The sequence below is a fragment of the Wenyingzhuangia sp. genome (assembly GCF_039768515.1).
In the GTDB taxonomy this organism is placed as follows: domain Bacteria; phylum Bacteroidota; class Bacteroidia; order Flavobacteriales; family Flavobacteriaceae; genus Wenyingzhuangia.
The window spans coordinates 1-49,613 of sequence record NZ_JBDNAI010000090.1; the positions used below are offsets into that span (position 1 = coordinate 1).

Consider the following 49,613-nt stretch of genomic DNA (forward strand, 5'->3'; position numbering starts at 1 on the left):
ATAAAAAAAGATATGAAAAAGACCGGTGCAGACCCACTCAGCCAGTATGCTAACCTCATCAAAACAGCTGTTGTTATAGCGACAACTGCTTTGATGATGTCTGCATTGCAATATTTTAAAACAGACCAACAAAGAATAGCCTATGTATATGTTGACGATGTGATTGCAGAATATCACGCGATGCAAGATGCAGATAGTCGATGGAAAATACAAGAATCAAAACACAAGCAAGAGTTGGATAAATTCACTATTGACATTCAAGAAAAAATAGAATGGCTTCAAGAACACAAAAAAAAGTTAACGGAAAATGAATTGTTGGACAAACAATATGAAATTATGGATATGGAAAGAATCCACCAACACAGCCAACAAAAATCTTACAAAGAACTGGACAGTATTAAAAATAGTTGGTTGGTTCCTATTTATGAAGAGGTCAATCAATATATCAAAACGTATAGCCAAAACAATGGGTATGATTATGTTTTAGGAAATGTAGGCAATGGAAACATCATGTATGGAAACCATACCCACGATATTACTTTAGAAGTAATTGACGGAATAAATGTTGCGTATAATATTGAAAACTTAAAAAATTGAAAGATTTAAGATTCAAGTTTAATTTAAATTTTGCGCTTCATATTTTATGTTTGGTACCGTTTGTATTGATGTTCGCAACCCCATTTGTGTCCTATCCTGGTTTTGTAGATGTTGTTCTTGGTCCAAAACTAATTTGGATAGGTTTGACTACGACAATTTTTGCTTTCTTATTTTTTTTAAGAAATGTAATCCTAAAACCCCAATATGGTTGTGCGGTAAATGAGATTGATATTTGTGTTCTTTTATTTTTTCTAATCTTGCACATCAATCATTTGTTCACAGATATTTCCTATATCTCTTCAAAAATTTCTATCTCTACTACGGTTGTCGTTTGTTATGTTATTTTTAGACTAAAGTTACAAGCAGTTTCTATAGAGAAATACCTGTTTTTATTGATCCCTTTGTTTTTTGTGCTCGCTTTTGTGACTTCCATTATGGTATTGTACCAATATGTTTTATTGAATGAATTTGATAAAGGTCTTGGAATGACGGCTGCTATGGGGAATTCTGGAGCGGTGGCGTCTTATTTAGGAATGCTTGTTCCATGGATGTTGGTTTTTGTGAATGCGGCAAAAACTCCTATTTTACAATATCTATGTAGAGTTACCCTCATGCTTACTTTGATGGCTGTGTTTTTTACACAAGCCAGAGCCTCTTGGGTGGCAATATTATTGAGCAGTTTATTTGTGCTGATGGTCAAATACAGAAGAGAAATTAAAAAAATGACCAGTACAAACATCAATATAAAACCGCTCTTTGTAACCTTGTTTTTGATTCTATTTATTTTAGGAAGTTATGCCCTATTTCATTTAAAAAAAGATTCGACGAATGGTCGTGTTTTTATATGGAAACGAACGATAGAGTTGATTTCCGATGATCCACTTACAGGAGTTGGTTTTCATAAATTTGGAAGTATGTATCCTACCTATCAAGCCTCTCATCTAGAACATTACCCAAACGATCCAAACCGATTTCTAGCCAATGACATCAATCATCCCTTTAACGAATATCTTTATTTTTTGGCAGAGCTAGGGCTGATAGGCTTTATTTTCTTCATACTGCTGTTAACGTTTGTTTTTTTAGCCTATTGGCATCAAAGAAAACAAATGAGCAATGTGCTGTTGGCAAGTTATGGAGGGGTACTTTCCTTTGTTGTTTTGTCATTTTTCACCTATCCTTTTCAAATTTTTTCTATTCAATTTTTAGTCTTTTTTTTTATGGTTGTCATTGCCTCATCCCTTGGTAAAAATCCATTTTTTATAATTCCTAAGCAGATCATTGTTTGGGTAAGTGGTGCCCTTTGTGTCCTCATGGTTTTAGTATCAAATACTGAATTCAAAAGATTTAAAAGAGAAATTTATGGGCATCAAATTGACCGTTCAAATCAATTGTTTTATTGGAAAACACGTTATAGAATGTTAGAGAATTTGTATGAGTTAAACAGAACGAATGGGAGATTTTTAAGTGCTTACGGAATAGAACTTACGATGCATAAGGAATATGAAGAAGCGATTAAGATATTGCAAGAAGCAACACACTACACGAAAACAGCTGATTTGTATTTGCACTTGGGGATCTCTTTTGAAGAAAGGAGTGATTTTGATCAAGCCAAGGCTGCCTACGAAATGGCTACCAGTATGGTGCCTCATAAATTTTTGCCTAAATACAGATTGGTCTACCTATACGATAAAATAGGCTTAAAAAATGAAGCCTTGTATTTGGCAAAGAGGATATTGGTTACTCCTGCTAAGGTACATTCTAAATCAGTTGTAAAAATTAAACACGAAATGAGAAAGTATGTAAAGAATATGTAAAAGTTCGAATGGGTACGAAAGATTAAAAACTTAAGTGATCCGTTGAATTAGATGTCTCATAAGCCCCATAATTAATTATTTTGATGAAAAAAATACGATTGTTTTATTTTTTAATATTGTTGTTCTTCATAAGTTGTGGTAATGACATAGAATTGTATACCAAAGAACTAAGCCCTAGACTAGCAAACAACCTAGAGGTTGTCAAAGCCATTACGCATTATAAACACAAAGGAGAAACTCAAAAGATAAAAGCTTTATTGTTTTTGCTAAAAAATATAGATGGGCACTATGCGGTGAGTAATGTTTTGTCAAAAGAATACGATTCTATTTTGTCTCCCAAAGAATTTGGAGGGCAATTGCCAGCTAATGAGACCAAATACGGTATTGCGTTACAAAAGCTTATTGTTCTTGAAGAAAAATACAAAGGCATCAAATCAACGCTTACTAAAATTAGATATGATAACCAGGTTTTGGTATCCGACTATTTAATTGAGAATATAGACGCCTCTTTTGAGGTGTGGAAAAAGTCACCATGGGCAAAAGATTTGTCTTTTGACGATTTTTGCGAAACGATTCTTCCTTACAGAGCCGACCGAGAGCCCATCCATCACTGGCGTAAAAAAGCCTATGAAAATTTTAGTTGGGTGATGAAAACAAATCCTCAAATAGACAGAATTAGTGCTTGTTCTATCATTAATGATTCTCTAAAAAAGGTATTGAGTAATATGATAGAAATGAATATGTACCCTAAAAGGCTTACTTACGATAAGATGTACAAATTTAAGTTAGGGATTTGTGAAGATGAAACCACCTTTGCAGTGTTAGCCATGCGTTCTGTAGGGCTACCTGTAGGAATAGATTTTGTGCCTCAATGGCCTTGGAGAAGCATGGGACATTCGTGGAATTATCTTTTGCTAGAAGATGGTCGCACAGTACCCTTTATGGGAACAGAGACAAATCCTAAAGTACCTCATTTTGAAAAAGACAAAAAAGGGAAAGTGTTTAGAAAAACTTTTTCAAAACAAGAAACCACCTTGGCACAAATAGAGAAAGATCATAGTAAAATTCCAGATTTTTTCAAATCGCCATACCTTAAAGATGTCACTCACTTGTATGGGAAAACATACGATGTTACCATTCCCTTGGAATCCCCTACCTATGGTGAAGAAAAGTATGTCTATTTATCTGTATTTGACAATCAAGAATGGGTGTCTGTAGACTGGGCTGTTTCAAAACAAAAAGAGGCTACGTTTAAGAATGTTGAAGGGGGAATTGTTTATTTGCCTCTGTATTACCGACAGCAACAATTTCTATCTGCAGGGCATCCTGTGGTTGTAAATGAAAAAGGAGAAGCAACTCAGTTGATTCCTAATAAGGATAAAACACAGACCGTCACGCTCAAACGAAAATACCCACTACACAAACGAATGGATGATTATTTGAAAAATATGATTGGAGGTAGGATAGAGCTGTCAAATCACGCAGATTTCCGTAAGCCGTATGTTATGGCTACGATTGAAGCAAAGCCCAAACCCTATTTAAGGACGATTAAAGCCATGGATACAATAGGAAAGTACAAATACATTCGATATCTATCCTCAGCACAAGATAGTGGAAGATGTAATGTTGCTATTTTTAATGTCTATGGACGAAACAATAGGGGGAGCATTAAATTAAAAGGAGAACTTATAGGAACGAATCGCTCTTACAGGGGATATGGTGCAGAAAAAAGGATGGCCTTTGATGATGATCCTTCTACTTTTTTTGATGCTCCAGAAGAAGAATGGGGCAAAGCATGGGTGGGTTTGAAATTTGAAGAGCCTTCAGCGGTTTTCAGTGTGGATTTTATGCCAAGAAACGATACCAATACTATTTTTGAAGGACAAGAGTACGAGTTGTTTTACTGGGATAAAGGTTGGCAGGGTCTGGGAAAAAAAATCGCGAATGATTCACGGTGCATTAGCTTTGAAAAAGTTCCGGTTGGGGCATTGTATTTGCTACACAATTATTCGGGCGGAAATGAAGAGCGTATTTTTAAATATGAAAACGGAAAAGTACATTGGTATTGATAAAAAGAATATAAAAAACTATTTCGTTGTTAAATAATTTTATATCTTTGCACGGCTTTTTAAGAAAACATTATGAATATTTTTAATTACATAAAATCGTCATTTTCAGAGTTGAAAGACGAAATGACTTGGTCCTCCAAAGAGGAAGCTCAAAAATCTACTGTTGTTGTAGCTTTGTTTACGATTGTTTTTGCAATCGCAGTGTTTTTGGTAGATCAAGGGTTTCAGAATACCTTAGAAGGTTTTTTTAATATTATAAAGCAAAAGTAAATTATGGCTGATTCTGTAAAGAAATGGTATGTGGTTAGGGCTATTGGTGGTCAGGAAAACAAGGTAAAAAATTACATTGAAAATGAAATTTCGCGCTTGGGTTTATCAGACTATGTAGATCAGGTATTGGTGCCAACAGAAAAAGTTGTTCAAGTTCGTAACGGGAAAAAGGCAACGCGTGAGCGTGTGTATTTTCCGGGGTACATTATGGTAGAAGCTAATTTAGCTGGAGAAGTACCTCATGTAATCAAAGCAGTAACAGGTGTGATTGGTTTTCTAGGTGAAACCAAAGGAGGTGAGCCGGTTCCAATGAGGCAAAGTGAAATCAATAGGATGTTAGGTAAAGTTGATGAATTGACTGTTCAGCCAGATCATAACATTGCAATTCCTTACACTGTTGGAGAAACGGTTAAGGTTATTGACGGGCCTTTTAATGGTTTTGATGGTGTGATCGAAAACATACATGAAGAAAAAAGAAAGCTTGAAGTAATGGTTAAGATTTTTGGTCGTAAGACACCGTTAGAATTAAGCTATATGCAAGTTGATAAAATATCGTAAATAAATAGAGTGTTACAAATTAATTTTGTGTTTGCTTCCAACTAATACACAAGGTTTAATTTAATTTTATATTAAAAATGGCAAAAGAAGTAAGTAAAGTTGTAAAATTACAGGTTAAGGGAGGGCAAGCAAATCCTTCACCACCAGTAGGTCCTGCTTTAGGTGCTGCCGGAGTTAATATTATGGAGTTCTGTAAGCAGTTTAATGCTAGAACCCAAGACAAGCAAGGAAAGGTTTTACCAGTGGCAATTACTGTCTATTCTGATAAGTCTTTTGAGTTTGTTGTTAAAACTCCTCCAGCTGCAGTTCAAATTTTAGAAGCTGCAAAACTAAAAAGTGGATCAGGTGAACCTAACCGTAAGAAAGTTGCGAGTATTACTTGGGATCAAGTAAAAGCTATCGCGGAAGACAAAATGCCAGACTTAAACGCATTTACTGTGGAGTCAGGTATGAAAATGGTTGCAGGTACTGCAAGATCAATGGGTATAACAGTTAGCGGAGACGCTCCATTTTAATCGATAAACAAAAAACATGGCAAAATTAACAAAAAAGCAGAAAGAAGCTCAAGCTAAGATTGACAGTTCTAAAGTTTATTCTTTGAGTGAGGCAACTTCTTTAGTAAAAGAAATTACATCAGCTAATTTTGATGCATCTGTAGATGTTGCGATTCGTTTAGGGGTTGATCCTAGAAAAGCAAATCAAATGGTACGTGGTGTAGTAACTCTACCACATGGTACAGGTAAAGATATCAAAGTATTAGCATTGGTTACACCAGACAAAGAAGCAGAAGCTAAAGAAGCTGGTGCAGATTATGTTGGTTTAGATGAGTATTTAGCAAAGATAAAATCAGGTTGGACAGACGTTGATGTTATCATTACGATGCCAGCAGTAATGGGGAAATTAGGTCCTTTGGGACGTGTTTTAGGACCAAGAGGTTTGATGCCTAATCCAAAGACAGGAACCGTTACTATGGATATCAAAAAAGCAGTAACAGAAGTAAAAGCTGGTAAGATTGACTTTAAAGTTGATAAAACAGGTATCATTCATGCTGCTGTTGGTAAAGTGTCTTTTGATGCTCAAAAATTAAACGACAACGCTGACGAATTAATTCAAACAATTATTAAGTTAAAGCCTACTGCGGCAAAAGGAACTTATATCAAGAGTGCTTTCATCTCTTCAACACAGTCTCCTTCGGTTCAGTTAGACCTTAAATCGCTTTAATTAGCTGTTAAAACTCATACACAATGACAAGAGAAGAAAAATTTCAAGTAATTGAAGATTTAACAAGCCAATTAGCAGAGAGTTCAGTGATTTATTTAGCCGATATTTCAGGTTTAGATGCTACTGCAACTTCTAACTTAAGAAGAGCTTGTTTTAAAGCAGATGTTCAATTATCTGTAGTGAAAAATACATTGCTAGAGAAAGCAATGGAGAAGTCTGATAAGGATTTTGGTGACTTACCTTCAACTTTAAAAGGAAATACCTCGGTATTCTATGCTACGGTAGCAAACGCTCCTGCAAAAGTAATGCAAGATTTCTTAAAGAAATCAAAAGGTGAAAAACCATTGTTGAAAGGAGCTTATATTGCTGAAGAAGTATATATAGGAGCTGATCAGTTGTCTGCTTTAGTTGCAATCAAATCTAAAGAAGAATTAATTGGTGACATCATCACTATCCTACAATCCCCAATCAAAAACGTTGTTTCAGCGTTGACCAATGAGGATCGTACAGACAAAGCTGGTGAAGCTGTAGAAGCATCTACAGAAGCAGCAGCAGAATAATTAGCGCACAAATAAATTTATAATACACCACGTTGTAACAGACGTACAAACAGAATCAAAATGGCAGAATTAAAAGATTTCGCAGAACAATTAGTTAACTTAACAGTTAAAGAAGTAAATGAATTAGCTACTATCTTAAAAGATGAGTATGGTATCGAGCCAGCAGCTGCAGTAGCAGTTGCAGGAGGAGCCGCTGCAGGAGGAGATGCTGCAGAAGCACAAACTGAATTCGATGTAGTATTGAAAGATGCTGGATCTTCTAAATTAAAAGTAGTTAAAGCTGTAAAAGAGTTAACTGGTTTAGGATTAAAAGAAGCAAAAGGATTGGTTGATGAAGTACCATCTAACATTAAAGAAGGAGTTTCTAAAGAAGAAGCTGAAGGAATCAAAGCTTCTTTAGAAGAGGTAGGAGCAGCTGTAGAGTTAAAGTAATTTTTACCCTACAAAACCTAATCGGTTTAGGTCTTTCCCACGTGGGTTAGACCTAAACCATTTTTTGCGTTAAAGTAGTTCCTTGTTTATCGCAAACAAAAAAAATGATTTAGAAAAGAAAATAGAATTATTAATTCACTTAAATTTTTTCACCTTTGGCAACGAAAAATAATACAAGAGTTAACTTTGCTTCAGCCAAACTAAGTACAGAATATCCGGACTTTTTAGATATTCAGATTAAGTCTTTCCAAGACTTTTTCCAGTTGAAAACTAAGGCTGACGAAAGAAGCGATGAAGGTTTGTACAAAACCTTTATGGACAATTTTCCAATTACTGACACACGCAACAATTTTGTGTTAGAATTTTTAGACTACTTTGTAGATCCACCAAGATACTCACTAGAAGAGTGTATTGAGCGAGGGTTGACGTATAGCTTGCCTCTGAAGGCAAGATTGAAACTATACTGTACAGATCCTGAACATGAGGACTTTGAAACGATTGTGCAAGATGTGTACTTAGGTACCATACCTTACATGACCAATTCAGGTACATTCATTATCAATGGTGCAGAGCGTGTTATTGTTTCACAATTACACAGGTCTCCAGGGGTTTTCTTTGGGCAATCTTTCCATGCAAACGGTACAAAATTATATTCTGCGAGAGTTATTCCTTTTAAAGGATCTTGGATAGAATTTGCGACCGATATCAATCAAGTGATGTATGCTTATATTGATAGAAAGAAAAAATTACCTGTTACTACTTTATTCCGTGCCATTGGGTTCGAAAGAGATAAAGATATCTTAGAAATCTTTGACCTTGCAGAAGAAGTTAAAGTGTCCAAGTCAGGACTAAAGAAAGTATTGGGACGAAAGTTAGCAGCTCGTGTATTAAGAACATGGTTTGAAGACTTTGTAGATGAAGACACAGGAGAAGTGGTTTCTATAGAGCGTAACGAGATCGTATTTGATCGCGATACCATTTTAGAGAAAGACCACATTGAAGAAATTGTAGAAACAGGAGTTAAAACCATTTTGTTACACCGAGAGGATAATGAAAGCGGTGATTACTCGATCATACACAATACATTACAGAAAGACCCTACAAACTCTGAGAAAGAGGCTGTAGAACATATATATAGACAACTTCGTAATGCTGAGCCGCCAGATGAGGAGACTGCCAGAGGAATTATTGAAAAATTATTCTTCTCTGAACAACGTTATAACTTAGGAGAAGTTGGTCGTTTTAGAATGAACAAAAAGTTAGGATTGAATGAGTCTTTGGACCAGAAAGTTTTGACAAAGAATGATATCATTACCATCATCAAAAACTTAATTGAGTTGGTCAACTCAAAAGCAGAGATTGATGACATTGATCACTTATCTAATAGGCGTGTGCGTACGGTTGGAGAACAATTAGCTGCTCAATTTGGAGTAGGATTGTCTCGTATGGCTCGTACCATTAGAGAAAGAATGAACGTTCGTGATAACGAAGTATTTACACCAATTGACTTGATCAATGCTAAGACTTTGTCTTCAGTCATCAATTCTTTCTTTGGAACAAACCAGTTGTCTCAATTTATGGATCAAACCAATCCACTAGCTGAGATTACTCACAAACGTAGATTGTCTGCTTTAGGACCTGGAGGTTTATCTAGAGAAAGAGCAGGGTTTGAGGTTCGTGATGTTCACTATACTCACTACGGGCGTTTGTGTCCTATTGAAACACCAGAAGGTCCAAACATTGGATTGATTTCTTCTTTAGCAGTATATGCAAAAGTGAACAATCTAGGATTCATTGAAACCGCATACCACAAAGTAGACGAAGGGAAAGTCAACATCGTTGATGCACCAACTTACTTGAGTGCAGAGGAAGAAGAAGGGATGAAGTTTGCACAGTCAAACATTGATATAGCGAAGGATGGAAAGATCAACTTGGATAAGGTTATTGCTCGTGAAGAGGCTGATTATCCTGTGGTAACTCCACAAGATATAGATTACATGGATGTATCTCCAAACCAGATTGCGTCTATATCAGCTTCATTGATTCCTTTCTTAGAACATGATGATGCCAACCGTGCATTGATGGGATCTAACATGATGAGACAAGCAGTACCTTTATTACGACCAGAAGCACCTATTGTAGGAACTGGGTTAGAGCGTAGAGTTGCAAAAGATTCAAGAATCTTAATCAACGCACAAGGTGCCGGAGAAGTTATTTATGTTGATGCAAATAAGATTACTATTCGTTATGAAAGAACAGAGCAAGAAGCTTCTGTTAGTTTTGATTCGAACGAAGTTTCTTATGACTTGATTAAGTTTAGAAAAACAAACCAGGGAACATCCATCAACTTAAAACCCATTGTAAAAGTTGGGGATACTGTTGAAGAAGGACAAGTATTATGTGAAGGATATGCTACACAGAAAGGTGAATTGGCATTAGGACGTAATATGAAAGTTGCCTTTATGCCATGGCAAGGGTACAACTTTGAGGATGCGATTGTGATTTCTGAAAAAGTAGTAAGAGAAGACATCTTTACTTCTATTCATATTGATGAATATTCTTTAGATGTTAGAGACACAAAACTAGGTGCTGAAGAGTTAACCAACGATATTCCTAATGTTTCTGAGGAGGCAACCAAAGACCTTGATGAAAACGGAATGATTCGTATTGGTGCTGAAGTGAAACCAGGGGATATCTTAATTGGTAAGATTACGCCAAAAGGAGAGTCAGACCCAACACCAGAAGAAAAATTATTACGTGCGATCTTTGGAGACAAAGCAGGCGATGTAAAAGATGCTTCGTTGAAAGCTTCTCCATCATTAAGAGGAGTAGTTATAGGTAAAAAATTGTTTAAGAAAGCAGTTAAGGATAAGTCTAAGAGAATTAGAGATAAAGAGGAGATTGAAGCTTTAGAAGCTAGATATACTCATGATTTCGAATCTTTAAAAGACAATTTAATTGAGAAGTTGTTTGCTCTAATTTCAGGAAAAACTTCGCAAGGAGTTCAGAATGATTTAGGAGAAGAAGTTTTTCCAAAGGGTAAAAAGTACACGTTGAAAATGTTAAATTCTGTAACAGATTTTACACATTTGACAAAAGGTTCTTGGACAACAGATGATCATTTAAATAATTTAGTTGCGGAATTAATCCACAATTATAAAATTAAGGTTAGTGATTTACAAGGTGCGTTAAGACGTAAGAAATTTGCCATTACAATTGGAGATGAATTACCAGCAGGAGTATTGAAATTAGCTAAAGTTTATATTGCGAAAAAACGTAAACTAAAAGTAGGAGACAAGATGGCAGGACGTCACGGTAACAAAGGTATTGTTGCTCGTATTGTACGTCAAGAAGAAATGCCTTTCTTGGAAGACGGAACCCCAGTAGATATCGTTTTGAATCCGTTAGGAGTACCTTCTCGTATGAACATAGGACAGATATACGAAACTGTTTTAGGATGGGCAGGACAAAAATTAGATCAAACGTATGCAACTCCAATTTTTGATGGTGCAAAATTAGATCAAATTAACGCCTTAACAGACGAAGCAGGAATTCCAAGATTTGGACACACTTACTTGTATGATGGTGGAACAGGAGAACGTTTTGATCAACCCGCAACGGTTGGGATCATCTATATGATTAAGTTGGGTCACATGATTGAGGATAAGATGCACGCACGTTCTATAGGACCGTACTCTTTAATTACACAACAACCATTAGGAGGTAAAGCTCAATTTGGTGGTCAACGTTTTGGAGAGATGGAAGTATGGGCATTAGAAGCCTATGGAGCCTCTAGTATCTTACGTGAAATTTTAACAGTAAAATCTGATGATGTAATTGGTAGAGCCAAAACTTACGAAGCAATCGTAAAAGGAGAACCAATGCCAGAACCAGGTTTGCCAGAATCATTCAACGTATTAATGCACGAATTGAAAGGTTTAGGATTAGACGTAAGATTAGAAGAATAACTGAGTATTAAGTATGAACACAAGGTGTTGTAACAAACACTTTGTGTTGAATTACTAAAGACTAAAAAAGAAATCATGGCAAGAAATAACGATAAAAACCCTACACAAAAGAAATTTGAAAAAATTTCTATTGGTTTAGCATCACCAGAGTCTATTTTAGAAGCCTCTCACGGTGAAGTTTTAAAACCAGAAACAATCAATTACCGTACACACAAACCAGAAAGAGATGGTTTGTTTTGTGAACGAATTTTCGGACCAATCAAAGACTTTGAATGTGCTTGTGGTAAATACAAGAGAATTCGTTACAAAGGGATTGTTTGTGATCGATGTGGTGTAGAAGTTACAGAAAAGAAAGTACGAAGAGATAGAGTAGGACACATCAATTTGGTGGTTCCTATTGCTCACATTTGGTATTTTAGATCATTACCTAACAAGATGGGATACCTTTTAGGGTTGCCTTCTAAAAAGTTAGATATGATTATCTACTACGAAAGATACGTAGTGATACAACCGGGTAATGCAACTCAGTTAGATGGAACTCCATTGCAAAAAATGGATTTCTTGACTGAGGAAGAATATTTAGATATTTTAGAAACCGTACCATTAGATAATAGATATTTGGATGATGATGATCCTAATAAATTTATTGCTAAAATGGGTGCAGAATGTTTGATTGATTTGTTGGATCGTATAGATTTAGAATCGCTTTCTTATGAATTGCGTCACAAATCGAATACAGAAACCTCAAAGCAACGAAAAACAGAAGCTTTAAAGCGTTTGAACGTTGTTGAAGCTTTCCGCGAATCTCAAAAGAATAGAGAAAATAATCCATCTTGGATGATTCTAAAGGCCATTCCAGTAATTCCGCCAGAATTACGTCCTTTAGTTCCTTTGGACGGTGGTCGTTTTGCAACCTCTGATTTGAATGATTTATACCGTAGAGTAATTATTCGTAACAATCGTCTGAAGCGTTTGGTAGAAATTCAAGCTCCAGAGGTGATTTTGCGTAATGAAAAACGTATGTTACAAGAATCTGTAGATTCATTATTTGATAACACTCGTAAATCTTCAGCAGTAAAGACAGAATCTAACAGGCCTTTAAAATCTTTATCAGATTCATTGAAAGGAAAACAAGGTCGTTTCCGTCAAAATTTACTAGGGAAACGTGTCGATTATTCTGCTCGTTCTGTAATTGTTGTAGGTCCTACTTTGGCTTTATCCGAATGTGGTATTCCTAAGGATATGGCAGCTGAATTGTACAAACCATTTATCATTCGTAAGCTGATTGAGCGTGGTGTTGTAAAAACAGTTAAGTCTGCTAAAAAAATAATAGATAAGAAAGAACCGGTTGTATGGGATATTTTAGAGAATGTAATTAAAGGACACCCAGTATTATTGAACCGTGCGCCAACTTTACACCGTCTAGGAATCCAGGCTTTCCAGCCAAAGTTGATAGAAGGTAAAGCCATTCAGTTGCATCCATTAGTCTGTTCGGCATTTAACGCCGATTTTGATGGGGATCAGATGGCAGTTCACTTGCCATTAGGTCCAGAAGCTATTTTAGAAGCTCAAATGTTATTGTTAGGTTCTCATTCGATCTTGAATCCTGCTAATGGTGCTCCAATTACAGTACCTTCTCAGGATATGGTATTGGGTCTTTATTACATGACCAAATTGCGTGTTACTGATGAAAACCATACGGTAAAAGGTGAAGGGTTAACATTTTATTCCCCTGAGGAAGTAACCATTGCTTTCAATGAAAAAGCTGTGGAATTAAACGCAGGGATTAAAGTTAAAACTCAGGATGTTGATGAGCAAGGAAATCAAGTAACAAGAATTATAGAAACGACTGTTGGTAGGGTTTTATTTAACGAACATGTACCCGCAGCAGCAGGATATATAAATGATATTTTAACTAAAAAATCTCTACGTGGAATTATCGCAAAAGTTTTGAAAACTACAGATATTCCAACAACAGGAAAGTTTTTAGATAATATCAAGGATATGGGATTCAAATTTGCCTTTAAAGGAGGTTTGTCATTCTCATTAGGAGATATAATTATTCCAGCAGAAAAGCAGCAAATGATTGCTGACGCAAATGTTGAAGTGGATGTGATCATTCAAAACTACAACATGGGTATGTTAACGAATAAAGAGCGTTATAACCAAGTGATTGATATTTGGGGATCTACAAACAACCAATTGACAGAATTGTCGATGAAGCGTTTGAGAGAAGATCAACAAGGATTTAACTCTGTGTATATGATGCTAGATTCTGGAGCCCGTGGTTCTAAAGAACAAATTCGTCAGTTGACAGGTATGCGTGGATTGATGGCTAAGCCAAAAAAATCTACTTCCTCTGGAGGAGAAATTATCGAAAACCCAATTTTATCTAACTTTAAGGAAGGTTTATCAATTTTAGAGTATTTTATTTCTACACACGGTGCCCGTAAAGGTCTTGCCGATACCGCATTAAAAACAGCCGATGCAGGATACTTAACTCGTCGTTTGGTTGATGTTGCACAAGATGTAATCATCAACGAGTTTGATTGTGGTACTTTAAGAGGTTTAGAGGTATCTCCGTTAAAGAAAAATGATGAAATCGTTGAGCCTTTAAGTGAACGTATTGTTGGGCGTGTAGCATTGCATGATGTTAAAGATCCTGTAAACCACGAAGTTTTAGTAGCTGCTGGTTCAGAAATTACTGAAGAGTTAGCGCTTGTGATTGAAGAGTCTGGATTAGATACTGTCGAAGTTCGCTCACCATTGACGTGTGAAACAAAACGAGGAATTTGTTCTAAGTGTTATGGACAATCTATGTCTACGCGTAATATGGTTCAAATAGGAGAGTCTGTAGGAGTTATTGCTGCACAGTCCATTGGAGAACCAGGTACACAGTTGACTTTGCGTACTTTCCACGTTGGAGGGGTAGCAGGGAACATTTCAGAAGACAATAAATTGACAGCTAAGTTTAGCGGTCGTTTGGTGATTGATGATTTGGTTACGGTACCGGGTAAGAACCCACAAGGAGATCCAGTAGAAATCGTTATTTCTCGTACTGCTGAAGCTAAGATTTTAGATGATAAAATAGGAACAGTATTGAGTAATACTGTAATTCCTTATGGATCTTACATTTTTGTGAATGGACAAACCAAGATCAACAAAGGAGATGCAATCTGTCAATGGGATCCATTTAACGGAGTCATCGTTTCTGAGTTTGGAGGTAAAATAGCTTTTGAAGATTTAGAACAAGGGGTGAATTATTCAGTTGAAATTGATGAACAAACAGGTTTCCAAGAAAAAGTAATTATCGAGTCCAAAGACAAGAAGAAAATTCCTGCTATTCTTATTCAAGATAAAGATGGAAGTACATTGCGTTCTTATTCTTTACCTCTTGGTGCTCATTTGATGGTTGATGATGGAGAAGAAATAGAAACAGGTAAGACATTAGTTAAGATTCCTCGTAAGTCTGGAAAGGCTGGAGATATCACAGGAGGTTTGCCACGAGTAACAGAATTATTTGAAGCTCGTAATCCATCTAACCCAGCAGTTGTTGCAGAGACAGATGGTGTTGTTTCCTTTGGTAAAATCAAGCGAGGTAACCGTGAGATTATTGTAGAGTCTAAATTTGGAGATATCAAGAAATACTTGATTAAATTGTCTAACCAAATTTTGGTACAAGAGAATGACTACGTAAAAGCGGGAATGGCTTTATCAGATGGTTCTATCACACCAGAAGACATCTTGAGAATTCAAGGACCTTCTAAAGTACAAGAGTATATAGTAAACGAAATTCAAGAAGTTTATCGTTTACAAGGAGTAAGGATTAATGACAAGCATTACGAAGTGGTTGTCCGTCAAATGATGCGTAAAGTTAGAATTATAGATTCTGGAGATACGCTATTCTTAGAAAATTCTTTGATCCATAAAAATGACTTTATTGAAAAAAATGATGAGATTTATGGGATGAAGGTAGTTGAAGATGCAGGAGCGTCTGAAGTCTTCAAAGCAGGTCAAATTATTTCTGCTCGTCAATTAAGAGATGAGAATTCAAGATTGAAAAGAGAAGACAAAGCTCTAATCGAAGCAAGAGATGCAAAACCAGCAACGGCAGAGCAAATCTTACAAGGGATTACAAGAGCATCTTTACAGACCAAATCGTTTATATCAGCAGCATCGTTCCAAGAAACAACTAAAGTGTTGAATGAGGCAGCTGTAAATGGTAAAATTGACTACTTAGAAGGATTAAAAGAGAATGTTATCGTTGGTAAAAAGATTCCTGCCGGAACAGGTATGAGATCTTACAACAATGTCATTGTTGGTCCTAAAGAGGAAATAGAAAGAAGTTTTGAAGCCTAGTTAGACTTTATAAACTTATGTTTTAAAGAAAACGGATTCCATTAGGAATCCGTTTTTTTTGCTACATAATTATAATTACTTTAGTGTGCATATAAATACAATCTCAACATGGAAGAAACTAAAGGAAAAGAAGGAAACATCAACATAGAATTGTCACCCGAAATCGCAGAAGGTACTTATTCTAATTTAGCTATAATTAACCACTCAAACTCAGAGTTTGTTGTAGATTTTGTGAATATTATGCCAGGAATTCCCAAGGCAAAAGTAAAATCCAGAATCGTGTTAACGCCTCAGCATGCCAAACGATTGGCGAAAGCTTTAATTGATAATATCAAACGTTTTGAGGCACAAGTAGGAGAGATTAAGGAATTCGAACAACAAGATTTTCCAATCAACTTTGGACCAATCGGTGAAGCTTAGAAGATTTGAAAGGAAAGTTTCCTTTTGAGGGTCATAGATCAAAGCGAACAGAATGTAGTCAATTCTAGTAAAAAAATAAGAACCCCTAACGGTACATACCATTAGGGGTTCTTCTGTAAAGTTTAGGTTTATCTATATTGTTACTTTTTTCCTTTCTGTTTGGCTTGTTGTTCTTGCGCTTGTTTCATAGCTTCGTCTAATCGTTGTTTAAACTTACTTGTTTTCTTAGGCTTCTTTCTGTTTTCCTGTATTTTTGCTAAGATTTTTTCTTCATCGATTACATAAGTTTTAATAACGTACATGATACTAAGTGTGAGTAGGTTAGAAACAAAATAATACAAACTCAATCCAGATGCATAATTATTGAAGAAAAACAACATCATAAGAGGAGAGAAATACATCATTGTTTTCATTAATTTTTGCATGTCTGGCATTCCTTCTTGAGTAGGCTGTTGCATACTCATTTGCTGACCCTGATTCATTCTCATATAAAAGAAAATCGCAACTGAAGCCAATACTGGGAACAAACTAAAATGGTTTCCATAGAAACTAGACAACACAGGGATTTGGGTAGACCATTCAAACACACTATCATAAGAAGACAAATCATCTGCCCACAAAAAGGGTTGCTGTCTTAAACTTATTTCCGAAGGGAAAAATCTAAATAAAGCGAAGAAAACAGGCATTTGTAACAATGCAGGAATACATCCAGCCATCATGTTTACTCCTGATTTACGCTGTAAAGCCATCACTTCAGATTGTCGCTTCATTTGGTTATCTTTTCCAGGGAATTTAGCATTGATAGCATCCATTTCTGGTTTTAGAACTTTCATCTTTGCACTTGAAACATATGATTTGTAGACCAAAGGTGACATTAACAATCGTACAACTAGAGTCATCAAAATGATAACGATACCAAAGTTTCCAATAAAACCACTTAAGAAATGAAAGATGGGAATGAATGCATTTCTATTGATCCAGCCAAAAATCCCCCATCCTAAGTTCATCACATTTTCAATCCCTTTGTTATATGAGGATAAATCTTCGTGTACATTTGGTCCAATGTATATATTCATATCGTAATTTAACGCACCATTCGTTAGGTTTAATTGAGCAGTCGTGTTGAATTTTTTAGTATCAATGGTATCAGTGAGTGCGTCTACAACTAACGACTCAGACATTAAGCTAGCCTTTTCAAAAGGTGTGTTTGTCAATAGTATTGTGGAGAAGAAGTGTTGTTTGTAAGCAATCCAATCTACATTTTCTTCAGTTTCACTATCTTCAGCACCTACTGACAAATCATCGTATTTGCCCTCTTCTTTTTCGTAATGGAGCGCTGTCATCTGATTTTCGTACTTGATGCTTTTCTCTTGACGTTTTGTTGTCATTTCCCATTCCAGATCGATTTCATTATTCCTGCTGATAATATTTTCTAATCCTACTGATCGCACTGAAAAATCTAACATATAGTTGTTAGGCTTTATCTCGTATCTGTATTCTAGATATTGTGTTTCAGATACTTTCAACTTTAATGAAGCAATTTGGTTTTCCCCCTCCTTAGAGAAATAGGGCTCAAAAATCATATCCTTAGTGTGAATCGATTTGTTGTCTTGAGTGTTGAATTGAATATTAAAATCAGCATTGCTATCTTGAATAAGAAACAATGGTTTTTTTTGATAGTTTTCGTATTCTTTTAATTGTGCTTCTATGATTTGCCCCCCTCTGTTAGCAATGGTTAATTTTAAAACATTGTTTTCCAATGTAGTTGTCCCTTTTTCATCTGTATCACTAGCAGCTGAATAAGCAAAGTCACCATATTTTTGGGTGGCAGCAGCTTGGCGTAATGAATCTACTAAGCTGGACTTTGAAGTAATACTCTCTGTGGGGATTGAAGTTGTGTTTTCTGTCTGTGGAGTTTCTACCAGAGGCTCATTGTTTTTTTGAGTCATTGTGTACCAAACCAATACGGCTCCGATCAATGCAAAACCAATAACTTGACTAATGTCTAATTTCTTTTTTTCTTCCATCTTTATAAAATAGTAGTCTATGATTTTCTCATAAACCCTTTTAGTTACTTATTATGATTTATTTTGATTGTAAATATTCTAAACTAGCGTTCACAAAACTCTTAAACAGAGGATGAGGATTTAGTACTGTACTTTTATATTCAGGGTGATATTGAACAGCAACAAACCATGGATGAGATGGAATTTCCACAACTTCAACCAAACCTGTTTTTGGGTTCACTCCAGTGGCTTTCATTCCTGCAGCCTCAATTTGTGATTTAAATTCGCTGTTAAATTCGTATCGGTGGCGATGCCTTTCAGAAATATTTTCTTTTGCGTAGGCCTCAAAAGCTTTAGATCCTTTGTCCAAAACGCAATCCCAAGCTCCTAATCGCATGGTTCCTCCCATGTCTGTTATTTCTTTCTGATCTTCCATCAAATTGATTACTGGATGGTTTACATCTTTATCCATTTCGGTAGAGTTGGCTTTCTCTAAGCCTAGCACGTTGCGAGAAAATTCAATAACTGCCATTTGCATTCCTAAACAAATCCCCATGAAAGGTATCTTATTTTCTCTTGCATAGCGTATGGTTTCTATTTTCCCTTCAGTACCTCTATTTCCAAAACCTGGGGCAACCATAATTCCACTCAGTCCGTTTAGTTTTTTATCTACGTTATCTTTAGTGATATTTTCAGAATGGATCCATTCTACTTTTACTTTAACTCTTTGCGAAGATCCTGCATGGATAAAAGCTTCGGCGATAGATTTATATGCATCTTGTAATTCTACATATTTTCCAATCACTCCTATTTTGATTTTGTGTAATGGGTTTTTATGTTTTTCAACAAATTTATTCCATTCCATCAACTTAGGTTCGGTTTTACTTGTTAGTGCTAATTTTTTCATGACCACTTTATCCAGACCTTCGTGTAACATCATGTTTGGAACGTCATAAATCGTTTCAGCATCTAATGATGAAATTACTTCTTCTTTCTTTACATTACAGAACAAAGCCAGTTTTCGTTTGATGTCCTCAGAAATAAAATGCTCAGACCTACAAACCAATATGTCAGGATTTAAACCATTTTGCATCATCATTTTTACAGAATGCTGTGTAGGTTTGGTTTTTAATTCACCAGCAGCAGCCAAATATGGAATCAAAGTCAAATGGACGACCACAGAGTTGTTTTCTCCAAGTTCCCAAGTCAATTGACGTACAGATTCAACATATGGCAAAGATTCAATATCTCCAACAGTACCTCCAAGTTCAGTGATGATTACATCATATTCCCCAGTTTTTCCTAAAATCTGGATGCGTTCTTTAATTTCATTGGTAATATGAGGAACAACCTGTACAGTTTTTCCTAAAAACTCACCTTTACGTTCCTTATCAATAACTGATTGGTATACTCTTCCTGTGGTTACATTGTTTGCTTGAGAAGTGTTGACATCTAAGAAGCGTTCATAATGTCCTAAGTCTAAATCTGTTTCTGCTCCATCATCGGTAACAAAACATTCACCATGTTCATATGGATTCAATGTACCGGGATCGATATTAATGTAGGGGTCAAATTTTTGTATTGTAACTCTGTAACCTCTTTCTTGTAATAATTTTGCTAGAGAAGCAGCAATAATTCCTTTACCTAAAGATGAAGTAACTCCACCGGTTACAAAAATATATTTTGTATTAGTCATTCATATAACGTTTGTGCAAAAGTACAATTTCTACAGAAAAATATGGAAAATTAGTAGGTACATTTTAGGATAGTTTTTATTTTTCTACGTTGTAAATCTTAAAACATGTTGCACAAAGGATTTCCTTATAAATTGAGGAAGGCTGTAATGAACCCGAAAATCAATTGTAGTATTGTAATCCAACACTTTTTTGATTGGGAATAGTGTGATTAGAGGATAATTATTTACAGACAAAGACGGTATGTTCGTTTAGATAGGAGAAAAAAGATTATGTTTTTGGTTTTTTTAGGAGTTCACAAGAGCGCGCACAAAAGGAAATACTTCTTTAGTTCTATTGCTTTTATCAAGTAAAAAAAACTTCAATTTTTAAATAAAAAACATTTGTAATTCTTAAATAATCAATTATATTTGCAAACGCTTTAAGTAACCCTTATCGCCTGTAAGAAATAGCAATAAAAAAACGACGTAAGATATCATACAATGAAAAGAACGTATCAACCATCGAATAGAAAGAGAAGAAACAAACATGGTTTCAGAGAGAGAATGGCTTCAGCTAATGGACGTAAAGTTTTAGCAAGAAGAAGAGCTAAAGGAAGAGTTAGCACTACTGTTTCTTCATCTCCAAGACATAAGAAATAATGATTTTTTCATTATATTAATATAGGTGTTACTTTTAAGTAACACCTTTTTTTTGAAATTTTTTTAGAATCTAGTTCAACCGAAGATAATCAGTTATTATCTTTGTCATAAAATTAAACGTATGCCTAAAAATCCTAAAATCAAATCGGTTTTAATTATTGGTTCAGGACCTATTGTAATTGGTCAAGCTTGTGAGTTTGATTATTCTGGTTCTCAGTCTATCCGTTCATTAAAAGAAGAGGGAATTGAAGTAACTTTAATCAATTCTAATCCTGCAACAATCATGACGGATCCGTCATTAGCGGATCATGTTTATTTGAAGCCTTTGACTACAAAGTCCATCAGAGAAATTTTAGAAGCCCATCCAAATATTGACGCAGTACTACCTACCATGGGAGGTCAGACGGCATTGAATTTGTGTATTGAATCAGATGAAAAAGGAATTTGGGAAGACTTTAATGTTGAAATGATTGGGGTAGATATTGACGCAATCAATGTTACAGAGGATAGAGAGAAGTTCCGTGAACTGATGGGGAAGATAGGTGTAGATATGGCGCCACAAGCAACAGCTACTTCTTTCTTAAAAGGAAAAGAGATTGCTCAAGAATTTGGGTTTCCTTTGTGTATCAGATCTTCTTTTACCCTTGGAGGAGCAGGAGCATCTATAGTTTATAAAGAAGAAGATTTTGATGATCTATTGTCTACGGGGTTAGAGATTTCACCTATCCATGAGGTAATGATCGACAAAGCGATGATGGGATGGAAAGAATATGAATTAGAATTGTTACGTGATGCCAATGACAACGTAGTTATTGTCTGTTCTATCGAAAATATGGATCCTATGGGAATTCATACAGGAGATTCTATTACGGTAGCACCAGCAATGACCTTAAGTGATAGTACCTTCCAAAAAATGCGAGATATGGCTATACATATGATGCGCTCTATTGGTGATTTTGAAGGAGGTTGTAATGTACAGTTTGCTGTTTCTCCTGATGAAAAAGAAGATATTATTGCAATTGAAATTAATCCTCGTGTGTCTCGTTCGTCAGCCTTAGCATCAAAAGCAACAGGGTATCCAATCGCAAAAATAGCAACAAAATTAGCATTAGGATACAACTTGGATGAGTTAAATAATCAAGTTACAGGTAATACATCAGCTTTGTTTGAGCCTACTTTAGATTATGTAATCGTAAAAATTCCTCGTTTCAATTTTGATAAGTTTGAAGGTTGTGATAGAACTTTAGGATTACAAATGAAGGCTGTTGGTGAAGTGATGGGGATTGGACGTTCTTTTCAAGAAGCCTTGCACAAAGCCACTCAGTCGCTAGAAATCAAGCGAAATGGTCTAGGAGCAGATGGTAAAGAGGAAACTCATTACGATACTATTATTTCCAAATTGACCAATGCCTCATGGGATCGCGTATTCACTATCTATGATGCGATAAAAGCTGGAATCTCGCTAAAGAAAATTTACGACATTACTAAAATAGATATGTGGTACTTGAAGCAGTACGAAGAATTATTTGCTTTGGAGAAAGAAATTTCACAGTACACTTTAGAAACATTGCCAAAAGCTTTGATGTTAGAGGCAAAACAAAAAGGGTATGGTGACAGACAAATTGCACACATGTTGGTCTGCAAGGAATCAGAGGTGTACAACAAACGTTCAGAGATGAATATCAATCGTGTCTACAAGTTAGTAGATACTTGTGCTGCAGAATTTGAAGCTTCTACACCTTATTACTACTCAACATTTGAAAATACAATGACTTTAGCAAATGGGCAACCTTACGCTCACAATGAGTCTGTGGTATCAGATAAGAAAAAAGTAGTTGTATTAGGTTCTGGACCAAACAGGATTGGTCAAGGAATCGAGTTTGATTACTGTTGTGTTCATGGAGTATTGGCAGCTAAAGAAGCAGGTTATGAGACAATTATGATCAATTGTAACCCAGAAACAGTTTCTACTGATTTTGATACTGCAGATAAATTGTATTTTGAGCCTGTTTTTTGGGAGCATATTTATGACATTATCCGTCATGAAAAACCAGAGGGCGTTATAGTCCAGTTAGGGGGGCAGACAGCTTTAAAATTAGCAGAAAAATTAGAAGCTTATGGAGTTAAAATCATGGGGACTAGTTTTGAAGCATTGGACTTAGCAGAAGATAGAGGTCGTTTTTCTGACATGCTGACTTCTTTGGATATTCCTTTTCCAAAATTTGGAATAGCAACAAATGCCGACGAAGCTTTAGATATCGCAGATTCTTTAGACTTTCCTATCTTAGTACGTCCTTCTTATGTTCTAGGTGGGCAAGGGATGAAAATTGTGATCAACAAGGAAGAATTAGAAGAGCATGTCGTTAGTTTACTGCGTTCTATTCCAGGAAATAAATTGTTGTTAGATCATTATTTAGATGGAGCTATTGAAGCAGAAGCTGATGCAATCTGTGATGCTGATGGAAATGTCTATATCATTGGTATTATGGAGCACATAGAGCCTTGTGGTGTTCACTCGGGAGATTCGAATGCAACTTTACCACCATTTAACTTAGGAGAGTTTGTGATTCAACAAATTAAAGATCATACTAAAAATATAGCTGTAGCACTCAAAACAGTAGGATTGATCAACATACAGTTTGCTGTTAAAAATGATACTGTTTATATTATCGAAGCCAATCCAAGGGCTTCTCGTACGGTACCTTTTATTGCAAAAGCCTATGGAGAACCTTATGTGAACTATGCAACTAAAGTGATGCTAGGTGTAAATAAAGTGACAGATTTTAACTTTAATCCTCAACTAGAGGGGTATGCAATTAAACAACCTGTATTCTCATTCAACAAGTTCCCTAATGTTGATAAAAAATTAGGACCCGAAATGAAATCTACGGGTGAAGCTATTTTATTTATCGATAGTTTAAAGGATGATGCTTTTTACGAATTGTATTCAAGGAGAAAAATGTATTTGAATAAATAGAAATAAACTATTTCTTAGTTTACAAAACAAAAAACTTTCTGAGATATCAGAAAGTTTTTTGTTTTTAGTAGAAATATCAAAGGCGATCACGATAGAAGCCTTTAAAGTTTTAAGTGTATCAAACTATGGGGTCCGAATTATTATGACTTAAAAAATAAACACTTAGGAATGGCCCCAAAGCTAGGCATGTAAATACATATTGGATTGGCATTGTATTCAACAATATATTGAAAAGGTAAAGGCTTATGATCGTTGTAAAAAAACCAATGGATGTTGAAATAGTTAAGCCTGTACCATTGTGATTAGGATCGCAAGTATCGTTTATCAAAGTAGAAAGCAATGGAGAATCTGCGACAACACTGATCCCCCAAATCATCAAATAAGGAACAAAGATATACGTAGGAAAGTAGAAGCTTAGAGGGCATAGAAGACAACAGATACCCGAGGTCATTAGTGCTATTTTAGTTATTTTGGTGAGGTCTTTTTTGACAGCTATTTTTCCTACAAGTACACAGCCCAAAGCACCTATGCTGATGATCATAAATGTCAATAAATTACTATTTAATAGGGAGTCTTGATTTGCTTTATAAGTGGTGATGAGTAGAGGTATAAAAGTCCAAAAAGTATAGAGTTCCCACATGTGGCCATAGTAAGCAAAAGTTGCGGTTTTAAATTTTTTCTTCTTGAACAGTAAAGGCAAGGTGTTGATTTTCATAGTCTGAATATTTTCTTTGGGGGGTGTTTTCAAAAAAAGAATTAAAATCCCTCCCAAAACAGCTAATCCTGAACTAGAGTAAATAACAGCTTCCCATGTCAATTTAATATCGAAACTCATTGTAAAATGTGAAAAAGAAGTTCCCAAAACTAATGCACCAACCAACACCCCTAAAGCGCTGCTAACTGATTTTGGGAAAAAGTATGCGGCTATTTTCATCCCCACGGGATATACTCCTGCAAGAAAGAATCCTGTTAGTAGCCTAAAGAGAAAAACCAATGGAAAATTTAGGTTAGGGATCAGTATGGAAGCGTTAGCTAATGCGGCTAGAACAATACTAATGCTAAATACAATGTTCGCAAAGAATCTATCCGCCAAGCCTAAGAACGCATAGAGAAGGCTTCCTACGATAAAGCCCAGCTGAGTTGCGATTGTCAGATTAGCAAGCAGGTTTTGACTATCTAGCTGGTGTACTCTTGCTAAACTAGATAGGATAGCGTTGGTACTAAACCATAGCGACGTTCCAAAAAACTGGCTGAAAACAATGAGTACTAGTATTAATGTTTTATTCATGATATAAAGTTAATACAATGCCTTAGTTAAACTGTGGATATCTTTCTTTTAAACTCGTAAAAGTTTCCGTTATATTTGTTTTTGTCAAAGTTATTTGGCTCAATCACATGATTAATTATTTAAAATGAAAGTTTGTATTGCAGAAAAACCAAGTGTTGCCAAAGAAATTGCCTCTGTATTAGGTGCAAATGTGAGATGTGATGGTTACTTTGAGGGAAATGGTTATCAGGTTACATGGACATTTGGGCACTTGTGTGGTTTGTTTGCACCACATGAATACAAGCCACATTGGAAGAGTTGGAATCTAGATACTTTACCGATGTTACCCAATAGATTTGAGGTAAAGGTAATGGATGACAAAGGGGTACAAAAGCAATTCAGAACCATTAAGTTTTTATTTGATAAAGCTGATGTTGTAATTAATTGCGGGGATGCGGGTACAGAAGGTGAACTTATTCAGCGTTGGGTCATTAATCAAGCAGGGTACACTGGTAAAGTAGAACGTTTGTGGATTTCCTCTTTGACTACTGAAGCCATTAAGGAGGGGTTTGAAAAGTTGATTCCCGCCGAAAAATACGATAACTTATATTACGCGGCTAGTTCTAGGGCCATAGGAGATTGGTTGTTGGGAATGAACGCAACTCGATTGTATACTTTGAAATATGGAAGAGATCGACAAGTTTTATCTATTGGACGAGTACAAACTCCTACCTTGGCCATGGTTGTAAAGCGATTTCTAGAAATTCAGAATTTTAAGTCAGAGCCTTTTTGGGAAATACAAACACTATATAGAGATACTATTTTTAACAATGAGCAAGGTCGTTTTTTAAAAAAAGAAGATGGGGAGCAAACCATGAACAGGATAAAAAATGAACCTTTAGAAATTATAGCTGTAGAAAAAAAGAAAGGGAAAGAATATGCTCCAAAGCTATTTGATTTGACAGGATTGCAAGTGTATTGTAATCAGAAGTTTGGGTTTACAGCGGATGAGACATTGAAGTTAACTCAAGGTTTGTACGAGCAAAAAGTAGTGACATATCCTCGTGTTGACACTACTTTTTTACCAAATGACGTTTATCCAAAGGTAAGAGGGATTCTGCAAAAATTAAGTAAATATTCTGCGTTAACTGCACCCATACTGGCAGAAGTTAAGATTAAAAAATCTACGAAGGTTTTTAATGATAAAAAAGTTACAGATCACCATGCTATCATTCCTACTGGAGTAGAAATACCTTTGCATGCTAACGCACAAAAGGTCTACGATATCATTACTCGAAGGTTTATTGCTGTTTTTTATCCTGATAGTGAGGTGTCTAATACTACTGTTTTAGCTGAGGCTGCAAAAATAAAATTTAAATCAACCGGAAAAGAAGTCTTGTCTGAGGGTTGGCGTTTTGTTTTTAAAACCCCTGAACAAAAACAGCAAGATCTTAAAAAAACAAAGGAGGAGCAAATCTTGCCTACCTTTGTCAAAGGAGAAACGGGCAGACACACACCGTCTTTTTTAGAAAAACAAACCAAACCTCCAAAACAGTATACTGAGGCAACATTGTTAAGAGCGATGGAAACAGCTGGTAAGCAGGTGCAAGACGATGAGTTAAGAGATTTAATGAAAGAAAACGGTATTGGAAGACCTTCTACTCGAGCAAACATTATAGAAACACTCTTTAAACGTACCTATATTGAACGCAACAAAAAGCAGATTCTTCCTACTTTTACAGGAATCCAACTCATCCAAACCATTCAGAATAGATTGCTGAAATCTGCAAGGCTAACTGGTGAATGGGAAAAACAGTTAAAGGATATAGAGAAAGGAACATACCATGCGACTACCTTTATCAACAACATGAAAAAAATGGTAGATGAATTGGTTGTTGAGGTTCGATTGTCAGATCATAAACCTATTTTGATCGACCCTGTATCCAAAAGATCTGTAGATCATGAAAAAAAGAAAACTAAGGGGGTGGTGGGAACCACATGTCCTAAATGTAAAGTTGGTCATTTGCTGAAAGGGACAACTGCTTATGGCTGCAGTAAGTACAATGAGAATTGTAACTTTGTACTTTCGTTTGTGTTCAAGGAAAAAAAAATATCTGATCATCAATGCTTGAGGCTTATAACCAAGGGAAGTACTGTGCAGTTAAAAGGTTTTAAAACCGAAGAAGGGACTGGTGAAGGGACTATTGTTTTGGATAATGCCTTTAAAATGGTGTTTAAACCTAAGAAAGTAAGTTCTGATCAAAATAAATTTCCAGATAGATTCAGTTGTCCCAAATGTAAAAAAGGTAATATTTTAAAGGGAAGTACAGCTTATGGCTGTTCTGAATATAAATCAGGTTGTGCTTTTAAAGTTGAGTTTTCAACCATTAAATTAAAAGCTAAGGGTAGTATACTTACTAAAGATTTGGTTCGGAAGATCATCTGTGAATCGTAAGATTGCTCATTAAAGAGATGGTGCTATTTCATCGTTTTACATTTTTAATTATTTTTTGGACAGATTTTTGAATGCCAGGAGACAAGGTTTCTAAGTATTGATTTTGACAAATGAAAGTCAGTTCTCCTTTCAGGTCAGGATATTTTGTGCAGGTTTTATGGACAAATTTAAAGGCAACATATCTAACTGCTGGAGCTTTGGAAAGATCCTCCCACAAAGTCATGCAAATATCAAACAATTTACCTTCTTGTTCCTCATTTAGTTCCATTTGGCTAAGGATTTTCAATATTTCTCTTTGGTGTCCATCTTTTCTATCTCTTAGGATCTTGATGAAATCTGAAATAAAGGGTTGAATTCTTGTGTCGTTTTCACAAGTACAATGAGATAAGATCCAAGAAGCTCTCCAAGATTGAGGCTCTTGTTTGGTTAGAGAAACTTCAATAGCTCTTGAGTGAACTTCAGTTTGTTCTTGAAATAATTGTATCAAAAAATCTTTATCCAAACGTTTGGTTAGAATACTGTCTAAGTTTAATTTACTCATGTAAACATTTATTTTTTTGAGTGTTCATTATTTTTGTTGTTTTTCCTTTGGGCTACAACAGAGCATTCAAAATTTATATTCAAGTGATGAACTAAATTTAAATAAATCAAATGAATGTGCTATAGATTCAATTCTATATTTTTGTAATATGCAATCACTCTTAATTATTGGTTATGTTTGGCCAGAACCTACTGCAACTGCAGCAGGTACAAGAATGTTACAAATTATTGAACAATTTCTAGTATCAGGTTATAAAATTACTTTTGCAAGTCCAGCTCACCGGCCAACTACTGCCTTTGATTTGAGTGAGATTGGCGTTGTTGAACAAGAGATAAAATTAAACGATTCTTCTTTTGATTGTTTTATAGATGCATTAGATCCTTATGTTGTTTTGTTTGATCGGTTTATGATGGAAGAGCAGTTTGGTTGGAGGGTTGCAGAAATTTGTCCCAGCGCTTTAAGAATTTTGGATTCAGAAGATTTACATTTTTTAAGAAAAGCAAGACATCAAGCCATAAAAAAAGGAGATGTTTTACCCACAGAAATTATTCATTCAGATGAGGCTATGAGAGAAATAGCAAGTATTTATAGATGTGATGTCACATTTACGATATCAGAATTTGAAATGAAATACTTAAAAGAAATTTTCGGAATTCCAGAGGATTTATTGTGGTACTTACCTTTTTTAGTAGAAATTAGTGATCGACCAACTTTAGATTTTGAGGAGCGACAAGATTTTTTGTTTATTGGTAATTTTATTCATAAACCCAATTGGGATGCTGTTTTACAGTTGAAACATCATGTTTGGCCACTTCTTAGGAAAAAACTTCCCGAAGCGAAATTGCATGTTTATGGTGCATATTCCTCGGAAAAAGTTTTTCAGCTGCACCACACTAAAGAAAATTTTTTAGTCCATGGAAGAGCGGAAGAGGTAAGTGAAGTCATGGAGAAAGCAAGAGTCTGTTTGGCCCCAATCCGTTTTGGTGCTGGTTTAAAAGGTAAATTAATTGACGCTATGAAAAGCCACACACCTTTTGTGACGAGTCCCATAGGAGCTGAGGGTATGTTTGGTGAAATAGACTTGGAAGTTAGTATAGCTGATCATTTGGAGGACTTCGTAAGTAAATCCGAAGCTTTGTATTTAGATAAAGATTTATGGGTAGAGACAACAAAGAGAGGAGAAGAAGTTTTAAGATCTAGATTTGATAAAAATATAATTCAAAAGGATTTCGGTGATAAATTAAAGATGGCAAAAGAACAGCTTGAGGCCAGAAGATTTAAAAATTTTGTGGGTGGTATGTTACAACACCATACCATGAAAAGCACAAAGTACTTATCAAAATGGATTACCGAAAAGAACAAAAGTTAAAACTTATAACTACATTGAACGCTACCGTATTTGGTAGTTTTAGTTTTCATTTCTTGTGCTTCTCGAGTTTTAAAAATAACATGGTAGCTAAGATTTAGGTGTTCTAGATTCCAATAAAATCCTAAGTCATTTTGCCATGTCCATGGCTCTAAATGAAATTTCTTGCTTGAAGGGTTAACTTCTAGTGTACCTGTAATGGTATAATCTTGAATTTGGTAGGTAGCAAATGACTTAAATCCAAAATAACATTCTTTGATCCACTCCTCTTCTTTGGTTTGCAATGCAGTACCAAAAAAACTTGTATTAGAAATGGGGTTTAAGGCATTGTTTATAAAATTAACTTGAAAAGCCAAGCCGCTAGAGATGTTGGTTATGATGCTGTTGATAATTGTATTGTTGGTCCAATACATCGTAAAGGGAAGGTGCTCTTTGTATATTAAGGTTTGTGTGTAATTGGCTAAGACCCCCACGGTGTATTTTTCTTTAATTTGTGTTTTCCATCCTGCAGAGGGATCAAGGTTATAAAAAGAATGTATGAAATTCTGTCCCATTTCAGCTCCTGATTTATGATTGGTTACACTTGCCGTGACCCCTAAACTTAAAATATTTTTATTGTAGATTATCTGTTCTGTATAGTTCAAATGGAGTATGCCAGCATAAGGTCTTTCTTGCATAAAAACCTCTGGGATATCGCTCAGTTGTGGGTTGTATATGTTTTGGCGTAGACTAAAATGTTTAATTTTTTTATTGAATATATGATTCCTTGTACTCGCCACTTTTCTATAAAACAATTCTAATCCACTGGTGTAAAACTGATCTAGGTAAAGGGAGACATATAAATCATTATCGTTTACCATCCCAATCTCGTGTTGATTTTGAGCAAAACTATTTGTCTTGGAGAAAATGAGCAAAAAGAGGGGGTAAAATACTATTTTATTGAAATTCATGTCAGTGAGGTGGAATAGAGTTGAAAAGGGTAAGTTTTAGTGTTGTTAAACTATGCTAAAATATGAGGATTGCTTATATTTACTTCTAAGTAACAAAAAAATCCCCAAAATAGATGAACCACAAAGAATTTTTAACCTCAGAAGATTTTGCCTCATTGGGTTCAAGAGCAGATTTACTAGATAAGTTAGATGAAAAAAATATTGATATCTCTACTATCCTAGATAAGATAAAGTATGAAGAAGAACTCAAGTCCTTACAGATTGAATTGGTAAAACTTCAACAATGGATAAAGAAAAGCAACAAGCGTGTTGCTGTTATTTTTGAAGGTAGAGACGCAGCAGGAAAAGGAGGAGCAATACGTAGGTTTATGGAGCATTTAAATCCAAGATCCACTCGTTTGGTAGCTCTTAATAAGCCTACTGACATTGAAATGGGGCAGTGGTATTTTATGAGATACATAAAAGAATTACCCAATCCTGGTGAAATTGTTTTTTTTGATAGGAGTTGGTATAATAGGGCTGTAGTTGAGCCCGTCATGGGTTTTTGCTCAGACGATCAATATGATAAATTTATGGCTCAAGTTCCAGAATTTGAGCATATGCTATATGAAGATGGTTTGATCATCATAAAATTTTGGTTGTCTATTTCTAAAAATGAGCAAATGACTCGTTTTGATTCAAGACAAGAAAATCCTTTAAAGCGTTGGAAGTTTAGTCCAGTAGATAAAAAAGGTCAAGAGTTGTGGAACAAGTACACTCATTATAAAGAGCAGATGTTTAGTAAAACCCATACTACTTATAGCCCATGGGTGATTGTGAGAACAAATAATAAGCAAGAGGCTAGACTAGAAAGTATAAGATATGTGTTGTCTAAATTTGATTACGATGGAAAAAAAGATGGAAAGACCAATTTATTTCCTGACCCAAATGTTGTCATGCACTACTTTAGATCCTCTTTTCAAATAGATTAATATGATGGAAAATTTAACTTCAAAAGATATAAAATATTTAAACAGCAAAAAAGGAATTCAAGCGTTGTTGAGAGACAAAGAATTGAATATTCAGCGAGCCGTTAGAAACATAAATTATATCAAAACCTTAAAAAGGCTACAGAAAGAATTGATTAAAATGCACGAAGAGGTAATTGAAAAGAATCAACGTGTCATTGTTGTTTTTGAAGGAAGAGATGCTGCGGGAAAAGGAGGTGCTATCCGAAGAATTACAGAACGAATCAATCCTCGACATTTTAGGATTGTAGCATTGCCAAAACCAACGGAAGAAGAGAAAACACAGTGGTATTTTCAACGCTATATCAATAAATTTCCGAAAGCTGGAGAGATTGTGTTTTTTGACAGGAGTTGGTACAATCGCGCTGTTGTAGAACCGGTTAACGGTTTTTGCACCCCAGAAGAGTACGATCGTTTCATGAATAACGTTAACGATTTTGAGCGTATGATTACCTCCTCAGGAATTGTTTTAGTGAAAATATACATGTCCATTACCAAGGAGGAACAAGCTAAAAGGTTTGATGATATAAAAAGCAACCCATTGAAACAGTGGAAAATAACACCTGTTGATGAAAAAGCTCAAGAACTTTGGCATGAATATACGAAGTACAAATCACTAATGTTTGATAAAACAAATAATGATTATGCTCCTTGGAAAATTATAAAAGCAAATAAAAAAACTTTTGCAAGAGTCAATGCGATGAAGTATTTGTTATCAAAAATTCCTTATGACAAAAACAGAGAGATATAGTTGATATGGAAGATACTAAGTACGAAAACATATCCAAAAAAAAACCAACATACCCTGTTAAACCGTTTCTGGGTGACTATCTAAGTAAGTACAATAGAAACGTACTAATTCCTGTTTTTTACGATGATTTACTAAGGTTTTCTGGAGCGACAGAAGTGTATAATGAGCATGGTGAAGATACGCTTTGGGTTAGGGTTTATTACAATGAATTCGAAAGAATTACGATTGATAAAGATTTAAAAAAAGTCTATTCTATTTTACATGGTGACGGTTCAGATACCTCTGTTCCTTTTTTGAATATAGATGCTGTTGATTACTGTACATTTGCTAATTCTAAGCCTTTTAGAATTAAAGTTAGAAATATTCTTAACGATAATTATACATACATGTATGTTAAGAAAGCAGATGCTTCCAGAGTATATGGTTTAGAATTAGAGCATTTGTTATCCCCAAATAGGATTAATTTTCTAGTTTACAAAGAGACGTTGATCGAGGATCATATTTCAGGGATTCCCGGAGATACTTTCATGGATTCTGGCTTGGATTCTAGCGCTATCTCTACACAAAAGCAAATTGCTAAAGAATTTGTAAAATTTAACGAGCGTTGTATCGTTCGTTTGCTTGGAGACATGAGATCTTATAATTATGTGATTGTACCTACTCATGATTTTGATCAAGTTCGCTATAGGATAAGAGCGACTGATTTTGATCAGCAATGTTACGAGGGTCGTTTAAGGGTTTATATGCCTCAGTTTTTAAAGGAGAACAAGCTATATGTACAAATGGTTCATAACAACCTAAGACCCGAATCTATTGAGCAATATAAGCAAGAAGAAAGGTCGACTATTGCCAAACGTATTTTGTTAGGTAAAAAAAGAATTCGTGAACTTTTAGATTGTATGCTCCAAGATAATATTTCATCTGACTTTAAAATCGAACAACTTAAAAAAGATTTATTTGATTATACAAAAGATAAAGCTTTCAAAGAGTGTAGTTGTATGGGAGAATTGTTGGAAACAGCGTTTAAGTTTGTGATTAGACATTATCAGGATGTAAAGTAATTTTTTCATCAAGATACACAGCACCTAATCATGATTACACATTTAAAAAAGATAACAAAGGGCTTTTTAAATTTAACACAAACCGATTGGTCTATTTTTTTCTATTGATTTACGTGTGTGTCAGTTAAAATTATGCCAAAAGCGTTAACTTATTCTCTCTAATAGAGAGATGTAAAAGCCATCATATCCAGATACAGAAGATAATATTTTTTTGTCTTTAATTAATTTGAAATTAGTATTCTTCTCTAAGAATTTAGCCACTTGTTCTTGGTTCTCGGAAGGGAGTACTGAGCAAGTAGCATAGACCACTTTTCCACCTATTTTCGCTATTTTGGAGTAACGTTGTAGTACATCGGCTTGTGTAATTTTAATATTGTCTACGAACTCGGGTTGTAGTTTCCACTTGCTATCAGGATTTCGTTTCAAAACCCCTAGTCCAGAACAGGGAGCATCAATTAAAACTCGGTCTGCCGTGTTGTATAATTTTTTGATGGTCTTGGTTGATTCTATTTTTTTGGTGGTGATGTTAAAAGCTCCTGCACGTTTGGCTCTTTTCTTTAGTTCAACTAATTTTCCACCGTAAATATCGGTAGCAATGATGGAGCCTTTGTTTTGCATTAGAGCCGCAATATGTAGGGTTTTTCCTCCTGCTCCCGCACAAGTGTCTACCACTCTCATTCCGGGTTCTACATCTAGAAATTCAGCGACCAGCTGAGAAGAAGCGTCTTGCATTTCAAACATACCACTCTTAAAAGCTTGAGTGATAAAAACATTTTTGCGTTCTACTAGTTCTAAAGCTGAAGGGTAACCCTTGATTGGTTTTGTTAAGATTTCATCTTTGGCTAGTAAATCATGAAGTTGCTTTTTTGTTGCTCTTAAAGTGTTTACTCTTAAGATGGCAGCGGCAGGTATATTTTGAGCTTTTAGTTCAGCTGTCCATTTTTTTTCTCCTAATTCTTTCAAACAAAGTTCATCCATCCAGTCTGGAATAGATTGAGCAACAGCTCGGTTGGATTGTAATTCATCGAATTTGCCTTTAATTCTTCTTACAGGAGTTTCTGTAAAGTATTTCCATTCAGGTAAGTCTATACCGCGTAATACTGCCCAAACTGAAAATATCTTCCAAAGATTTTCTCTTGAATAATGGTCTTTGGTTCCAGCAATTTCATTATAAAGTCTTTTCCAGCGCACGATTTCATAAAAAGTTTCTGCTACAAATTTTCTGTCTCTAGCTCCCCAGCGAGCGTCTTTTTTTAAAGCTTTCTGTAACACCTTATCAGCGTATTCTTTTTCGTTAAAAACAGCCTCTAAAGCTTCAATTACGGTATATACTAAGTTTCTATGCAGTCTCATGTACGTTGTTGACAATTATGTTGCAAAGTTACGTGTTTTTTAATGATTGCATCCAACAAAAGTAAATTCTGTTGTGAAAAAGCGAATGTGTATGGAGGTATGTTTGAGTTTTGTCCTATTTAGTTTAACAATAGTAAATTAAAAACACTATTTATGTTAGATTTGTAGTAGTATAGGTTCGTTATGTTTGACTTTGATACACATATTTCATATTTGACAGGAATAGGTCCTGCAAAAGCTCTAATTCTTCAAAAAGAACTTGGGCTCTTTAATGCAAATCAGCTGATGAATTTTTTCCCCAATCGATATGTAGATCGTTCCAAAATATTTGCGGTTAGTGAATTGAAGGCAGACAATGCCGAAGTACAGTTGAAGGGAGTCATTACCGAAGTAAAAGAAGTTAAGCAAAAGAGGGGTTCTCGTTTGGTAGCTACTTTTAGAGATGAATCGGGGAGTATTGAATTGGTTTGGTTTAGGGTAAACCGATGGTTAAAGGCGGGTCTCAGAATCAATGAAACGTATGTGATTTTTGGGAAGTTGAATTTTTTTAATGGTAATTTTAGTATGCCTCATCCTGACATGGAATTAGAGGTGAATTACAAATTAAATATAGTTTCTGGTTTACAAGCGATTTACCCTTCTACAGAAAAAATGAGTGCTAAGGGGTTGAATAACAAAGTTATATCAAAAGCGATACAGCATCTAATCAAAGAAGCCCATCCTTTTATACAAGAAACACTGTCTGATGAAATTATTGAAGAACATGGTCTGCTGAGTAAAAAGGAAGCTTTAGTGCATATTCATTTTCCAAAAAATCAAGAAATGTTGGCAAAAGCTCAGCGACGTTTAAAATTTGAAGAACTCTTTTTTATTCAAATTCAACTCATTAGGAACAAGTTGGTGAGAAAAGATAAGATTAAGGGTTTTGTTTTTGAACAGGTTGGTGATCACTTCAATGATTTTTACCATTCAGGCTTGCCATTTGATTTGACCAATGCTCAAAAAAGAGTACTCAAAGAAATCAGATCTGATATGGCTAGTGGTGCTCATATGAATAGATTATTACAAGGAGATGTGGGAGCAGGAAAAACAATTGTTGCTTTGTTGACCATGCTCATCGCATTGGATAATAATTTTCAAACCGCAATGCTAGCCCCAACAGCAATCTTGGCTTCTCAACACTTTCAGGCATTGACCACCTTGTTGTCACCATTTGATATTTCAATAAAATTATTAACCGGAGCAACTGGAGTCAAAGAGCGAAGAGTTATTCATGAAGGATTAGAAAGCGGGGCTTTACAAATTTTGATAGGTACCCATGCGATATTAGAGGATAAAGTAGTATTCAAAAACTTAGGTTTGGCTATTATTGATGAACAGCACAGATTCGGTGTAGCACAGCGTTCTAAAATGTGGATGAAAAACACATTGCCTCCTCATGTTTTAATCATGACAGCAACACCTATACCAAGAACTTTAGCGATGAGTGCTTATGGAGATTTAGATGTTTCGGTCATTGATGAATTGCCTCCTGGTAGAAAAGAAGTACAAACAGTTCATCGTTTTGATAGTGCTCGTTTGCGAGTTTTTAAATTCATGCGTGATGAAATTGCGAAAGGAAGACAGATCTATATAGTTTATCCATTGATTGAGGAGTCTGAGGCTTTGGATTATAAAGATTTACAAGATGGGTATGAGAGTATTCAAAGAGAGTTTCCATTGCCAGATTATCGAATCAGTATTGTGCATGGAAAGATGAAACCAGCTGATAAAGAAATTGAAATGCAACGGTTTGTTAAAGGTGAAACCCAAATTATGGTCGCTACAACTGTAATAGAAGTTGGAGTCAATGTGCCAAATGCCTCAGTAATGATAATAGAAAGTGCAGAACGCTTTGGTTTGTCACAATTACATCAATTACGAGGTCGAGTGGGGCGTGGAGCAGATCAAAGCTACTGTGTGTTGATGTCGGGTGTAAAATTATCAAATGATTCTAAGACAAGGTTGGAAACTATGGTTAGAACAAGTGATGGTTTTGAGATTGCCGAAGTTGACTTGAAACTTCGTGGTCCTGGTAATTTAATGGGGACGCAGCAAAGCGGGGTACTAAATTTAAAAATTGCTGATTTGGTAAGAGATTCTAAGGAGCTACACATGGCAAGAAACACAGCCTTAGGATTGTTAAGAGAAGACCCAAATTTAGTTTCTCCAAAAAATTCTCCAATGAAAAAGGCTTACCAACAAATTCATAAAAGAACAAGTATTTGGGCAAATATTAGTTAGTTTTTTCTCTTCATTTATAAAAGGTTAAGTTTAGAATATTGCCAATAAATATTTTTTCTAGCATAGATTTTATCTAAAGGAAAAATTTCACAATACCTAATTCGTAATTATCAATCGAGAGTTGTAAATTTGCGTACTCAAATATAGAATTTTACACAGATGAAGATATCATACAATTGGTTAAAACAATTCATTAAAATCGACTGGGAAGCTGAAAAGACGGGTGAATTGTTAACTGATCTTGGTTTAGAAGTTGAAGGAATAGAAAAAGTAGAATCTATAAAAGGAAGTCTTGCAGGAGTTGTTGTTGGAGAAGTTATGACTTGTGCAAAACATCCAAACGCTGACAAGCTTAGTGTTACAATGGTAAATATTGGAGAGGAAACCTCTCTACAGGTTGTTTGTGGAGCTCCCAATATAGCTGCTGGACAAAAAGTACCTGTGGCAACAGTGGGGACTGTATTGTATGATGCACAAGGTGAGGGTTTTAAGATAAAGAAGGGAAAAATTAGAGGAGAAGAAAGTCATGGAATGATTTGTGCTGAAGACGAATTGAGCCTAGGAAATGGTCATGATGGAATTCTAGTTTTAGATAATGATTTACTACCAGGAACCCCTGTGGCAGAGGTGTTTGATATTGAGATAGATGAAGTTTTCGAGATAGGTTTAACCCCCAATCGAGCTGATGCGATGAGTCATTTGGGAGTTGCTAGAGATTTACGTGCTGGTTTGATGCAACAGGGTATACAAAAAGAATTAATCTCTCCATCCGTCAGTGATTTTCACGTTTTTGAAAGAGCATTAAAATTTGATATTGTTGTTGAAGATTTTGAATTGGCTCCAAAATATACAGGCCTAACCCTTAAAGATGTAAAAGTTGCTGATTCTCCTGAATGGTTACAAAACAAATTGAGAGCTATTGGTGTCAATCCTACCAATAATGTTGTGGATATTACCAATTATGTAATGCATGAACTTGGACAACCACTTCATGCTTTTGATGCAGGAAAAATTTTAGGAAAAAAAGTAGTCGTTACTACTTTAGATGAAGGAACCAAGTTTACGACACTAGATGGAATTGAAAGAATCTTGAATGCAGAAGACTTAATGATTTGTGATGCAGAGAAAACACCATTATGTATTGCTGGAGTTTTAGGAGGTCTACATTCTTCGGTTTCAGAAAATACCACTACTGTCTTTCTAGAAGCTGCATATTTCAATCCAGTGTCTGTTCGTAAAACTGCAAAAAGGCACGCGCTCAATACAGATGCCTCTTTTCGTTTTGAAAGAGGAATAGATCCCAACCTTACTAAATATGCCTTGATAAGAGCGGCCTTGATGATAGAGGAAATTGCAGGGGGGCAGCCAGTGTCAGATGTTGATGTCGTCTATCCGAACAAGATTGAGGATTTCGAAGTTTTCATGTCTTATGAAAATGTAGCACGAGTGATTGGGCAAAATTTACCAAACGATACCATCAAGAATATTTTAGCTTCTTTAGAAATTAAAATAAATAGTGAAACAGAAGGAGGTTTAGGTTTGGTAGTACCAGCTTACAGAGTAGATGTCCAAAGAGAGGCAGATATAGTTGAGGAAATTTTACGTGTATATGGTTACAATAATATTGAGTTTTCACACAAACTAAACTCATCAATAGAATCATCTAGATTTGATGGGGTTAAGCTAGAAAATACGATTGCAGAACAATTAAGAGTTCAAGGTTTTAATGAGACCATGGCAAATTCTCTCACCAAACCTTCTTATGTGTCTTTGTCGGATGACTTAAAATCAGAACACAATGTAGAAATATTAAATCCTCTGAGTGGTGATTTGGCTGTGATGAGGCAATCCTTATTGTTTAGTGGTTTAGAATCTGTAAGTTACAATATCAATAGAAAGAATAATGATATTAAGTTTTATGAGTTTGGGAAAACATACCATAAGTACAACGATACATACGAAGAGAAAAAGCATTTGACCTTATTTGTTTCAGGAAATAGAGACAAAGAGTCATGGAATGTTCCTGCCCAAAATACAGATTTTTATTATCTCAAGTCATTAGTAAATGGTGTGCTGGAAAGATTAGGGCACCAAAAAGTAAAAGTAACTCCAACCAAGAGTGATATGTTGTCCGAAGGAATTACTTTTGCTTTAGGTAAGATGAAAATAGTAGACATGGGGATGGTTAATCCTAAGGTATTAAAAGAATTTGGAATCAAACAACAGGTTTTTTATGCTGATTTTGATTGGGATACCCTTTTAAAAGTTTCTCAGAGCAAAAAATTAAAAGTGAAGTCATTACCAAAGTATCCTTCAGTAAAAAGAGATTTGGCTTTATTGTTAGATCAGGGAGTAGCCTTCAAAGATCTTTATCATGCTGCTTTTCAATCTGAAAAATCACTCTTAAAAGAAGTAGATCTGTTTGATGTCTATGATGGAGATCAATTGCCAAAAGGTAAAAAGTCCTATGCGTTGAGTTTCGTTCTGCAAGACGAAAATAAAACCTTAGAGGAAAAGCAGATAGAAAAAATAATGAATAAGCTTCAAAACTCATTTGAAAAACAGTTTAATGCATCATTAAGATAATCCAAAGAGCCTTTGAGTATTTCAAAGGCTCTTTTTGAGTTTTGTTTCAAAAAGGAATAAAATAAAGTTCGTAAATTAGTAACCTACTACAAACCAAGTTTATATGAGTCTATACAAGACTATCCTCCGTCCTATTTTCTTTCAGTTTGATCCTGAAAAAGTACACTATTTTACTTTTGATATGATAAAATTAATGTCAAGAATACCTGGGTTTTCTGCATTAACAAGAAGTGTTTTCAAAGTAAAAGATGTAAGGTTAGAAAGGAAATTGTTTGGCATAACTTTTCCAAGCCCAGTTGGTTTGGCAGCTGGTTTTGATAAAAATGCGGTTTTATTTAATGAATTGGCTGATTACGGTTTTGGATTCATAGAGATAGGAACCGTTACTCCAAAGGCTCAAGCAGGCAATCCTAAAAAAAGACTCTTTCGATTAAAGGATGATCAAGGAATTATCAATAGAATGGGTTTTAATAATGATGGTATTCAACCTGCAGTTGAACATTTAAAAAAGAACAAAGGAAAAGTAATTGTTGGAGGTAACATTGGTAAAAACACCGACATTCCAACGGCACAATATACTCAAGATTATTGTGAAGTTTTTGAAGCGTTACACGATTATGTTGATTATTTTGTCTTAAATGTTAGTTGTCCTAACGTAGGGAGTCATGCCAAATTAGGAGATAAAGATTATTTATTAGAGTTGATTTCAGCTGTTCAAAAATTAAACAACGCAAAGACCGAAAAAAGGCCCATTCTATTAAAAATTGCTCCAGACTTGAATCCACAACAGTTAGATGAAATTATAGAGATTGTTGCAGAAACAAAAATAGATGGGGTAATTGCTTCTAATACTTCTGTTAACAGGGAAGGATTGAAAGCAACAGAAGAAACATTAGCAGAAATAGGTAATGGTGGATTGAGTGGTAAACCTATCAAGGATAGAAGTACAGCAACTATTGAGTATTTGGCAAAAACCTCAAACAAAGCGTTTCCAATTATTGGTGTTGGAGGGATTCATTCAGCTCAAGATGCTCTTGATAAAATAAGGGCAGGGGCAGATTTGGTTCAGGTGTATACAGGCTTTATTTATGAAGGACCTTCTTTGGTTAAAAAAATAAACAAAGCAATTTTGAAATCTACTTAAAAAAGAACCATGTATTCCTTTGTTATTCCTGTTTACAATAGACCCGACGAAATTGACGAATTGTTGTATAGTTTGACACAGCAAGATTTTGAGGAGCCTTTTGAAATTGTTGTCATTGAAGATGGTTCAGACAAAGCAGCGGTAGAAATTATAAATCAGTACAAGAATCGATTAACGATTCAATATTATGTCATAGAGAATCAGGGTGCTGGAAAAGCAAGAAATTATGGGATGTCTCGTGCAAAAGGAGATTATTTTATAGTGTTAGATTCAGATGTGTTGGTTCCTACAAACTATTTAAAAGAGGTAAGCAAAGCATTACAAGAGAAGATGACTGATGCATTTGGTGGTCCTGATACAGCTCATTTTAGTTTCACTCCTTTACAAAAAGCTATTAATTTTTCAATGACCTCTTTTTTAACGACTGGAGGTATTAGGGGTAAAAAAAAAGGCATTGGAAGGTTCCAACCTCGTAGTTTTAATTTTGGAGTGTCAAAAAAAGCTTTTGAAGCGACAAAAGGTTTTTCTTCAATGCGCGTAGGAGAGGATATTGATTTCTCCTTTAGGTTATGGCAGCAAGGTTTTGAAACACAGTTGATAGAAAAGGCAGTTGTGTATCATAAGCGAAGAACTTCTCTAGATGCTTTTTTTACTCAAGTTTTTCGTTTTGGTGTGGCTAGACCAGTATTGAATAAACGATATCCAGGAACCGCAAAATTTACTTATTGGTTTCCTAGTATATTTACGATTGGTTTTTTTCTGTCTTCTTTTTTGTTTGTACTAGGGCAATGGGTTCCAATTATTCTTTACAACATGTACTTTACTTTGTTGTTTATGCTTTCTGTACTAGAGAATAGAAACATAACGGTTGCGTTTTTATCCGTTATCACCACCTTGATTCAAATGACTGGTTACGGTCTTGGCTTTTTGAAGTCAACGTTTTTCAGTCCAGAATAGTTCTTTTCACTGATTTTTTGTGTTTAGGGACAATAGAAAACATTGACATTTCTTATCTTTTTGCTCATTTAAAAAGGGACTCCATCATTATCTGAATCAACTGGAGCATCAAAGGCATCAGCAGGATTGATCTTACTAGAGATATCATTAAAGCTATTCATAGAAGATTCAAGCTGTCCTCCAAAGTCATCCTCTAAATCAGAGAATTTAGCCAAATGCCCTGTAAATTTTAGTCGAATGTTGTCCAATCCACCATTTCTATGTTTGGCGACAATGAATTCTCCCTGACCTTCACATGGTGAGTTTTCATCATCATCCCATTCCGTCATTCCATAATATTCAGGACGAAAAATAAAAGAAACAATATCAGCATCTTGCTCTATAGCTCCAGATTCACGTAAGTCAGAAAGTAATGGTCGTTTACTACCTCCACGAGTTTCAACAGAACGAGACAATTGAGAAAGAGCAATTACAGGGATATGTAATTCTTTAGCCAATGCTTTGAGGTTACGGGAAATCATCGAGATTTCTTGTTCTCTATTTCCTCCAGCAGCACCTCCTGCGGTCATCAACTGAAGGTAATCAATGACAATCACTTTAATATCATGTTGAGATTTTAATCTTCGGGCTTTTGCTCTTAAGTCAAATATAGAAAGCGAAGGTGTATCATCAATGAAAATGGGAGCTTCAGATAAATTCTTGACTTTTACATTTAATTGTTCCCATTCGTGGGGTTCTAGGGTTCCTTTTCTCAATTTTTCTGAAGACAAACCTGTTTCCGAAGAAATCATACGTGTGATTAGCTGAACAGAAGACATCTCTAGAGAAAATACAGCAACACCATGGTTAAAATCAATAGCCATATTTTTTGCCATAGAGATTACAAATGCTGTTTTACCCATACCTGGACGAGCAGCGATGATGATAAGATCTGAAGGTTGCCACCCCGAAGTCAGTGCGTCTAGTTTTGAAAATCCAGTGGCATATCCAGACATTCCTTCTCGGCCTCCTAATTCTTCAATTTTTTTAAGCGCTTGTCTTACCAAGGAGTCTGAGGTTTCTGAGCTCTTTTTTAGGTTCCCTTGGGTTACTTCGAAAAACTTAGTTTCAGCCATGTCTAATAAATCGAAAACATCTGCAGTTTCGTCATAGGACTGTTCTATAATCTCACTAGAGATAGAGATCAATTGGCGTTGAATGTATTTTTGTAAAATGATACGAGCATGGAATTCAATATGGGCAGAAGATGAAACTTTTTGCGTTAGCCCAATAAGGTAGAAATCTCCACCTACAAGGGTTAGGTTTCCATCTTTTTTTAACTGGTTTGATACTGTTAACAAGTCAATAGGTTCGGAATTTTGAAACAGAGAGTGTATTGCTGTATAGATAGCTTTGTGCTGATCTTTGTAAAACGCATCAGGATGAAGAATATCAATGATTGTGTCAATACCTTTTTTGTCAATCATCATAGCGCCAAGAGCAGCTTCCTCCATATCTACTGCTTGTGGAGGGATTTTTCCTTGTGCCAAATTGATGATTTTACTCTTGTCAATCTTTTTTCCTGAGAAGCTTTTTGTTTGTTCCATAGGAAAACAAATTTAGTTGATATTATTATGATTCAATAAAAAGTGGTGCTAATTTTTCTACAAAATCTGTTGATAACTTTTTTTTTGTTGATAAATATTTTAGAACCACAATAAACATAGTAGGTAAAAGAGAAATTTATAGAATTACAGGGTTTTAGGTATTCCTCTAAAACGTATCTTAGTACCATAAAAATCTTAGAAACAATAAAAAATGGATTTGACTAAAGTAAAAATGATTGTCACCGATATGGATGGTACTTTGCTAAATCCAAAGCACCAAGTTAGTGATTTGTTTTTTGAGCAGTTTGAAGTTTTGAAAGCTAATCAGATTCGATTTGTAGCAGCAAGTGGCAGACAATATCATAGTATTTTAGAGAAGTTAGATAAAATTAAAAAGGATATTACCATTGTGGCTGAAAATGGAGCTTACATTGTAGAGAATGGAACAGAGGTTTATGCGAATACAATGACAAATGATGAGGTTTTAAAATTAGTACACATTAGTCAACAAATACCTAAGACTCATATTGTGATTTGTGGGAAAAGTAAAGCTTATTTCTTGAGGGATTCAGGCGGATTTAAAGAGTTTGTGGCTGAGTATTTCTGTGAATATGAAATGGTCAATAGTTTTGAGGATTTACCGGATGATGTTTTTTTTAAAATAGCCTTGTGTAATTATGAAAGCTCAGAGAAAAACATTTATCCATATTTAGCTTCGATAGTAAAGGATTGGAAAGTAACTGTTTCTTCTAAACAGTGGCTAGACATAGCTATACCTAACAACCACAAGGGGAATGCGGTTTCATGTCTTCAGGAAAAATATGGTATATCTGAAGAGGAGACCATGGCTTTTGGAGATTATTTAAATGACATTGAGATGCTGAAAAAGGCAACGTACAGTTTTGCTATGGAAAATGCTCATTCAGAAGTCAAACAAGTAGCTAGTAAAATTACGCTATCAAATCATGCTTTTGGAGTAGAGACGATTATAGGAAAGTTGATCGCGGGAATTTAGTACTTTTGCAACGTTGTTAATCATATGGAAATGCATAAATTAATCAGTAGCCCACAAAATAGTCTTGTCAAGTCTCTAGTGGTATTGAGTGAAAAATCTAAGGCAAGAAAACAAACAGGCTCTTTTATTGTAGAAGGCAGAAGAGAATTAACCATGGCCATCCAAGGCGGTTATCATGTTCAAAAGGTTTTTTATTACAAGGAGTTATTACCTCAGGATTTTGATGTAGAGCAATATCCATCAGAAGCTTATATTGAGGTTAGTAAAGAGGTGTATGAGAGAATAGCGTATAGAGCAACAACGGAAGGTATCGTGGCTGTTTTGAACGCCAATTCTATGCACTTAAAAGATTTAACCTTTAAGACCAAGTTTCCATTGATAATGGTTGCCGAAGCACCTGAAAAACCTGGAAACATTGGTGCTATTCTTAGAACAGCCGATGCGGCGAAAGTAGATGCGGTATGTATTGCAAACCCAAAGACAGATATGTACAATCCAAATATTATTCGTTCAAGTGTAGGTTGTTTGTTTACTGTTCAAATTGCGACCGGTTCTACATCAGAAATATTGAGATATTTGCAAAAAGAGAAGATTGATACCTATGCTGCAGCCTTGAAAGAGGATTCAGAACTTTACCATGAACAAGATTATAACAAATCTAGTGCTTTTGTGGTTGGGACAGAATCTGATGGTCTTTCAGAGGAATGGCTCGAGGGAAGCACAAAGAAAATAATCATTCCCATGTTGGGCGAAATAGATTCTATGAATGTCTCTGTAGCCGCAGGTATTTTAATGTATGAGGCAAAAAGACAGCGAGGGTTTTAATCAATTGTTGTAGCATATGATATTAAGTGTAGCCAATAAATGAAGTATTAAAAAAAGTAAAAATCATGACAGGAACAACTTTGTTTGCCACCATCATTATTCTTATTGTGTTAAATTTTACAAAAGACAAGGTGATTGGTTTTTTGAATGCCAAACACTTTAACGATCCAATTCCAAAAGTATTGGAGGATGTATATGATAAAGAGGCTTATGAAACTTCTCAAACTTATAAAAGGGAAAACTATAGGTTTTCTTCATTCTACGGTGTGTTTATGTTTGTTATTACCATTTTGTTTTTTGTGTTGGATGGAGTTGCATTGCTTGATCATTTGTCTTTGAGGATTGTATCCAATTCTATGTTGCAGGCCATAGTTTTTTTTGGAATCATTGGTTTGGTGAGTACTACCCTTCAAATTCCTTTTGATTACTATCATACTTTCGTCATTGAAGAAAAGTATGGATTCAATAAAAGCACCAAAACATTGTTTTTTATTGATAAAATTAAGGGAATATTGATGACTGTGATTTTAGGGGGAGCACTGTTGTTTTTAATTTCATGGTTGTATAGTAAAATGCAAGATGATTTTTGGTGGTATGCTTGGTTAGTTTTTTCAGTGTTTACTGTTTTTATTACAATGTTCTATTCAAGTATCATTGTGCCTATATTTAACAAGCAAACACCAATAGAGGAGGGAAGTTTAAAAGATAAATTAGAGAAATATGCAAAAGCACAAGGGTTTAAGTTAGATCATATTTATGTAATTGACGGTTCGAAAAGATCTACGAAAGCTAATGCGTATTTTACAGGCCTAGGGCCCAAGAAAAGAATTGTGTTATACGATACGTTAGTTCAGGATTTGACAGAAGATGAGATTATCGCTGTTTTTGCACACGAAGTTGGGCATTATAAAAAGCGTCACACTGTTTTCAATATATTCGCTTCTTTATCTTTAACAGGATTGACACTATTTGTTTTTGGGAAATTGTTAGGTAACCCATTACTGGCAGAGGCTTTTCATGTAACCCACAGTAGTTTTCACCTAGGGTTATTGGCTTTTGGTGTTTTGTACAGTCCAATTTCCGAAGTAACAGGGTTGATTATGAATATTCTTTCTAGAAAATTCGAATATCAAGCAGATGATTTTGCTAAGCAAACTTTTGAGCAACAGTATTTGGTGTCGGCACTCAAGAAACTATCCAAAAATAGTTTGAGTAATTTAACCCCTCACGCATGGAATGTGAATTTAAATTACGCTCACCCTACTTTATTGCAAAGGGTGTTGCGTCTCAAAAAATAGTTTTTTAGTAGAAAAATCATTAATTTTATTGATGATTTTTTTTCAAAAATAATAATCGATTTATGAGTTATATAGTTGATGTAGATTCAGAAAACAAAGAAATAGCTAGAAGGTATAAAGACCTATTGAAAGATAGTTACGAAAATTTGTCATTGGATGATAAAAAACTAATCCGCTCAGCTTTTGATATTGCAGTGGAAGCCCACAGCGAACAACGAAGAAAAACAGGAGAACCTTATATCTATCATCCTATTGCAGTAGCCAAAATTGTAGCAGCAGAAATTGGTTTGGGAGCAGTTTCAATTGCAGCAGCATTGTTACATGATGTTGTGGAAGATACGGATTATACCATAGAAGATATTGAACGATTGTTTGGTGAAAAAATATCTAAAATAGTTAGCGGACTCACGAAAATCTCCAAGATGAGTAAGGATCAGATCGCTTCTATTCAGGCAGAGAATTTCCGTAAAATGTTATTGACCTTAAATGATGATGTTCGTGTCATTTTAATAAAAATAGCTGATCGTTTGCACAATATGCAGACGATGGATGCCATGCCAGCTCATAAGCAGGTAAGAATAGCCTCAGAGACTTTATACATCTATGCACCCTTAGCCCATCGCTTAGGTTTGTACAATATAAAAAGTGATTTAGAGGATTTGGGTTTAAAATACACGGAGCCTGAAGTATATGCTTCTATAAAAGGAATGATTGTAGCAAATAAAGACAATCAATCGGATTATATTGATAATTTCTCCTCAAAAATAAAGCAAGCTTTAGAGCAACAAGGGTTTAAGTTTGAAATCAAAGGAAGAACAAAGTCTATTTATTCTATTCGTAAAAAAATGCTTTCCCAGGGGGTTAAGTATGATCAAGTGTACGATAAGTTTGCCATTCGAATTATTTATGATTCAGCAGGAAAGAACGAAAAGTTTGATGCCTGGAAAATTTATTCTATCATCACAGATAATTATCGTCCCAATCCAAATCGTTTGAGGGATTGGATTTCTCAGTCTAAAACCACAGGCTATGAAGCATTGCATATTACAGTTATGGGGCCACAAGGGCGCTGGGTTGAGGTGCAGATTCGTTCAAAAAGAATGGATGAAATAGCCGAAAAGGGTTACGCTGCACATTTTAAGTACAAGCAAGGTGAAGATAATGAAAATGGATTGGAATCCTGGTTAAATAGATTGAAAGATACTCTTGAGAACCACAACACTGATGCTGTGGATTTTGTAGAGGATTTCAAACTGAATTTGTATGCAAAAGAAATATTTTTGTTTACGCCTAAAGGAGATATAAAATCATTGCCGAAAGGCTCATCTGCGTTAGATTTTGCATTCAGTATCCACACAGATATTGGATTGAAGTGTAGAGGAGTAAAGGTGAATGGTAAGCTTACCCCTTTGGACAGAATTCTAGAAAGTGGAGATCAAGTAGAGGTGATTACTTCTGAAAATCAGAAACCCTCGGAGCGATGGCTCACCTTCGTGGTAACCGCAAGAGCACGGGCAAAAATTCGTCAATCCCTCAAGGAGGATGAAAGAAAAGTTGCAGAGGAAGGAAGAGAGTTGTTAAAGAGAAAATTGCGTCATCTGAGAATAAATCCTTCGGAAGACAATTTAGTTGCAATGGTTTCTTACTTTAAACTTAAGACTACTTTTGATTTGTTTTATAGAGTTAGGCTAGGAACAATTGATAATACTCAAATAAGGAGTTTTGTCAATCAGCATAAAAATAAATTTACAAAGTTTTTTAGAAGAACTAAGTTTGAAACCTCTAAAGTAGAAAATAAAGAAGAACTCTCTAATAATTATGATCTTCTGCTTTTTGGAAGTGAAAGTGAAAGATTAGAGTATACCTTTGCTAAGTGTTGTAATCCTATCGCGGGTGAAAAAGTATTTGGATTTTTAACAGTGAATGAAGGACTCAAAATTCATAAAAACAATTGTCCGAATGCTATTGGAATGCAGTCTAATTATGCTTACCGCATAATGAAAGCCAATTGGGTTGATTCTTCAAAACAAGAATTTAAAGTAACTTTGAGTATTGTGGGAGAAGATGGTTCAGGAATTTTAGAGGGAATTACCAAAGTAATTTCCAACAACAATCATGTCAATATTAATAGTATAAACATTGCTGGGGACGGTAGTTTGTTCAAAGGTAAATTCACGATAACCGTCAACAATAAATTAAAGTTAAAAAAAATAACAGAACAGTTGTTAAGTGTTAAAGGTGTAAGAGATATAAAACGTATTATTTAAAAAAAGCCCCAAGATTTAACAGATAAAAACAAATAAAAAGTATAAATTTGCATCTTGCTGTTTTCAAACAACAACCTAGTCATGGATACTAAAGAAAAAAATCAAGAGATCGTTAAAAATGTGTTTGTTAAGTTTCTAGAAACAAACAAGCATCGTAAGACCCCTGAGCGTTTTGCCATTTTGCAGGAAATTTATGATTTAGAAGAACACTTTGATATTGAGTCCTTGTACATCAATATGAAAAACAAAAAGTATCGAGTGAGTAGAGCTACGCTATACAACACTATAGAGTTGTTGCTAGAATGTGGTTTGGTCAGAAGACATCAATTTGGACAGAACCAAGCCCATTACGAGAAAAGTTTTTTTGACAAACAGCACGATCATTTGATATTAGACAATGGAGAAGTAATCGAGTTTTGTGACCCAAGAATACAAACCATAAAGAGAACTATAGAGGATGTGTTTGATGTAGAGATTAACAAGCATTCTTTATATTTTTACGGAACCAAAAAAGAAAATTAGAAATATACATTTAGAGAGAAAAATGGCGGTAGATTTATTATTAGGCTTACAGTGGGGTGATGAAGGGAAAGGAAAGATAGTTGATGTTTTAACCCAGAATTATAATTTGATATCTCGTTTTCAAGGAGGTCCCAATGCAGGACATACTTTGATATTTGACGGATACAAGCATGTTTTACATACTATTCCGTCAGGGATTTTTCACAAAGAAGCTGTCAATGTTGTAGGTAATGGTGTTGTAATTGATCCTGTGATTTTTGACAAAGAAATACAAGGTTTATCACAGTTTGATATTGATTTTCAAAAAGTTTTGCTTATTTCAAGAAAAGCTCACTTAATTTTGCCTACTCATCGTTTGTTAGATGCTGCATCTGAAAAAGCAAAAGGAAAAGATAAAATAGGATCTACTTTGAAAGGAATTGGTCCTACTTACATGGATAAAACAGGCCGTAATGGAATGCGTGTAGGGGATTTAGAGTTAGACAATTGGAAAGACATTTTTGATGCTTTGACTCAAAAGCACATCAAAATGATCGATTTTTATAACGTAGCATTAGACTATGACTTAGAGGCTTTAAGACAAGAATTTTTTGCTAGTATAAAAGAGTTGAGAAAGTTAACTTTCATAGATAGTGAGGAATATCTACACACTGCTATAAAAGATAAAAAAACCATATTAGCAGAAGGAGCTCAAGGATCTTTGTTAGACGTTGATTTTGGAACCTATCCTTTTGTAACTTCTTCTAACACAACCGCTGCTGGAGCCTGTACAGGATTGGGGATAGCTCCCAAC

The 49,613-nt window shown here is 35.2% G+C and carries 36 protein-coding genes; 29 read left to right on the forward strand and 7 right to left on the reverse strand.

The window, feature by feature from the left end; translation table 11 throughout:
• The 12 genes from ABF281_RS06075 to ABF281_RS06130 form a co-directional block, all read left to right on the forward strand.
• Window positions 1–597 (forward strand): OmpH family outer membrane protein (locus ABF281_RS06075; RefSeq protein ID WP_347180792.1); only part of this gene is annotated, 597 nt, incomplete at its 5' end.
• The gene (locus ABF281_RS06080) at window positions 594–2,411 is read left to right on the forward strand and encodes an O-antigen ligase family protein (protein ID WP_347180793.1); all 1,818 of its coding nucleotides are present in this window, start codon (window positions 594–596) and stop codon (window positions 2,409–2,411) included. The genes ABF281_RS06075 and ABF281_RS06080, both read left to right, overlap by 4 nt.
• Before the next feature lie 83 nt (window positions 2,412–2,494).
• Window positions 2,495–4,480, forward strand: coding sequence for a hypothetical protein (locus tag ABF281_RS06085; protein ID WP_347180794.1), 1,986 nt, complete (start codon window positions 2,495–2,497; stop codon window positions 4,478–4,480).
• A 72-nt stretch (window positions 4,481–4,552) separates the two neighbouring features.
• A complete protein-coding gene (secE, locus tag ABF281_RS06090; RefSeq protein WP_347180795.1) occupies window positions 4,553–4,750 on the forward strand; it encodes a preprotein translocase subunit SecE in 198 nt (65 codons plus the stop codon).
• A gap of 3 nt (window positions 4,751–4,753) precedes the next feature.
• Window positions 4,754–5,308 (forward strand): transcription termination/antitermination protein NusG, encoded by a 555-nt coding sequence (nusG, locus tag ABF281_RS06095; RefSeq protein ID WP_347180796.1) that lies wholly within the window; start codon window positions 4,754–4,756, stop codon window positions 5,306–5,308.
• A 77-nt stretch (window positions 5,309–5,385) separates the two neighbouring features.
• The gene (gene rplK / locus ABF281_RS06100; RefSeq protein WP_347180797.1) at window positions 5,386–5,823 is read left to right on the forward strand and encodes a 50S ribosomal protein L11; all 438 of its coding nucleotides are present in this window, start codon (window positions 5,386–5,388) and stop codon (window positions 5,821–5,823) included.
• A gap of 16 nt (window positions 5,824–5,839) precedes the next feature.
• Window positions 5,840–6,529: a 50S ribosomal protein L1 gene (rplA, locus tag ABF281_RS06105; protein WP_347180798.1), complete on the forward strand. Its 690-nt coding sequence runs from the start codon at window positions 5,840–5,842 to the stop codon at window positions 6,527–6,529.
• A gap of 23 nt (window positions 6,530–6,552) precedes the next feature.
• Window positions 6,553–7,089 (forward strand): 50S ribosomal protein L10, encoded by a 537-nt coding sequence (gene rplJ, locus ABF281_RS06110; RefSeq protein WP_347180799.1) that lies wholly within the window; start codon window positions 6,553–6,555, stop codon window positions 7,087–7,089.
• A 60-nt stretch (window positions 7,090–7,149) separates the two neighbouring features.
• Window positions 7,150–7,521 (forward strand): 50S ribosomal protein L7/L12, encoded by a 372-nt coding sequence (rplL, locus tag ABF281_RS06115; protein ID WP_347180800.1) that lies wholly within the window; start codon window positions 7,150–7,152, stop codon window positions 7,519–7,521.
• A 155-nt stretch (window positions 7,522–7,676) separates the two neighbouring features.
• Window positions 7,677–11,489, forward strand: a complete 3,813-nt coding sequence (rpoB, locus tag ABF281_RS06120) for a DNA-directed RNA polymerase subunit beta (RefSeq protein WP_347180801.1) — start codon at window positions 7,677–7,679, stop codon at window positions 11,487–11,489.
• A gap of 75 nt (window positions 11,490–11,564) precedes the next feature.
• Window positions 11,565–15,848 (forward strand): DNA-directed RNA polymerase subunit beta', encoded by a 4,284-nt coding sequence (rpoC, locus tag ABF281_RS06125; protein WP_347180802.1) that lies wholly within the window; start codon window positions 11,565–11,567, stop codon window positions 15,846–15,848.
• A gap of 108 nt (window positions 15,849–15,956) precedes the next feature.
• Window positions 15,957–16,268, forward strand: coding sequence for a DUF3467 domain-containing protein (locus ABF281_RS06130; RefSeq protein ID WP_347180803.1), 312 nt, complete (start codon window positions 15,957–15,959; stop codon window positions 16,266–16,268).
• Window positions 16,269–16,408: 140 nt separating this feature from the next.
• Here ABF281_RS06130 and yidC read toward each other — a convergent pair whose 3' ends face one another.
• Window positions 16,409–18,295 (reverse strand): membrane protein insertase YidC, encoded by a 1,887-nt coding sequence (yidC, locus tag ABF281_RS06135; protein WP_347180804.1) that lies wholly within the window; start codon window positions 18,293–18,295, stop codon window positions 16,409–16,411.
• A gap of 58 nt (window positions 18,296–18,353) precedes the next feature.
• Window positions 18,354–19,970, reverse strand: coding sequence for a CTP synthase (locus tag ABF281_RS06140; protein ID WP_347180805.1), 1,617 nt, complete (start codon window positions 19,968–19,970; stop codon window positions 18,354–18,356).
• A 480-nt stretch (window positions 19,971–20,450) separates the two neighbouring features.
• Here ABF281_RS06140 and rpmH point away from each other — a divergent pair, with 480 nt between their 5' ends.
• Window positions 20,451–20,609, forward strand: coding sequence for a 50S ribosomal protein L34 (gene rpmH / locus ABF281_RS06145; protein ID WP_083194467.1), 159 nt, complete (start codon window positions 20,451–20,453; stop codon window positions 20,607–20,609).
• A 121-nt stretch (window positions 20,610–20,730) separates the two neighbouring features.
• Window positions 20,731–23,586, forward strand: a complete 2,856-nt coding sequence (carB, locus tag ABF281_RS06150) for a carbamoyl-phosphate synthase large subunit (RefSeq protein ID WP_347180806.1) — start codon at window positions 20,731–20,733, stop codon at window positions 23,584–23,586.
• A gap of 118 nt (window positions 23,587–23,704) precedes the next feature.
• On the opposite strand, the gene ABF281_RS06155 is transcribed toward carB, so the two are convergent.
• Window positions 23,705–24,874 carry an MFS transporter gene (locus ABF281_RS06155; protein ID WP_347180807.1) on the reverse strand — a complete coding sequence of 390 codons (1,170 nt, stop codon included), beginning with the start codon at window positions 24,872–24,874 and terminating at the stop codon, window positions 23,705–23,707.
• A gap of 124 nt (window positions 24,875–24,998) precedes the next feature.
• On the opposite strand from ABF281_RS06155, the gene ABF281_RS06160 reads away from it, so the two are divergent.
• Window positions 24,999–27,308 carry a DNA topoisomerase 3 gene (locus tag ABF281_RS06160; RefSeq protein WP_347180808.1) on the forward strand — a complete coding sequence of 770 codons (2,310 nt, stop codon included), beginning with the start codon at window positions 24,999–25,001 and terminating at the stop codon, window positions 27,306–27,308.
• A 28-nt stretch (window positions 27,309–27,336) separates the two neighbouring features.
• On the opposite strand, the gene ABF281_RS06165 is transcribed toward ABF281_RS06160, so the two are convergent.
• Window positions 27,337–27,849 carry a hypothetical protein gene (locus tag ABF281_RS06165; RefSeq protein WP_347180809.1) on the reverse strand — a complete coding sequence of 171 codons (513 nt, stop codon included), beginning with the start codon at window positions 27,847–27,849 and terminating at the stop codon, window positions 27,337–27,339.
• 148 nt (window positions 27,850–27,997) lie between these two features.
• On the opposite strand from ABF281_RS06165, the gene ABF281_RS06170 reads away from it, so the two are divergent.
• On the forward strand, window positions 27,998–29,218 hold the full coding sequence (locus tag ABF281_RS06170) for a glycosyltransferase family 4 protein (RefSeq protein WP_347180810.1): 1,221 nt from the start codon (window positions 27,998–28,000) through the stop codon (window positions 29,216–29,218).
• Here the strand turns inward: ABF281_RS06170 and ABF281_RS06175 are convergent.
• On the reverse strand, window positions 29,215–30,165 hold the full coding sequence (locus tag ABF281_RS06175; protein WP_347180811.1) for a lipid A-modifier LpxR family protein: 951 nt from the start codon (window positions 30,163–30,165) through the stop codon (window positions 29,215–29,217). The two genes, ABF281_RS06170 and ABF281_RS06175, sit on opposite strands and share 4 nt — an antisense overlap.
• 113 nt (window positions 30,166–30,278) lie before the next feature.
• Here ABF281_RS06175 and ppk2 (ABF281_RS06180) point away from each other — a divergent pair, with 113 nt between their 5' ends.
• From ppk2 (ABF281_RS06180) to ABF281_RS06190, 3 genes are read left to right on the forward strand one after another with little or no spacing between them, the layout of a single operon-like run.
• Window positions 30,279–31,136 carry a polyphosphate kinase 2 gene (gene ppk2 / locus ABF281_RS06180; protein WP_347180812.1) on the forward strand — a complete coding sequence of 286 codons (858 nt, stop codon included), beginning with the start codon at window positions 30,279–30,281 and terminating at the stop codon, window positions 31,134–31,136.
• Window positions 31,137–31,140: 4 nt separating this feature from the next.
• The gene (gene ppk2, locus ABF281_RS06185) at window positions 31,141–31,923 is read left to right on the forward strand and encodes a polyphosphate kinase 2 (RefSeq protein WP_347180826.1); all 783 of its coding nucleotides are present in this window, start codon (window positions 31,141–31,143) and stop codon (window positions 31,921–31,923) included.
• A 5-nt stretch (window positions 31,924–31,928) separates the two neighbouring features.
• The gene (locus tag ABF281_RS06190; protein ID WP_347180813.1) at window positions 31,929–32,984 is read left to right on the forward strand and encodes a hypothetical protein; all 1,056 of its coding nucleotides are present in this window, start codon (window positions 31,929–31,931) and stop codon (window positions 32,982–32,984) included.
• 144 nt (window positions 32,985–33,128) lie between these two features.
• Here ABF281_RS06190 and ABF281_RS06195 read toward each other — a convergent pair whose 3' ends face one another.
• Window positions 33,129–34,337: a class I SAM-dependent methyltransferase gene (locus tag ABF281_RS06195; protein WP_347180814.1), complete on the reverse strand. Its 1,209-nt coding sequence runs from the start codon at window positions 34,335–34,337 to the stop codon at window positions 33,129–33,131.
• Window positions 34,338–34,520: 183 nt separating this feature from the next.
• Between ABF281_RS06195 and recG the strand changes: the two genes are divergently transcribed.
• The 4 genes from recG (at window position 34,521) to ABF281_RS06215 (ending at window position 41,307) form a co-directional block, all read left to right on the forward strand.
• Entirely contained in the window at window positions 34,521–36,620 is a 2,100-nt protein-coding gene (gene recG / locus ABF281_RS06200) for an ATP-dependent DNA helicase RecG (protein WP_347180815.1), read from the forward strand.
• 159 nt (window positions 36,621–36,779) lie between these two features.
• Window positions 36,780–39,206 carry a phenylalanine--tRNA ligase subunit beta gene (gene pheT, locus ABF281_RS06205; protein ID WP_347180816.1) on the forward strand — a complete coding sequence of 809 codons (2,427 nt, stop codon included), beginning with the start codon at window positions 36,780–36,782 and terminating at the stop codon, window positions 39,204–39,206.
• Window positions 39,207–39,309: 103 nt separating this feature from the next.
• Window positions 39,310–40,350 (forward strand): quinone-dependent dihydroorotate dehydrogenase, encoded by a 1,041-nt coding sequence (locus tag ABF281_RS06210; RefSeq protein WP_347180817.1) that lies wholly within the window; start codon window positions 39,310–39,312, stop codon window positions 40,348–40,350.
• A gap of 9 nt (window positions 40,351–40,359) precedes the next feature.
• Window positions 40,360–41,307, forward strand: a complete 948-nt coding sequence (locus ABF281_RS06215) for a glycosyltransferase (RefSeq protein WP_347180818.1) — start codon at window positions 40,360–40,362, stop codon at window positions 41,305–41,307.
• A gap of 68 nt (window positions 41,308–41,375) precedes the next feature.
• Here ABF281_RS06215 and dnaB read toward each other — a convergent pair whose 3' ends face one another.
• Window positions 41,376–42,893 (reverse strand): replicative DNA helicase, encoded by a 1,518-nt coding sequence (gene dnaB / locus ABF281_RS06220; protein ID WP_347180819.1) that lies wholly within the window; start codon window positions 42,891–42,893, stop codon window positions 41,376–41,378.
• A gap of 211 nt (window positions 42,894–43,104) precedes the next feature.
• Here dnaB and ABF281_RS06225 point away from each other — a divergent pair, with 211 nt between their 5' ends.
• The 6 genes from ABF281_RS06225 to ABF281_RS06250 all read left to right on the forward strand — a co-directional run.
• Window positions 43,105–43,908, forward strand: coding sequence for an HAD family hydrolase (locus tag ABF281_RS06225; RefSeq protein WP_347180820.1), 804 nt, complete (start codon window positions 43,105–43,107; stop codon window positions 43,906–43,908).
• A gap of 30 nt (window positions 43,909–43,938) precedes the next feature.
• Window positions 43,939–44,733 (forward strand): RNA methyltransferase, encoded by a 795-nt coding sequence (locus ABF281_RS06230; RefSeq protein ID WP_347180821.1) that lies wholly within the window; start codon window positions 43,939–43,941, stop codon window positions 44,731–44,733.
• Between the two features lie 65 nt (window positions 44,734–44,798).
• The gene (locus tag ABF281_RS06235) at window positions 44,799–46,031 is read left to right on the forward strand and encodes a M48 family metallopeptidase (RefSeq protein WP_347180822.1); all 1,233 of its coding nucleotides are present in this window, start codon (window positions 44,799–44,801) and stop codon (window positions 46,029–46,031) included.
• Window positions 46,032–46,093: 62 nt separating this feature from the next.
• Complete coding sequence (locus ABF281_RS06240) at window positions 46,094–48,298, forward strand: RelA/SpoT family protein (RefSeq protein WP_347180823.1); 2,205 nt, start codon at window positions 46,094–46,096, stop codon at window positions 48,296–48,298.
• A gap of 81 nt (window positions 48,299–48,379) precedes the next feature.
• The gene (locus ABF281_RS06245) at window positions 48,380–48,820 is read left to right on the forward strand and encodes a transcriptional repressor (RefSeq protein ID WP_347180824.1); all 441 of its coding nucleotides are present in this window, start codon (window positions 48,380–48,382) and stop codon (window positions 48,818–48,820) included.
• A 22-nt stretch (window positions 48,821–48,842) separates the two neighbouring features.
• A partial coding sequence (locus tag ABF281_RS06250) for an adenylosuccinate synthetase (protein WP_347180825.1) occupies window positions 48,843–49,613 on the forward strand: 771 nt, incomplete at its 3' end.

What these genes read in the sequence shown, in the direction of transcription:
- ABF281_RS06085 (WP_347180794.1), top strand. Translation starts at nt 2,495, where the DNA reads ATGAAAAAAATACGATTGTTTTATTTTTTAATATTGTTGTTCTTCATA.
- secE (WP_347180795.1), top strand. Translation starts at nt 4,553, where the DNA reads ATGAATATTTTTAATTACATAAAATCGTCATTTTCAGAGTTGAAAGAC.
- nusG (WP_347180796.1), top strand. Translation starts at nt 4,754, where the DNA reads ATGGCTGATTCTGTAAAGAAATGGTATGTGGTTAGGGCTATTGGTGGT.
- rplK (WP_347180797.1), top strand. Translation starts at nt 5,386, where the DNA reads ATGGCAAAAGAAGTAAGTAAAGTTGTAAAATTACAGGTTAAGGGAGGG.
- rplA (WP_347180798.1), top strand. Translation starts at nt 5,840, where the DNA reads ATGGCAAAATTAACAAAAAAGCAGAAAGAAGCTCAAGCTAAGATTGAC.
- rplJ (WP_347180799.1), top strand. Translation starts at nt 6,553, where the DNA reads ATGACAAGAGAAGAAAAATTTCAAGTAATTGAAGATTTAACAAGCCAA.
- rplL (WP_347180800.1), top strand. Translation starts at nt 7,150, where the DNA reads ATGGCAGAATTAAAAGATTTCGCAGAACAATTAGTTAACTTAACAGTT.
- rpoC (WP_347180802.1), top strand. Translation starts at nt 11,565, where the DNA reads ATGGCAAGAAATAACGATAAAAACCCTACACAAAAGAAATTTGAAAAA.
- ABF281_RS06130 (WP_347180803.1), top strand. Translation starts at nt 15,957, where the DNA reads ATGGAAGAAACTAAAGGAAAAGAAGGAAACATCAACATAGAATTGTCA.
- yidC (WP_347180804.1), bottom strand. Translation starts at nt 18,295, where the DNA reads ATGGAAGAAAAAAAGAAATTAGACATTAGTCAAGTTATTGGTTTTGCA.
- ABF281_RS06140 (WP_347180805.1), bottom strand. Translation starts at nt 19,970, where the DNA reads ATGACTAATACAAAATATATTTTTGTAACCGGTGGAGTTACTTCATCT.
- rpmH (WP_083194467.1), top strand. Translation starts at nt 20,451, where the DNA reads ATGAAAAGAACGTATCAACCATCGAATAGAAAGAGAAGAAACAAACAT.
- carB (WP_347180806.1), top strand. Translation starts at nt 20,731, where the DNA reads ATGCCTAAAAATCCTAAAATCAAATCGGTTTTAATTATTGGTTCAGGA.
- ABF281_RS06155 (WP_347180807.1), bottom strand. Translation starts at nt 24,874, where the DNA reads ATGAATAAAACATTAATACTAGTACTCATTGTTTTCAGCCAGTTTTTT.
- ABF281_RS06160 (WP_347180808.1), top strand. Translation starts at nt 24,999, where the DNA reads ATGAAAGTTTGTATTGCAGAAAAACCAAGTGTTGCCAAAGAAATTGCC.
- ABF281_RS06165 (WP_347180809.1), bottom strand. Translation starts at nt 27,849, where the DNA reads ATGAGTAAATTAAACTTAGACAGTATTCTAACCAAACGTTTGGATAAA.
- ABF281_RS06170 (WP_347180810.1), top strand. Translation starts at nt 27,998, where the DNA reads ATGCAATCACTCTTAATTATTGGTTATGTTTGGCCAGAACCTACTGCA.
- ABF281_RS06175 (WP_347180811.1), bottom strand. Translation starts at nt 30,165, where the DNA reads ATGAATTTCAATAAAATAGTATTTTACCCCCTCTTTTTGCTCATTTTC.
- ppk2 (WP_347180812.1), top strand. Translation starts at nt 30,279, where the DNA reads ATGAACCACAAAGAATTTTTAACCTCAGAAGATTTTGCCTCATTGGGT.
- ppk2 (WP_347180826.1), top strand. Translation starts at nt 31,141, where the DNA reads ATGGAAAATTTAACTTCAAAAGATATAAAATATTTAAACAGCAAAAAA.
- ABF281_RS06190 (WP_347180813.1), top strand. Translation starts at nt 31,929, where the DNA reads ATGGAAGATACTAAGTACGAAAACATATCCAAAAAAAAACCAACATAC.
- ABF281_RS06195 (WP_347180814.1), bottom strand. Translation starts at nt 34,337, where the DNA reads ATGAGACTGCATAGAAACTTAGTATATACCGTAATTGAAGCTTTAGAG.
- recG (WP_347180815.1), top strand. Translation starts at nt 34,521, where the DNA reads ATGTTTGACTTTGATACACATATTTCATATTTGACAGGAATAGGTCCT.
- pheT (WP_347180816.1), top strand. Translation starts at nt 36,780, where the DNA reads ATGAAGATATCATACAATTGGTTAAAACAATTCATTAAAATCGACTGG.
- ABF281_RS06210 (WP_347180817.1), top strand. Translation starts at nt 39,310, where the DNA reads ATGAGTCTATACAAGACTATCCTCCGTCCTATTTTCTTTCAGTTTGAT.
- ABF281_RS06215 (WP_347180818.1), top strand. Translation starts at nt 40,360, where the DNA reads ATGTATTCCTTTGTTATTCCTGTTTACAATAGACCCGACGAAATTGAC.
- dnaB (WP_347180819.1), bottom strand. Translation starts at nt 42,893, where the DNA reads ATGGAACAAACAAAAAGCTTCTCAGGAAAAAAGATTGACAAGAGTAAA.
- ABF281_RS06225 (WP_347180820.1), top strand. Translation starts at nt 43,105, where the DNA reads ATGGATTTGACTAAAGTAAAAATGATTGTCACCGATATGGATGGTACT.
- ABF281_RS06230 (WP_347180821.1), top strand. Translation starts at nt 43,939, where the DNA reads ATGCATAAATTAATCAGTAGCCCACAAAATAGTCTTGTCAAGTCTCTA.
- ABF281_RS06235 (WP_347180822.1), top strand. Translation starts at nt 44,799, where the DNA reads ATGACAGGAACAACTTTGTTTGCCACCATCATTATTCTTATTGTGTTA.
- ABF281_RS06240 (WP_347180823.1), top strand. Translation starts at nt 46,094, where the DNA reads ATGAGTTATATAGTTGATGTAGATTCAGAAAACAAAGAAATAGCTAGA.
- ABF281_RS06245 (WP_347180824.1), top strand. Translation starts at nt 48,380, where the DNA reads ATGGATACTAAAGAAAAAAATCAAGAGATCGTTAAAAATGTGTTTGTT.